This window comes from Pseudomonas sp. UBA4617 (assembly GCF_002386445.1).
Lineage (GTDB): Bacteria > Pseudomonadota > Gammaproteobacteria > Pseudomonadales > Pseudomonadaceae > Aquipseudomonas.
In genome coordinates this window covers 1,057-58,727 of sequence record NZ_DGIR01000052.1, presented here as the reverse complement: position 1 = coordinate 58,727, position 57,671 = coordinate 1,057, and the positions used below count along the sequence as shown (strand labels likewise).

The following is a 57,671-nucleotide window of genomic DNA, read 5'->3' as shown; positions in this document are numbered from 1 at the left end:
TACAGCGACTGGTCAGGGTACATCGACTCGGCCGAGTTGTTGTCGGCGGCAACCTGCCAGCCCGACAGGTAGATGGCCTGGATGCCAGCCTTGACCTGCTGCACTGCCTGGCCGCCGGTCAGGGCGCCCATGCAGTTGACGAAATCTTTTTCTGGGCGGAAGGACGGGTGGGCACCTTCGGTGACCAGCTTCCACAGTTTTTCTGCACCCAGGCGGGCCAGGGTGTGCTCCGGCTGCAGGGAGCCACGCAGGCGAACGACATCAGCGGCGGTGTAGGTACGGGTCACGCCTTTCCAGCGCGGGTTCTCGGCCCAGTCTTTCTCGAGGGCTGCAATTTGCTGTTCGCGTGTCAGTGCCATGGAAATAAACCTCGTCGCATCGATCTTGGGGTAATTGTGCTGATGCTCGGGGCCGATCAGGGAAGCTGGCGGCTGTCCTGTTCATGGGGGTGCGGCGGCGAACGCGAAGGCTCGAAGGGAAGGGGGCAGGCCAGGCGCAAGGAACTCCGGCAGGTCGGCTCGTGGTTGCCTTGCTGCGGTGCTACGCGATTGCCAGTACTGCGGTGATGCGCTTCCGTCCCTCGGGACAACTTCTTCGTTGCAGTCGCAATCCCGTCGAACCGCCTTGTGGGCCGTATAGACACGAGACGCCTCCAGGGGTGGAAGGAGCGCGCCCCGAAGGCCCTTGCCAGGGCCCCTGATTAGCGGGAGCGAGGCCATCATGCCCTTGGCAAAAAGACCCTGTCAAATGTTTTGTAGTGGTTTTTTGTGCTTACTACATCTTTGGTCTAATGCGACTCGGCAGTCAGTTTCAAGGCCTTTGGTCGAGGCCTTGAGCCGCCTGGGATCAATCGACAAGGTCGACTTTTACCCGCAAAGTCATGTTTTCACCGCGCTGGGTGCTGTAACTATGGCTGGATGCCCTGCGCTCGGCCTGGCTCTGCTGGTTGAAACCGGCCAGGGTGATCCACTCGCCGAGCCTGCCGGTGACCGTCGTGTCGGTGCTTTGCACTTTCACTACATCGGCACGTTCCTGGCTGATGCGGTCATTATTGCTGCTTATTTGCAGGCGAACCGTATCGCCGCTCAGGCTTGGCGTAACGTAGAAACCCTGGGTCACGTTGCGGTATTCGGTGTTGCTCTGCAGGCGCCCGTAGCTGTCGCTGCTGGTGCTGGTAACCGGGATGCTCTGGCCAACCTGGATCAGCGCCGGCTGGCCTTCGCTGGCCTGAACCTGTTGCATGCCGCCGTCGCGGTTGCTGGTGCCGTAGTGGATGACTTGCGCGTTGCCGCGGTTGTCCTGGAAGTTGCTGTCATTGTTGTCGACGCTGATCAGCAGGCGCTTGGGCGCAGTGTCCAGTTGCTGCAGCAGGGTGCGCAGGTCGTCGATGCGTTCGGCGCTGGCGTTGACGATCAGCTTGTTCTCGAAGGCAGTGACGCTGCCGTCCTTGCCGATGAACGCCTGCGCCGCCGGCAGCAGTTCGGTGCTGCTGCGATGTTGCAGCGGCACGACCTCGGTGGCGGCGTGGACGGTAAGGCTGGTAGCCAGCAGCAGCGAGGCGAAAAGCGGGCGTAGCGGCATGTGGATGATCTCCGCGGGTGGAAACACATGATGGCAAATTTGTAGCGCTTGTGCCGGGTCCAGGTCACAAGTTGACCTTCATGCAGCTGAACCTTGGCGCTGGTCGGGCAGTCGGAATGTCAGGAAAGGCGGGGGGCTGATTGGATGAAGCGCCATGTCATCACACTGATGATGATCTTCAGTTGTGCCGTGTCGGCGCAAGCGGATACGCTGCGCATCAAGCAACTGCAGCGTTGCGGCGACCTGTTGAGCGAAGCTGAACAGCAATGGTGCGTGCGAACCGAGGGCCTGGGCCCCGGTGTGGCGATTGTCCGACTCGGCGAGACGCAACTGGAGCAGGCTGGCGTCGAACGGCTTGGCGACACGCTGAGGCTGACCCTGGCCAAGCACGAGCAACGCAGCGCGCCGCTGTGGCTGCAAGACGGTGAGCGGACCAGCAATGCCGTCTGGTTGACCCGTCAGCGCAGCCACGTTGTTGCCGCTGGGCCTGGCGAAGTGGCAAAGAACATGGATGGCCTGACCACCTACCTCGACCTGGTCAGCCTGTTGATCGAAGAAAAATACGATGGTGCAGCCGAAGCCCGGCGTATCGCCGACAAATACGCCGCCCAGGTGGTCGGTGCCATCCCGCCGTTGAACGTTTACCAGTTACGCTTGCCGGTGCGTGACCTGGTGCAGCGCGATGCGCTGGTCCTGCGCATCGGCACCGAGGTCAGCGTGGATGCCGTAATCGTCGAGGAGTCCGCACCCGAACGCGGCGAGGAGGGTGAAGGCAGCGGTCAGTCGGCCATCGACCAGGCAGACGAATGGGCCGCCAACCGGTTCATGGATGCGCTGTACTTCTACCAGCGCCGCATCCCCGCTTCCGGGGTGCCGGTGCAGCCGGTACGCGTTGGGGTGATCGAGCGCGAGGTGGACTTCGATGCGCCGCCCTTCGGCGCCTACCGAGGCGCTTGTGGCAAAGGGCAGACCTGCCTGTATGCCCCCGACGGCGATCGCCCGGGCAGCCATGGTAGCCATGTGGCGGGCATCCTGGCAGCCCGGGGGCAGGGCTTCCTGCCCGGGCTGGGCAAGCACAGTCCCGGTTTCGAGGTGATCGTCGGGCGCAACTCGGATGCCGGGATCACCGCCAATATCGCTGCCTCGGTGAACCTGGTCGAAGACGGTGTGCGGGTGTTGAACTGGAGCTGGGGCGTCCACCGGGTCGGCGCGAAGAACGTGCAGGGGGATGAGGTCGAGTCGCTGGTGCGCTCGGGGTTGGCGATGAGTGGCTATGAGGAGCTGCTCGAAGAATTCTTCCTCTGGCTGCGGGCCAGGCACCCCGATGTGCTGGTGGTGAACTCGGCCGGCAATGGTGCGTCCTGGTCGGGCACCGATGAATATCGGCTGCCTTCCTCGTTCGTTACCGAGCAATTGTTGGTGGTGGGCGGGCATCAGCGCAGTGACCAGGCGGTGCCGGTCGAAGACCCTCGGCATGTCGGCAAGCGCCACAGCTCGAACATCGACATGCGCGTGGATATCAGTGCTGCCGCGTGCATTCGCCCGACTGCCGCCGATCGGCCGCACTGTGGCACGTCATACGCCACACCGCTGGTCACGGCCACCGTGGCGACCATGCTGGCAATCAACCCGGAGCTGACTCCACAACAGGTGCGCATGCTGCTGCGGCGCAGCGCCCTGACCCTGGGCGGCGAGCAGGACTTCGAGGCCATGGATGCCGAAGACCTGACCGCGCCGATACTGCCTTCAGAGCGCGGCGGGCAGCTGGACCACCCCGACCTGGGGCGCTCGGCGCGCCTGGATATGCAGCGTGCGCTGGACCTGGCCATACAAAGTCGCGACCGGGTGCGCTGAGCGGTGGCCGCTGGCAGACAAATTCCGTAACATCGCGCCCCTCGTTTTTCCCGTCCGCCCGGACTGCACCACAGGACCTTCATGAAACCCGCCCGATTTCGCGCCGACCTGCTCGCCGGCCTGACCACTTCGTTCGCCTTGGTGCCCGAATGCATCGCGTTCGCCCTGGTGGCCCACCTCAACCCGCTGATGGGCCTGTACGGGGCGTTCATCATCTGCACCCTGACGGCGCTGTTCGGCGGTCGACCGGGGATGATTTCCGGCGCGGCCGGCTCGATGGCGGTGGTGATCGTCGCCCTGGTGGTGCAACACGGCATACAGTACCTGTTGGCGACGGTACTGCTGGGTGGCGCGCTGATGATCCTGTTCGGCTTGCTGCGCCTGGGCAAGCTGGTGCGCCTGGTGCCGTACCCGGTGATGCTCGGTTTCGTCAACGGTCTGGCGATCGTCATCGCCCTGGCGCAGCTGGAACACTTCAAGCAAGGTGGGCAGTGGCTCAGTGGCACCCCGCTGTACCTGATGGTCGGGCTGGTGGCGCTGACCATGCTGGTGGTCTATGTATTGCCGAAGCTGACCCGCGCGGTGCCGCCAGCGTTGGTGGCGATCCTTGGCGTCGGCTTGCTGGTGTACCTGCTCGGCCTGCCTACCCGCACCCTGGGCGACATGGCGCAGATTGCCGGCGGCCTGCCACAGCTGGCCCTGCCGGACGTACCCTGGAACCTGGCAACCCTGAAAATCGTCGCGCCCTATGCGCTGCTGATGGCCATGGTCGGCCTGCTGGAAACCCTGCTAACCCTCAACCTGACCGATGAAATCACCGAGAGCCGCGGCTTCCCGGACCGCGAATGCGTGGCCCTTGGCGCGGCCAACATGGTGTCCGGCCTGTGCGGTGGCATGGGCGGTTGCGCGATGATCGGCCAGACGGTGATCAACCTCAGCTCCAACGGCCGTGGGCGGCTATCGGGGGTGGTGGCCGGGGGCATGGTCCTGCTGTTCGTGCTGTTCCTGGCCCCGCTGATCGAACGCATTCCGCTGGCAGCACTGGTCGGGGTGATGTTCGTGGTGGCGCAGCAGACCTTCGCCTGGGCGTCGCTGCGGGTGCTGCACAAGGTGCCGCTGAACGATGTGCTGGCGATCATTGCGGTAACCGTGGTCACGGTGTTCACCGACCTCGCCGTGGCAGTGTTGTTCGGCATCATCATCGCCGCGCTGAACTTTGCCTGGCAGCATGCGCGAGAGCTGTATGCCGACAGCCATGAAGACGGCGAAGGGGGCAAGCATTACCGGCTGCATGGCACGCTGTTCTTTGCCTCGACCACCGCGTTCCTCGAACAGTTCGACACCGCCAACGACCCGGCCCGGGTCACGCTGGACTGCCAGCATCTGAGCTTTGTCGATTACTCGGCGATTGCGGCGCTGCAGACCTTGCGCGAACGCTATGCCAAGGCGGGCAAGCACGTGCGCGTGGTGCATTTGTCGGAGCGCTGCAGGAAGCTGCTGAAGCGGGCGGGCGAGCAGCACTGAAAGCGGGGTTGACTGTACCGGCGTGTTCGCGAGCATGCCCGCGAACACGCCGGTACAGGCAAGAGGTCTATTCCCCGCGGTTCTTCTTCACGATGGCATCGGCGATGCTTGCCGGCGCCTCGGCATAGCGGGTGAACTCCATCGAGAAGCTCGCCCTGCCCTGGGTCATCGAGCGCATCGAGGTGGCGTAGCCGAACATCTCGCCCAGCGGCACTTCGGCACGGATCACCTTGCCGGCCGGCGTTTCGTCGCCGTCCTGGATCATCCCGCGGCGCCGGCTGAGGTCGCCGAGGATATCGCCCTGGTACTCTTCGGGCGTGACCACTTCCACCTTCATCACCGGCTCCAGCAGCACCGCGCCACCTTTCTGCGACAGCTGCTTGGTGGCCATCGAGGCCGCGATCTTGTAGGCCATTTCGTTGGAGTCGACATCGTGGTACGAGCCGTCATACACCGCAGCCTTCAGGTTGATCAGCGGGTAGCCGGCAAGCACGCCGTTCTTCATCTGCTCTTCGATACCCTTCTGGATCGCCGGGATGTACTCGCGCGGTACCACGCCACCGACGATCTCGTTGATGAACTCCAGGCCTTCCTTGCCCTCGTCGCCGGGGGCGAAGCGGATCCAGCAGTGGCCATACTGGCCACGGCCACCGGATTGGCGGACGAAGCGGCCTTCGATCTCGCAGGTGTTGCGGATCTTCTCGCGGTAGGCCACCTGCGGTTTGCCGATATTGGCCTCGACATTGAACTCGCGGCGCATGCGGTCGACGATGATGTCCAGGTGCAGCTCGCCCATGCCCGAGATGATGGTCTGGCCGGTCTCTTCGTCGGTGCGCACGCGGAATGACGGGTCTTCCTGCGCCAGCTTGCCCAGGGCGACGCCCATTCTCTCCTGGTCGGCCTTGGTTTTCGGTTCCACGGCCACGGAAATCACCGGGTCGGGGAAATCCATGCGCTCGAGGATGATCGGCTTGTCCAGGTCGCACAGGGTATCGCCGGTGGTCACGTCCTTCATGCCGATCAGGGCGGCGATGTCGCCGGCGCACACATCCTTGATTTCTGCACGCTGGTTGGCGTGCATCTGCACCATGCGGCCGATGCGTTCCTTCTTGCCTTTGACCGAGTTGAGCACCGCGTTGCCGGAGCTGAGCACGCCGGAATAGACCCGGGCGAAGGTCAGGGTGCCGACGAACGGGTCAGTGGCGATCTTGAACGCCAGGGCCGAGAACGGCTCGCTGTCGTCGGCGTGGCGCTCCAGATGCTTGTCTTCGTCGTCCGGGTCGGTGCCCTTGATAGCGGGGATTTCCGACGGCGCGGGCAGATAGTCGATGACCGCATCGAGCATCAGCGGCACGCCCTTGTTCTTGAATGACGAGCCGAGGATGGTCGGCACGATTTCGTTGTTCAGGGTGCGCTTGCGCAGGCCGGCCTTGATCTCCTCGGTGCTCAGTTCTTCGCCTTCGAGAAACTTGCCGAGCAGCTCGTCATCGGCCTCGGCTGCCGCCTCGACCATGTGCGCCCGCCATTCATCGGCCAGCGCCTGCAGGTCGGCGGGGATGGCCTCTTCGCGATAGCTGGTGCCCTGGTCCGCCTCGTTCCAGTAGATGGCCTTCATCTTCACCAGGTCGATCTGGCCCTGGAACTTTTCCTCGCTGCCGATGGCCAGCTGGATCGGCACCGGGTGGTGGCCCAGGCGCTGGTCGATCTGTTTGACCACGCGCAGGAAGTCGGCGCCCTGGCGGTCCATCTTGTTGATGTAGGCCAGGCGCGGCACGTGGTATTTGTTGGCCTGGCGCCACACCGTCTCGGACTGTGGCTCTACCCCGTCGGCGCCGCTGAATACCACCACCGCGCCATCCAGAACGCGCAGCGAGCGCTCCACTTCGATGGTGAAGTCGACGTGGCCTGGTGTGTCGATGATATTGAAGCGGTACTTGTGGGCGAACTGCTTGGTCGAGCCCTGCCAGAACGCGGTGGTCGCCGCCGACGTGATGGTGATGCCGCGCTCCTGTTCCTGGGCCATCCAGTCCATGGTCGCGGCGCCATCGTGCACCTCGCCCATCTTGTGGTTGACCCCGGTGTAGAACAGGATCCGCTCGGTGGTCGTGGTCTTCCCAGCATCCACGTGGGCGACGATGCCGATATTGCGGTACAGCTCGATGGGCGTTGTGCGGGCCATGGCGGACTACCTGCGAATGGTCGGATTCCACCACGTTAGCAGACCGGCAGAATCCTGCCGTGCCGCCGGGCTGTCAGTCAGCCTGGGCCTGCAGCAGCCATTGGCCATCTTCTTCGCGCGCCAGGCCGCTGGCCGGCAGCAGGGCCAGCAGGCGGCTGTGCAGGGCGGCTTCGGTAAAGGTCTTGAGCGTGGCCAGGTCCAGGTCGCCGGTTAGGTTGAGGTCGGCCTTGGTGTACGACAGCCAGGCCTTTTTCAGTACCTGGGCAACGTCGCTGGCAGCTGTGCTGGCGAATCGGCGGTGCCACGGGTGGCCGTCGAAAGTGAAGGTGTGGGTGTGGCTGTAGCTGCTCTGGTCGCCACCTTCGGCGCAGCGGTGGCAGCGGCACGGGCCTTCGCCGAAGGCATTGCGCAGGTAGCTGTTGAAGTCCACCACAGGCTTGAGGGACAGGCGTTTGTCGACTTCGAACAGGTCGGCGATCAGGGGTTCTTCGGCGCTCACTCGGGGAATCCTCGTGTAGGTGGCGTGCATCGGCGGGCACCCTAACAGATCGGGCCCTTCAGATCACCTCTTGCAGCCCCGGCCTCTTCGCGGGCGCGCCCGCGAAGACCGGTAGAGACAAGCGGGAACACCTGCCGTACTCTACGCGCCCATACGCCTACCCACCCACCGAGGTAACCCCGCTTGAGCAGCCAGTACCCGTACATCGCCACCATCACCGTCAGCGCCGAAGACCGTGGCGGCGACGCCGAAGCCTCGGAGAACCCGGGCATGCGCGTTGGCCTGGAGGCCGTCACCGAAACGCTGAAGAAAGTGCATTTCGTCGGTACGCTGGCAGCCCCGGAAAAGCCCGCCACGCACATCTGCGTGACGCTGGAGAACGGCCTGGCCTACTACGGCCCGATCGTCAACGGCCACGCCGAACTCGAAGGCGGCTGGATTGCCTTCGAGTCGGACATGCTCACCCCACAAGAACTCGGCCTGTAACCTTCAGCCCAGCTCTGCCAGGCACTGCTCGAGGATGTCCAGGCCTTCCTCAAGCACCTCGGCTTCGATGGTCAGCGGCGCCAGCAGGCGGATGATATGCCGGGCCTTGCCGCTGGGCATCAGCAGCAGGCCCCTGGCCCGTGCCGCTTCCATCACCTTGGCCAGTTGCGCTGGCGCCGGGCTGCCGTCGGCATTGGCCAGCTCGATGCCGCGCATGGCGCCGACACCGGTCAGGCGCCCGATGAACGAGCTCAGGCCCGTGGTTTTCCAGCGCTCGAAACGACGCACGATCGCCTGCTCCTGGCGCTCACCCCAGGTGGCGATGTTTTCGTCGCTCATCTGCGCCAGGCTGGCCAGGGCCGCTGCGCAGGCGATCGGGTTGCCCGAATAGGTGCCACCCAGGCCGCCCTTGGGCAGTGCTGCCAGCAGTTCCTTGCGCCCGACCACTGCTCCCAGCGGCATGCCACCGGCAATGCTCTTGGCCAGCAACAGCAGGTCCGGCTCGATGCCCAGGCGGGGGAAGGCGAAGCGCTGGCCGGTACGGCCGAAGCCCGACTGGATCTCGTCGATGATGATCAGGATGCCGCGTTCGTCGCAGAAACGGCGCAAGGCCTGGGCAAAGGCCGGGTCAAGGGCGAGGAAGCCGCCTTCGCCCTGCACCGGCTCGAGGATGAACGCAGCCACGTCCTCCACCGCCAATTCGACGCTGAACAGGCGGTCCATGGCCTTGAGTGCCTGCTCGCAGGTCACCCCGGTGTCGGTGCTGGGGTAGGGCAGGTGATAGACCGGCCCGGGCAGTTCGCCGACCCGTTGCTTGTACGGGGCAACCTTGCCGTTGAGGTTCAGGGTCGCCAGGGTGCGGCCGTGGAAGGCGCCATCGAAGGCGATGATGGCGCGCTTGCCGGTGGCCCCGCGGGCCACTTTCAGGGCGTTTTCCGCCGCTTCCGCACCGCTGTTGGTGAGCATGCCTGCCAGTGGGTAGCTGACCGGCACGAACTGGGTCAGTTGCTCCATCAACGCCAGGTACGGGCCGTGCGGGGCGGCGTTGAAGGCAGAGTGGGTCAGGCGGCTGGCCTGGGCCTGGATCGCCTCGACCACGGCCGGGTTGCAGTGGCCCAGGTTGAGTACACCGATACCGCCGACGAAGTCGATGTAGCGTTTGCCGTCGGTGTCCCAGACTTCGGCATTACGGCCATGGGAAAGTGTGATCGGATGAACGATGGCAATGGACTGGCTGATACTTTCCTGGTTCATGGGCACGCGGACCTTTGTTCGGTTTCTTATTATCCAAGCGCGTTGGCCAGTTATTCCGCAAACGAATTATTCGATTGCGGTCATTCCTTGGATTCGTGACCTTGTCGCCGAGTTCGTACTGCCTGTACCGGCCACTCAGTCCCCCTCAGCCACCCGCTCGCGAATCCACTGCACGAAGGCCCTCACCTTGGGCACTTCGGCCGCATGCTCGGCGTGCGCGATGAAGTGCCGGCCATTGCTCGCCACCGGGTGGTCCCAGGCCACTACCAGCTTGCCCTCGCTCAGCTCTTCGGCCACCAGGTAGCGCGGGATCAACGCGATACCGCAGCCGGCAATGGCCGCGCGGATGCACAGGTAGAACGTGTCGAAGCGCGGCCCGTGGTAGCTGTTCTGGCTGTGCAAGCCCAGCCCCAGGAACCATTCGTGCCAGGCTTCCGGGCGCGACACGCATTGCAGCAGGCGGTGCTCGGCCAGTGCCTGGGCGCTGTCGAAACGGTGGCTGGCCAGCAGCTGCGGGCTGCACACCGGTACCACCTCTTCGCTGAACAGCTCGATGCAGGTTGCCCCGGGCCAGGTGCCCTGGCCGAAGAAGAAAGCGATGTCGGCCTTGGCCTGGACCAGGTCGAATGGCTCGAGCTCGTTGCGGATGTCCAGGTGAATGCGCGGGTAGCGGTCACCGAAACCTTTCAGCCGCGGCACCAGCCAGCGCGCACCGAAGGTGGGCTGGGTGGCAATGCGCAGCACTTCGGTCTCGTCGCCGTAGCTGAGGATGTAACGGCTGGAAATGTCGATCTGGGTGAGGATCTTGTTCACTTCGGTGAGGTACAGCGCACCGGCCGGGGTCAGGTGCAGGCGGCGGCGAATGCGCTGGAACAGCGAGTGCGCCAGCATGTCCTCGAGCTGTGCCACCTGCTTGCTGACCGCACTCTGGGTCAGGTGCAGTTCCTGCGCCGCGCGGGTGAAACTGAGGTGACGCGCGGCCGCTTCGAAGCACTGAAGGGCGGTAGTCGAAGGCATCAGGCGTTTGGACATGAGGGGCAAATACCGAGCAAAAAAGGAAGAAGTTCATTCTGTAGCGGAATGATGTGTTTCGAAAAGGTCGTTTGTTGACCCCGGCCTATAGATTAATACTGACCTGGATCAATGATGACAACTGGTTGTGCGAAGAGGAGGCCAGTAGGTTTTTCCAACATCTGCAAAACAACAATAACCAACATCAGAACTTGACCAGAATTCTGCTCCAGTCTTCCGCCGCTTCGCCGCGGCCGAGCCATTCGAGGGTTATTCATGGCTTCGCTACACAACAACAAACAGCGCACCCTGCAGCACGGCCTGACCTCTCGTCAGGTATCCATGATCTCTATCGCCGGCATCATCGGCGCCGGCCTGTTCATCGGCTCTTCCAACGCCATCGCCACCGCTGGCCCGGCCATCCTCATTTCCTACGCCATGACCGGCCTGCTGGTGCTGCTGGTCATGCGCATGCTGGGCGAAATGGCCATCGCCAACCCCAATAGCGGCTCGTTCTCCACCTATGCTTCCGAAGCCATCGGCCCCTGGGCAGGCTTTACCATCGGCTGGCTGTACTGGTGGTTCTGGGTGCTGATCATCCCGGTCGAGGCGATCGCCGGTGCCGATATCCTGCATGCCTACTTCCCCGCTGTGCCGTCCTGGCTGTTTGCTTTCCTGATCATGCTGGTGCTGTCGGGTACCAACCTGATCAGCGTGAAGAACTTCGGCGCCTTCGAATACTGGTTTGCCCTGGTCAAGGTGGTAGCGATCATCGCCTTCATCGCGGTCTGCAGCCTGGCAGTGTTCGGCGTCTGGCCGCTGGCCGAGGTGTCCGGAGTCAGCCGGCTGTGGGACCACGGCGGCTTCATGCCCAACGGTTTCGGCACCGTGCTGGGTGGCGTGCTGATCACCATCTTCTCGTTCTTCGGCGCCGAGATCGTGACCATCGCTGCGGACGAAACCGCCAACCCGAAAGACAAGATCCGCCGCGCCACCAACCTGGTGGTGTACCGCATCGCCATCTTCTACCTGGCGTCGATCTTCCTGGTGGTATCGCTGGTGGCCTGGAACGACCCGGGGCTGAAAGCGGTGGGTTCGTTCCAGCGCGTGCTGGAAGTGCTGAATGTGCCGGGTGCCAAGCTGCTGGTCGACCTGGTGGTGCTGGTGGCCGTGACCAGTTGCATGAACTCGGGCCTGTATACCGCGTCGCGCATGCTCTATTCGCTGGGTGCCCGTGACCAGGCGCTGAGCGTGACCAAGCGTATCTCCGGCGCTGGGGTACCGACCGTGGCGGTGCTTTTCTCTACCCTGGCCGGTTTTGCCGGTTGCTTCGTCAACTATGTGTTCCCCGGCAAAGTGTTCGGCTTCCTGCTGTCCACAACCGGTGCCATCGCCTTGCTGGTATACCTGGTGATAGCCGTGTCGCAGCTGCGCATGCGTGCCCGTGCCGAGCGCGAGGGGCGCCGGCTGGAACTGAAGATGTGGCTGTTCCCGTGGCTGACCTGGCTGGTGATTGGCACCATCGTCATGGTCCTGGGCTACATGCTGTTCAGTGATGCCTACCGCTACGAGACCCTGATGACCGCAGGTGTGACCCTGTTCATCCTGCTGGTGGCGCTGACCCAGAAGCGCGGCAAGGCAGTCACCCAGCCAGCTTGATGTTTCTGCTTAAATGGGGGCCTATCGCCCCCATTCCAACAAGCACAGGATGCGTATGAACGACCAGCCCCTTTCCCTCCAGGCCCTGGCTGCACCCGACGGCACCTGCTACGGCTGCGGTTGCTCCCATCCCGGCGGCCTGCACCTGCAAAGCCACTGGGACGCTGACGGCGTCCATCTGGTATCCCGGCATGCACCAGACAGCACCTTCATCGGCTGGCCCGGCCTGGTCTACGGTGGTTTGCTGGCAATGCTGGTGGACTGCCACTCCAACTGGACGGCGATGGCCTACCACTACCGCGCCGAAGGCCGTGAAGCGGGGAGCCTGCCGCGTATCGATTGCGTCACTGGCACACTCAGCCTGAACTACCTGAAACCTACACCGATGGGCGTCGAGTTGCTGCTCAAGGCCCGCGTGGAAGGTGAGGTGGGGCGCAAGACGCGGGTGCTCTGCGAGGTCTGGGCCGGTGATGTACTGACGGTCAGTGCCGACTCGGTGTTCGTGCGCGTGGACACGGAAAAGCTCAAGCTCAAGGCGCATGGCCAGGGTTGAACCCGACGCCATGCCGCCTGCCTGTTGAAAAAACGCACCTCTTTCACGGATAGGTCCGATTTGGGCCTCCCGTTTTTCGCACTACTCTGGCCGCGTCTTCACCACAAGAAGCCCAGGATGACCCGCACGTATTTCACGCTGCCCCCTTGCCCGGCCCGCTGACGCGGAAGGGCTTCTCACCGCCATCCTGGTTCCTGCCCAACCTTCTGCATCGACCACTCCGGCAACGGCGGCAACGTCATGCCCGAAACCTTTGCAGGCGCATTCAAGGAGACCCTTTCATGCGTGCCAGATCCACAGTCAAAAGCGTGCTCGTCGGCTCGCTGATATTGCTCGGCGGCTGCGCCAGCGCCCTCGTGCCCAACGAGCAGATCGAACTGACGCGAAGCGCGGTCAATCGCGCGGTGTCTGCCGGTGCCACGCAATATGCCCCGGTCGAGATGCGCGCGGCCCAGGACAAGCTCAGCGCCATGGATCGCGCCCTCGGCCAGGACGACCTCGAACTGGTCCGCCGGCTGGCCGAGCAGGCCGAGGCCGATGCCCGTCTGGCCGAGCGCAAGGCCATGGCCGCTAAACGCCAGGAACAACTGGATATCGCCCGCAAAGGCATCGAGGTGCTCCGCCAGGAAATGCTCGAAGCGCCGCAAAACGCCATCCAATGAAGGACACGAACATGTCGAAACGCCCCCTGTTTACAATGGTTTCGCTACTTGGTCTGCTGCTGGCCGGCTGCGCTGCCACGCCGGAAAACGCCCGCCTGCTGGAGGCCCGTGAGGCCTACTCGGTACTGCAGGGCAAGCCTGAGGCCAGCCGGATTGCCGCACTGGAAACCCAGGAAGCCTACATCGCCCTGGGCAAGGCCGAAGGGGCTTCATTGAACAATCGTAAATCGCCCGACGTCGAGCAACTGGCCTATCTGGCCCAGCGCAAGATCGAAAGCGCCGAGCAGACCATCCTGCTGCGCCAGGCGGAAGCCGGCTTGCAGGGTATCGAGGCGCAACGTACCCAGGCGCGGCTGGACGTGCGTACCGCCCAACTGAAGGCGCTGCAGGCGCTCAAGGCCAAACAGACCGAGCGCGGTACCGTGGTGACCTTCGGCGATGTGTTGTTCGATACCGGCCGTGCGGAACTGCGCGGCAGCAGCCAACGAAACATCCGGCAACTGGCTGAGTACCTGCTGGCCAACCCGGAGCGCAAGGTGCTGGTGGAAGGGTTCACCGACTCCACCGGTAGCGATGCCTTCAATCAGCAGCTGTCAGAACGACGTGCCGTATCCGTAGCCAATGCCTTGCGTCGCCAGGGTGTGGCGGCCGCGCGTATTACCACTGCCGGCTATGGCAAGGAGTACCCGGTGGCGAGCAATGCCGATGCGCAATCGCGCCAGCTCAACCGTCGTGTCGAGGTGATCATCTCGCAGGGCGCCGAGGCGGTGGCGCCGCGCTACTGATTGCCGCTCGGGCGCGGCAGGGAGCCGCGCTTCGTTCATCTGCCAGGCGATGGTCAAACCGCGACGTTGCCCCTAAAGTAGTCGCTTTCATTTCTGCAGGGGCCAGGCATGACCGATCTGAGCGCATTCCCCATCACCCGTAAATGGCCGGCGCGACACCCCGAGCGCTTGCAGCTGTATTCGCTGCCCACGCCCAATGGCGTCAAAGTGTCGATCATGCTGGAGGAAATCGGCCTGGCCTACGAGCCGCACAAGGTCAGTTTCGACAACGATGACCAGCTGAGCCCCGAATTCATCTCGCTCAGTGCCAACAACAAGATCCCCGCCATCCTCGACCCCGATGGGCCGGGCGGCCAGCCGCTGGCGCTGTTCGAATCAGGCGCGATCCTGCAGTACCTGGCGGAAAAGAGTGGGCAGTTGCTGAGCCACGACCCGGCCCAGCGCTATCAGACGCTTCAGTGGCTGATGTTCCAGATGGGCGGCATCGGGCCAATGTTCGGCCAGCTGGGCTTTTTCCACTTCTTTGCTGGCAAGGAATACGAAGACAAGCGCCCGCGTGATCGCTATGTCAACGAATCCAGGCGCCTGCTCGGCGTGCTGGACCGGCATCTGCAGGGGCGGGACTGGATGGTCGCTGACTACAGCATCGCCGATATCGCAATCTTCCCTTGGGTGCGTAACCTGGTAGAGCGGTACAACGCCCGCGAGCTGGTCGGTTTCGAGCAGTTCAAGGAAGTGCAGCGGGTGCTGGCAATATTCCTGCAGCGGCCAGCGGTGCAGCGGGGCCTGGCAATTCCTTAGGTGAGCAGGTGGTTCGCTGCAAGCGTGTGTGCTACCCGGTAAGGAATAACCGTCAACGGACAGGCCTGCCCAAGCGCCTGTTCGTGACGGCCCGCACCCTGCGCTCACGGGCTCACGGTGAAATTGCCTTCAGCCGTGAAGCCGTGGTCATAGCTGACTTTGAAACTGCCACTCACGACGTTGTCGTTGGCTGCAATGATGTAGATTTCGCCACTGGTGGCTAAACCTTTGCTGTCGTTGTCCACCACCAGCTGTGCGTAATGATCGCCCTGATTCTGCCCGACCACATGGCGCCCTACCGCCAGCCCAGTGGAGCAACCAATCAACAGGAAGTAACGGTCATCCATTCCGAAAATCATAACTCGGGAGAAATGGACTTGCGTTAACACGAGCTCTTTCGGAACGCCGTCATGCGTCAGTTTTACCTTGAACTCGCCTTGGTTTGTAGCTCGTCTCTTGTCATTTTTGAAATCGAACGCTTGGTGTTGGTATGCCATGATGCGTCGCCTTCTGCGGTGATTGATGGAAGCATCATCATCAGCAGACCTTAGCTTTTCCTCTACTGGCAGATATGTCAGTTGCTAGGGCCTGACGGGTTCGTCCACACTGCGTGATTTGCGAGCGGGTTTCAGAAAATGGCGGGCATCAGCCAGTAAAGGCTGCCAGCCAACAGCATCGCCGCCGGCAATGTCAGCACCCAGGCCAGTAACAAATGGACCAGTGTGCGCTTCTGCAGGCCCGACCCGTTGGCCATCATGGTCCCGGCGACGCCGGAGCTCAGCACATGAGTGGTCGACACCGGTAACCCGAACAGGTCCGCTGCGCCAATAGTACACATCGCCACCAGTTCGGCCGAAGCGCCCTGGGCGTAGCTGAGATGGGTCTTGCCGATGTTTTCGCCCACCGTCACTACGATGCGCCGCCAGCCAACCATGGTCCCCAACCCCAACGCGATGGCCACGGCCACCTTCACCCACAGCGGGATGTAGCGGGTAGCATCATCCAGTTGGGTCTTGAACAACTGCACATGGCTGCGGGTGTCGGCATCGAAGCTCACCAGGCTTTTCTCGATCAGGCGGATGGCTTCGCTGGCCAGGTACATGTCATTGCGCACGTTGGCCATGGCCTCGGCCGGTACTCGCTTGAGCGAACCATAGCCCTTGACCTGCTGGCCGATCATGCCGGTCAGTGCCGCCAGCGCCGGCACCAGTTGCGGGCTGGCCTTGGGCTGGGCAATGAAAGTGGTCAGCACCTGCCGCGGGTCGGCCGGGGCGGCTTGCGGGGCACTGCGTACCAGCGCCTGGCGGGTAACCTCGGCAATGGCGGAAAACTGCAGCGCCTGCTCGGTGGGCATGGTCTTGTTCAGCACGCCGCGAATCCACCACGGCGGTGGCGTTTGCCTCTGCGGTGCCTGGTACAGTGCCTTGCGCTTGACCAGCGCCCGCAATGCCACCAGCAGCAGGGCGGCACAGACGAAACCGATCAGGGGTGAGAACAGCAGGGCATAGCCGACCTTGCTGGCCTGGGACCAGTCCACCCCGCTGGTGCCGTCACGCCCATGCATCAGCGCATTGGCCACGCCGACGCCGATGATCGAACCGATCAGGGTGTGCGAAGAGGAGGCCGGCAGGCCCAGCCACCAGGTGCCGAGGTTCCAGATGATTGCCGCCAGCAGCAGGGCGAAGACCATGGCGAAGCCGGCTGAAGAGCCGACCTGCAAGATCAGCTCCACCGGTAGCAGGGCGATGATGCCGAACGCCACCGCACCGCTGGAAAGCAGCACGCCAAGGAAATTGCACAGGCCGGACCAGACCACCGCCACAGGTGCTGGCAGGGCGTGGGTGTAGATCACCGTGGCGACTGCGTTGGCGGTGTCATGGAAGCCATTGACGAACTCGAAGCCCAGGGCAATCAGCAACGCCAGGCCCAGCAGCAGGAATGGTGTGACGGTGGTGATTACCGTGTCGCTGGCACTGACGTCCTGTTTCAGGCTCCAGGCGCTGTAGGCGAGGCCGGCCAGCAGCAGGCCGAAGAACAACGCCAGGGTGGCGCGGCCAGGTTTTTGCGCCAGCTGCGGACGGGCGTGCTGTTCGGCCAGCTGCGGCTGGCTGGCCAGTAACGGGGTAGCCATGAGGGCTCCGGTTGGCGTTGGCGAAGGTGCCGAAGGCCTTGAGCATAGAAACAATTCGACGCCTGGCCGTGACCTCGATCAATGAATTACCTAGGCTTATGACGGACGGTAACGGCAGGAAAAACCGATGATTCGCTGCAAGCGTGTCTACGATGCGATTGAGCCAGGCGATGGCCAGCGGGTGCTGGTCGATCGCCTGTGGCCGCGTAACAAGCGCAAGGAGGACCTGCACGGGCAGTGGTTGCGCGAAGTTGCGCCCTCGGATGAGTTGCGCAAGGCATTTCATCAGGGAAGCGTGGACTTCACCGGTTTTGCCCAGCGCTACCGGCAAGAGCTGGCAGATCATCCCGCACATTGGTATGCGCTATTGGACGTGGCAGGGAAGGGTACGCTGACCTTGCTCTACGCCGGCAAGGACACCGAGTGTAACAATGCCCGGGTGCTGGCCGAATGGCTTGAAGACGAGCTGGATAGGCGAGGGCCCGGCAGTTCGCCGGTATGCTACGCCCAGGATTGACGAACCCGAGAGTCCGACAGTTGATGCCGCTGAGCCTTACCCCCGCCAACGCCAGCCACTGCGCCTTCGCCCGCGATCTGACGCGGCGTGCCATGCTGCCGTACTACCACGAATATGGTCTGTTGTGGCTCGAGGAAGCGTTCGACGAGGCCTGGGGCTGGCGTGAGCAGTGGTTGGTCACCGAAGGTGATTCCCTGCTGGGTTTTTGCAGCCTCAGCCAGGACCGTCAGGCCTTGTTCATCCGCGAACTGCACCTGCTTCCGGAGCAGCGTGGGCGGGGCGTCGGCAGCTGGGTACTGGAGCAACTGGCGCAATGGGCCAGGCAGCGCCGCCTGCCCCTGCTGCGGTTGATGGTGTTTCGCAGCAACCCGGCGCGCCAGTTGTACCAGCGGCACGGCTTTGTCGAAATGGGCGAGGACGAATGTTTCGTGCGCATGCAGCGCACGATTGATTGATAGCTTAATGGTGGCTTGTAGTGGCCAAAGAGCATCGGCATAGTGAACCCTGGCAACAGGAGAACCGCTATGGATGGAATCGGGCCGCGGTTGCGGAAAGAGCGTGAGCGCCTGGGTATGACCCAGCGGGCGTTTGGCGATATTGGTGGGGTCGAACCCAACGCCCAAGGCAAATACGAGAGTGGCGAACGCACGCCGCGGCTCGATTACCTGGCGGCATTGGCGGCGCAGGGTGTGGATGCCCTCTATGTGCTCAGCGGCACGCGCACCCCGGCAGCACTGGAGGCGCTGAGCATGGATGAGGCCGGTTTGCTGGCAGCTTTCCGGCAGTTGTCGAGCGACGATCAGGCAGCACTTTGGCACTTGATGGCGCGCTTGACCCACAACGCCAGGCCACGGCAGGCAGCGAGACCGTTCAACACCGAAGCTCAGTCATTTCTGACAGAAGGAATGCGTTAGGCCCGCCATGAAAAATTTTGTTAAGGTGGCGGGATCCAATCGCCCTGCTGACGAGGTGTGTGCTTGATTAGGGTCCTAGTGGTTGACGATCACGATCTGGTACGAACCGGTATTACCCGCATGCTGGCCGACATCGACGGCCTGCAGGTGGTGGGTGAGGGGGACTCGGGCGAGTCGGCGCTCAAGCTGGCCCGTGAGTTGAAGCCGGATGTGGTGCTGATGGACGTGAAAATGCCCGGCATCGGCGGCCTCGAGGCCACCCGCAAGTTGCTGCGCAGCCACCCGGACATCAAGGTAGTGGCTGTGACCGTCTGTGAGGAAGACCCGTTCCCCACACGCCTGTTGCAGGCCGGCGCCGCCGGCTACCTGACCAAGGGCGCAGGCCTTGACGAAATGGTCCAGGCCATCCGCCTGGCCTTCGCCGGCCAGCGCTACATCAGCCCGCAGATCGCCCAGCAGCTGGCGCTTAAACCCTTCCAGCCACAGGGCTCGCCGTTCGATGCCCTGTCGGAACGGGAAATCCAGATCGCGCTGATGATCGTCGGCTGCCAGAAAGTGCAGATCATCTCCGACAAGTTGTGCCTGTCGCCCAAGACCGTCAATACTTACCGGTATCGGATCTTTGAAAAACTCTCGGTCACCAGCGACGTCGAACTGACCTTGCTGGCCGTTCGCCACGGTATGGTCGACGCAAGCCTGTAACCTCATGTCCCAAGTTTTCGATGCCAGTGCTTTCCTGGCGACCTGCAGCGGTCGCCCGGGCGTTTACCGGATGTTCGATGGCGAAGCTCGCCTGCTTTACGTAGGCAAGGCCAAGAACCTCAAGAAACGCCTGGCCAGCTACTTCCGCAAGACCGGCCTGGCACCCAAGACCGCTGCGCTGGTGGCGCGCATCGCCCAGGTCGAAACCACCATCACCGCCAACGAAACCGAGGCGCTGCTGCTGGAGCAGAACCTGATCAAGGAGTGGCGACCGCCGTACAACATCCTGTTGCGCGACGATAAATCCTACCCCTACGTGTTTCTTTCCGACGGCGAATTTCCGCGCTTGGGCATTCACCGTGGGGCGAAGAAGGCCAAGGGCCGCTACTTTGGCCCGTATCCCAGCGCCGGAGCCATACGTGAAAGCCTCAGCCTGCTGCAAAAGGCCTTTTCGGTGCGCCAGTGCGAAGACAGCTACTACGCCAACCGCACCCGACCGTGCCTGCAGTACCAGATCAAGCGCTGCAAAGGGCCGTGCACCGGGCTGGTGGGCGCCGAGGAATATGCTGAAGACGTGCGCCACTCGGTGATGTTCCTCGAAGGCCGTAGCCAGCAGCTGGGCAACGAGCTGAATGCCGAGATGGAGAAGGCCGCCATGGCCCTCAACTTCGAGAAGGCCGCCGAGTTGCGTGACCAGATCGCCCTGTTGCGCCGGGTCCAGGACCAGCAATACATCGAAGGCGGCAGTGGCGACGTCGACGTCGTCGCCGCTTTCGTCAACCCCGGCGGCGCCTGCGTGCACCTGATCAGCGTGCGTGGCGGGCGGGTGCTGGGCAGCAAGAACTTCTTCCCGCAGGTTGGCATCGAGGAGGAGGTGGCCGAAGTGATGGCCGCGTTCCTTGCCCAGTACTACCTGGGCAATGCCGAGCGCGAACTGCCCGGCGAACTGATCGTCAACGTGCTGCATGAAGACTTCGAGGCCATCGGCGAAGCCCTGCAGACCCTGCGTGGCCGCGAACTGGCCATCAGCCACCGGGTGCGCGGCACCCGCGCCCGCTGGCAGCAGCTGGCGGTGACCAATGCCGAGCAGGCCCTCAATGCACGCCTGGCCAACCGCCAGCACATGGCCGCACGCTTCGAAGCGTTGGCCGAGGTGCTGGGCCTGGACGAAGTGCCGCAGCGCCTGGAGTGCTACGACATCAGCCACTCCAGCGGCGAGGCCACGGTGGCCAGCTGCGTGGTGTTCGGCCCGGAAGGCCCGTTGAAGTCGGACTACCGCCGTTTCAACATCGAAGGCGTCACCGCCGGCGACGACTACGCCGCCATGCACCAGGCCCTGACTCGCCGCTACGGGCGCATTCGCGATGGCGAGGGCAAGCTGCCCGACGTGCTGCTGGTGGATGGTGGCAAAGGCCAGTTGAACATGGCCCGCGACGTCATGCAGGAGCTGGGCTTTACCGACCTGACCCTGCTCGGTGTGGCCAAGGGCGTAACGCGCAAGGCCGGCTTCGAAACCCTGTACCTGAATGATGTGCATCACGAATTCACCCTCAAGGGCGATTCACCGGCGTTGCACCTGATCCAGCAGATCCGCGACGAAGCGCACCGTTTCGCCATCACCGGCCACCGCGCGCGGCGCGGCAAGGCGCGGCGGGTGTCCAGCCTGGAAGATGTGGCCGGGGTAGGGCCCAAGCGCCGCCGCGACCTGCTGAAACATTTCGGCGGCCTGCAGGAACTCAACCGCGCCAGTGTCGATGAAATTGCCAAGGCCCCCGGCATCAGTAAAAAGCTTGCCGAGTCGATTTATGCCAGCCTGCATAGCGAGTAGAATGCCGGGCTCAACTTGCCGCCAGTCGTACCGATGAATATTCCAAACCTGCTCACCGTCCTGCGCGTTTTGCTCATCCCGATTTTCATCCTGCTGTTCTACTTGCCGTACCAGTGGAGCTACATGGCTGCCAGCAGCGTGTTCGCCGTCGCCGCCGCCACTGACTGGCTGGATGGCTACCTGGCGCGTCGTCTGCAGCAGAGCACACCGTTCGGGGCCTTCCTCGACCCGGTGGCCGACAAATTGATGGTCGCGGTGGCGCTGGTGCTGCTGGTGCAGACCCACGCCAACTTCTGGCTGACCCTGCCGGCGGCGGTGATCATCGGCCGTGAGATCGTGGTCTCGGCGCTACGCGAGTGGATGGCTGAACTGGGAGCACGCGCGCAGGTGGCGGTGTCCAACCTGGGCAAGTGGAAAACCGCCGCGCAAATGCTGGCGCTGGTGATCCTGCTGGCCAACCCGCCGGCGGTAACCTTCTGGGTTATCCTTGGCTACGCGCTGCTGCTGGTGGCGGCAGGGCTGACGCTGTGGTCGATGGTGCACTACCTGCTGGCCGCCTGGCCGCACCTGCGCGAAGGCTCGGAGCAGAAATAAAAAGTTTTTTGAATCAAGGGGTTGACGCCATTTTGGAAATCGCTAGAATGGCCCCCATCACGACGCGGGAATAGCTCAGTTGGTAGAGCACGACCTTGCCAAGGTCGGGGTCGCGAGTTCGAGTCTCGTTTCCCGCTCCATTTATAGATCTACAGAGTTCCATGCAATTCTGTAAGTCATTGAAAATAGACGCTTCGGCGTCTTTTTTCGTTCCAGTCAAAGCCGCTCCGATCCATGGGCATCCGGACTTTTCTAGGCAAGAAATTAGTCCATGAAATCCGGACTTCCACCGTGACGGTTATTACTGCCGGCATCAGCGCCACACACAGAACCTGGCGGAGCAGAATACCTTCCAGGCGATGTACACCCTGTGGTTCAAGCACCGCGGGCGATCGCTCATGAATCGCCCCTGGTTTCCAAGACACCTCCAAGCCTCAAATGAGGCCCAAATAGGAGGTGCCATGAGTCGTCCGTACGCTACTTCGGAGGGCTTCTGAAAAAGAGTCCTTTCTTCATGTTATCGGCCTCTTGTGCACCTGAGAACATGGCACCTCCAAAGTTGAACAACGCGCCGACCACCCGGTCAGGGCCCGAAGAAGTCGTATCGCCTACCCATCCACCGGCCGACGCAAAGAATGCTGTAGTGTTACTGATTTCTCCGGCATTTACGTCCTGCGTTAATCGTACGTACTGTTCTAGCTTCGCTGCCGAAATATCGGCAGCTCCGTTGGAAGCCAGGTTTGAGTTCACCATATCGACTGCTTGGCTGAAAGGTTTGTTACTTTCGACACTACCTAGATGTTCGGCAAGCACAGTACGGTTTGGGATCGCCTCTACCGGCGGTTTTTGAGTGCCGGGCATGAGTGATTTTCTGGCGGTAGAGAATGCACTGGAGATCCAAGATGAATTGTTCGATGCTGGAGGCGCAGCAGGGGGAACTTGGCTGGAGGCACCGGGTAGGGGGGTTCCAGTTCCCCCCGCAGGATAGCCAATCTTGCCGTTGACTCTTTGCGGCATGCGCATTCCCAGTTTTTTCATTAGGGATGCTCCTAGTCTTTGGTTAAGGCTGGGGCGAGCCACAACACCCGGCGTGTACATCCAGCTACGCGAGCGCCCCACTATTCTACTCATGCTATTGGAATGTATCGAAAGGCGAAGGGAGCGTAAGGCGGTCAACGTTGTTGCACGCAATTCTCCAAGTACGCGTCCCAGATATCTGGCTCCGCTATGAACCAAGCTTAGCAGGCCAGCAGCCATTGCCGCCCATCCCAGCTTCTTTGCCAGTTCTGGGTTGCTCTGTTGCACCGACACCTGCGCGATGGTCAAACCTGCATACGCCATCGTCGATCCATATATCACCGCGCTCGCCACCCCGGCCATCTTCGAGGCTGCCGCCGGCGCACTTGCCAGTGCCATCATCACTTGCCCCATAGGTTCCAATGTCCGCGACAACTCCGGGTTCGACTGCCTCAACGCCATCCCGGTCGCCGTGACGGCGGCACCTGCTGTATAGACGATCATCAGGCCGGCGATCACCGGCGCACTGAGGGTACCCGCCGAACCTATGATCATCAGTCCGCCCAAAACCGTCAGCGCACCGAACAACAGCCACTCCCCGACGCTGGCAGCCTGGGGCGCCGTCGTCTCCGTGCTGGGAGCCAGCGCGGCAAGAATGGTATCGAGCCTTGCCAGGCTGTCTGCCTGGGCCTGGCGGCTGAGCATGATGTGGCCACTGGGGTCCTCGAAGTTGACCGGATCGGCTTTCGGGCAGTAGGCACGGTCATTCGGGCCGGCCACACCCAGGGGACTCCAGTCGTCGGGCTGGCAGAACACTTTGTGCTGGGCGTCGTAGAAGCGGTAGCCGTCGCCCAGATGGAACCCCCCCGTCACCCGATCCACCCGCTGGCGGTTGTACCCGACGCCCACCGATTGATTGTCGAGAGTGGCCAGATGGGTTACGCCCCAGGGCGTGAACGTGACCGAATGGCGAACCCAAGCGCCATCCTTGAACTGGTATTCGTCACCCCCCCCGGTCTGCGGGTCGCCGAGCACGAACAGCCATTGATCGTCCAAGGCAACCGCAAGGCCTGCCTGGTCATCCAGCGTCAGGCGCTTGAGCACCTTGCCTGCACCATCCAGCCAGGTTTCCCCACTCAGGCCATTGGCACCATAGTTGAGGATGCGCCGCTGGTTGTTGACTACATCACACTGGGCGATCAGCCGGTCATGTTCGTCGTACTCGTAATAGGTCAGCGGCGTCGTGCCATTCTTGGCAGTCACTGACCTCAGGCGGCCGCTGTCGGTGTAGGCCAGGGACTGTTCGCGCTCGTTGGTCGCCAGGTTGCCGTTGGCGTCGTACGTAAGGAGGACCGTGCGGGTACTGGTAGTGCCGGCAAGGGTCGCGGTACAGGTGATCGCGGTACGCCGAGTCGGATGCATCGCATCGTCGTAGGCATAGTCGCGTACCAGCTTGTCGTTGTTGCTACGCGTGGTCGAGCATTGAGTCATGCTGCCCAGCTCGTCGTATCGGTAAGTCTCTTCCTTGATGGCATAGCCTTCGTCATCCTTGACCTCTTCGCCCGCCACTGCGTCCACCGTCCATTGCTGCAACTCATCGCTGGTGCCGGTCACGCTGGTGTAATAGACGAATGTCTCGGTTCTCGCAAGCGTGCCGTCACGGTACAGCGTCTTGCTTAGCAGCTGGCTGGCCGGTGACCAGGTTTGCTCGTAGCGCACCTTTTCCTGGCCATTCAGCGCATAACTGCGCTTGGTCTCGCGGCCGAAGGCGTCGTAGTCGTACTGCACCTGCAAGCACTGGCCGGTGCGCATGTCCTGCACCGTCAGGCAGGCCAACTGCCCCAGTGCGGTGTATGTGTAATGGTATTCGAGTGATCCCCGGCGCAACCGGCTGCGGTAGCCCTGGGCATTGTCCCAGGCCTGCAGGGGCAGGCCGTTGCTGTTCCAGGTGCCGGTCAGGACGCCGCGCAGGGAGGCCGAACCCTCATCGCGCTGCTGTTGCCCGTGCACCGTCCGTTTGAAGCGCCAGGTGCCCAGCAGCAGCGGCTGCAAGGTTTCGCTGGTGACCAGGCTTTGATAATCCCCCTGCACCGGGCGTTCGGCTTGCATGGCCTGTGTGACCGGGCTCAACCTGAAGGTCACCAGGGGTGTCCTGCTCGTGGTGCTGCTGGCGCTTTGTGCGTACCAGGACAGGCTGCCATCGTCGTTGCGTGCATGGTAAAGGCTGGTGCCATCTGGCTTCACGTAACCGTCTGGTCGGGTTCGCAGCGTTTGGCCGGTATCGCTGCCCCTGACCAGCGTCGACACGCTGCCCTCATTGAACGTGCGGCTGGCCAGCACCCGTTCCGGCGCATTCGCCGACTTCTTCACGCTCATGCGGATCGGGGCGTCGTTCAGGCCTTCATAGGCCCAGGCAAGGATCGATTTGTCCGGTTGGGTCAGTGTTTCTGGGCGCCCCAGGCCGTCGTAGGTGATATCCCAGGTTCTGGTTTGCTTCGCATAGCCGGGAATGTCCTCGGTCACCTGGGTACGTTGGCCTTTCTGGTTGAGGGTCTGGGTGGTCGTGATGGCAGCACCGGCGGCAGGTTTCTCCAGGCCTTTCCAGGTTTCCTGCATCAGGGTGACCGACCCGTCCGCCAGGTTGCGCTGGGTGGATTGCTGGGTGGTCAGTGCGCCTTGCGAGATCAGCCCCAGGGTGGAGCGGGTGGTCAGCGACACATTCCGGTTTGCATCGGTAACCACCGGGTCATGCCCGTGGGCCTGCCAGAACCAGTCCTTGCTCTGCTGGGGCAGCGCTTTGACGTTGTCGATGCGCAGGCCACCCGGCAAATAGTCGAACATCACTTGGCTGGCCATTTGCCCATCACTGTCCCAGGATGTTTCTTCCACCGTGCAGTAGTTGTCGGCACTGTGGTCAGGCCCTGGCACGCGTTGCAGCTCTCGGCGCACGGTGCGTTGCTGGCCATCGTAGTAACACTGCTGGTGACGCCCCTGGGCATCGCACGTCCTGACCCGCTGGCCCTTGCCGTCTTCCGCGTAAAGGACAGATTGCGAGTGGGTGGCTTTCAGCTCGGTAACCAAGCCGCTGGTAAAGGCCTCTTCATTGAACGCATAGGTGTCACTGCGTACGCCCCGGCCCAGGTTATCGTACCGATGGCAGGTGAACGCTATGGCCTTGCCTTCGCTGTCTTGTTGGGTTTCACGCAACAGGCGGCCGGTGCGCGCCGACACGATCTGGCGTTGCAGGATGGCCGTTGCCGTCGAGTAGGGCGTGGTGCGCAGCAGTTCGTAAGTGGCGGCTTGTTGACCGATTGTCACCACCTCGGTCACGGTCTGGGTGTTGCGAGCGTTGTCGTTCTGGTACCACTGGGTGGCGATGCGTTCGCTGCTGCGGACCGCGCCGGCCTGGTGCTGGTAGTTGGCCTGCACCAGGGAGACGGACAGCGCTGTCGGTTTGGCCAGCTTCACGTCCGCCAAGGCCAGGGTGTCGCTGTCGAAGGCTTCGAAGCCTTCAAAGGTCAGCACGGTGTTGGGCAGCAGGGTGCCGTTCTCGTCGCGCTGGTTCAGGGCGTAGCCGAACAGGGTCAGTACCGGGGCCTGGCGGGAACCGTCGGGCAGCAGCAAGTACTGGTATTGCGCACACAGTGGCAGCAGGCCTTTACCAGCCTGCGGGCGCTGGGTGCAGCTGAGCTGGGTGGCATCGGCCAGCGTCCTGCCGGTGCTGCCCGCCGTGGCGTTGGTACCGGTGGTGACCTTGGCCAGTGTCAGCCCTGCAACCAGCTTGCTGATGTCCAGTGGATGGGCGTCGGTTTCGTAGTACCAGAGCCGTGTGTGCAAACCGTCGTCAGTGATGAACTCTATAGGTTCCAGGCCGCCTGGGCGGTAGCGGGTAAGCGCGGTTTCCGTGAGCGAAGTCGCTGGAAGGGTGGCCGATGGGCTGGAGGTGGTCTGATCCGTGCTGGTCATGGCTGCTGTTCCTCGGCAGTGGCGGCGACGCGGAGGTCTTCGACGGTGATGTGCTGCTCAGTTTGCCGCGGCTGGCGCAGCGGCTCGGGCACGGCGTTGTCGGTCTGATAGACATAGCGCGTGATGCGCTGCTGCTCGCCGGGGACCTTCTCGATCAGGCGCGCAAGTTGCGTCACACCACCAGCGCTGTGAGACCACTCCCAGCGGGTGGATGGGACCTGTTCCAGGTCGCTGCCGACTGGCGCGTGTGCGTAGCGGGTGGCTGCAGTGATTCGCTCTTCACCTTCCCAGGCCCAGGCGTGGTGGGTAGACGGTTGTTGGCCACCAGGGACCAAGGTTTGCAGAACGACGCGAGGTAATGAAGAGTTGGTCCGCCAGTCGTAGGCGACCACTTCCCGTGAACCATCGTCCTCGGTAACGCCGCACAATATATTGTCGAGCACTGGCGTCACCGCGTACTGGAAGTGCAGGCGCTGGTCGGGCTTGTCGGGCTGGGAGCCGCTGGATCGAGTCAAACGCCTGAGCAGGCAGTCCTTGATGTCCAGGGTGATGCAGCAACGCTCATCGGTCTCTGGCCAGAGGGTGAAAACACTCTGTTGGCTACCCTTCAGCATTGGCTCGGCGGAGTGTTCGGCCTTGAGCAGAACGTTGACGCCGTCCTTTATTTCCTTCAGGCGGACATGGCCCTTTACGCCTTGCCAGGCCAATTGCAGCGCTCGGCTGTCGGCCTTGAGTTGCAGGGGTACCAGGATCAAGGCATTGCGCTCTACATCGGCAAGTGTCAACGCCATTTCGGTCTTCAGTTTGTTCAGCTCTGTACTATTCGCGGTAACCTGTTTGATTTTTCCCAGGTCCCTACCTAACAAATCGGCGCCCCACGTGGTGTTGATAAAGGCTGCAACAACGGAAGAGAGCTGTATACATCTGGTTTTTTCGTGTTCATCAATTTCTGAACCAACCGTGATACCCATGCCTCCGGCAAGCAAACCACCGAGAATGGACCATATCGGCAGTCCATCTTTTGATGGGGTTTTCAGCTCCTCCAGTGCGGCATCGATTTTCTTGATAATCTCATTGATTTTGCTTTTAAGGCGGTCTTTATATTCTTCGCCACTTTCCAGGTTGTCATGAGTCTGGGGGAGGCCCAATACTTCCTCGTGGCCGTTGAGAAGTTCGATCGTGAGCGTGCGCAGGTGATAGACCTTTCGCTTGCCACCTCCAGCGCTCAACTCTTCGTTAGTCCCTTGGCCTGCTTTGAGGGTATAGCCAAGGCGAACTATCGGCTCGCCATCGATCAGTTGCTTGATTTCATCAATGCTGAACTCATGTACCGTGCCGTTGCCCAGTACCAGGCGCCGGTTTCGATTGTCGTAAGAAGAGAAACCGGAGAAAGCGAAGCCATCGCCGAGAGCGCTTTCGTTGGCACGTAACGGCGAGTAGTTGAACGCCAGTGGGATCGCGGGCGTGTTACCGGAGAGGCTGGACAGCGTTGCAATTGTGTGGTGGAAGTGGAACAGGCCTGTCTGGGGCGAGACGCCATGGGGCTGCGGGCCGGTAGAGGCGAAGAGCTCCGTCCCTGCGGTATTGGCCATATCGGCACACAGTGTGTCCTGCGCAGGCCTTTCAAATACTTCTTTCGTTGTGGTGCAGCTTTGAATCTTCTTCCAGAGAGAAGTTGGCGATAAGATGCCGATCAAGATGCCTGCTGTAGCGCTATCTTCATCTGGTTCGAAAGGGTAGTTTAAATCGATTGTGAGTTCGCCGTCATGTTGGCTGCAGGAGGCTAGAGAAAAGCCTCTATCGATGGCTTGCGTGTCGAGTGCAATGCAGAGTTGCTCCCGTGTGGAGGAGGTGCGAATTTCGATAGTTGCCAGGTGGCTTTGGGTGGTTGCTACATCTGAGAGGACATTTTTGATGAGTTTTCTGTTAAGAAAGGCCCGCGCAAGAGGTTCAATCTCCTGCGCGTCGTTCAAAAGGTTATATCTAAAACTCGTGTATCCTTTAATAATATATAGGATGGCGTCAGGGGCTTTTTGAGGGATAGGGCCGATAGGCTGAAATTTTTGCGCGATTACATATACGCTTTCCGCTCTGCGGTCGCGTAAATTTAGGAGCTCGACTGTGTCGAATGTTGTTAGTGTGTGTGGAATGAATATATTGATTTGCATCGGTTTTTTCTGGATTCTTTCCTCGAGATAATTTATGCACCACAATCCTTCCTGAAAGATTTTCAAGTATAAATAAAGTGCGGGGTCTATGTAATTTTCGTGTATTCCCAGTTTGTCTGTATCAGCTTTGAGGATGTGGTTGTTATATTCCTGTATTGGTCCATTCGTGATGAGTTTGTCGATGTAAAATGGAGTGCTGTGGTTCTCAGCCGCTATGGGCGCTGGAATTATTTTTTCCAGTGTTGTCTGTAAATGAAGCGCAGTTGCTTCGCACAATTTCCAATGGTTCACGGAGGTGCTGGAAGCATTGGGCTCGATGCTGAGTCCAAGCCAAACAACCCCGTTTTGTTTCAAGTGCTCTTCAAGCGTGTTCGCCAGCTGGGCCCGCTTTGCTGCCTGGTCGAGTGAAGACTCCATCGCCGGCAAAGTAATGGATGAATTGTGGCAGAGGTATCCCGTGCGCGTATCGTGGCTCTCGATGAGCAACTGGAAACTGTCGTCGCCAAGACAGGCGTCAAGCACGGCATCGATATCCGCGCCCGAGCGACTTGACCAGGCAGGTGTTGCCAAGGGCTCGCTCATCCAGATGCGAAGTGGCACCGCTGCGCGTAGGCAACGCCATGTCGAGGCAGGGGCCGTGCCGCCGCTGCTTGCCTGTTCCAGCTTGATGTAGGGTGCCAGGGGACTGCCAGCCAACTGGCGAGCCAACGCGCTCGGCCACTGCTCCTGCGCTTGTGTTGCATCACTTGGGCGGAACGTGAACGGCGATCCCGGCAGCGGTGCGCCCGTTACATGATCGTGTACCGCAATCATCACCTCGTTGTCCAAGGCCAGGCCCGAGTTCACGGTGAATGATGCGTGCTCCAGCCAAATGACGGATTCAAGTTGCACAGAAAGGTCGGACAGTTGCGGTATCCAGAGCTGATTACCCTGCTCCGCGGGCGTGATGCTGATGCCATCGTCCTGGAGTTTGCCGGCCCTTAGCATCGCACTGTGCTGGTTGAGGAACTCGCACATCTGTTTGCTCCAGCTGCCGCGGGTGCTGTTCGCTTCGGGTTGGTAAAAATGAGATTCGTACAGGTGCTGGCTGGTCCTGTGGCGTACTTGTATGCAAATACGTTCTCCCAAAGGCGGCTCTGCATCTGGAAGCCGCAGTGCACTGACCTGATTGGCCTTGAACGGAAGGTTGCTGAGCAGCTTGCAATGCGAATCAAACGCCCACAAACGATCGACCTGGCCTTTCTCGATGTTGTTGTAACCCGTGAAGGTTTGCGAGGTGGGGGCATCGGTGTTTTCGGTAAACTCGGCGTCGTCCGAGAGATGCCCGGCCTGGAGCAGCACGGAACCCTCGACCAGCGTGCGGTCGGCCTGGATCGCCTTGACAAGTGCAGCCGGCCAGGCCACGCGGGCTTTGTTGGCTTCGGTCGCTTTCAGCGAGACGGTTTTCAGCACGCGCCCGTCGATGGGGTCGACGGCCCACACGTGAACGCTTTCGTCCAGCTGCAGGTCCCGGTCCGCCAGCACATGGCAGGGGCTTGCCCAAACGCAATCACCTGTGCCCAACTCACTGCGCTCGAAGCCTGTCATGCAGGGCAGCTCGGCCAACGGGTCGGCCGTAAGCGCAGGAGGGGTATTGGGTACCTCACGATTGGGTAACGCAAGATCGGGTAGCTCAAGCACATAATCAGGTGCGATGGCATGCACGAATGCCTGGTATCGGGTGGCTTCCAAGTCCACGAAGTCAGGCGCTGGAGTGTCGCGGAGAAAAAAGAAGACGTAGCTCAACTCATCGTATGGGAAATCACCAGTGGAGATTTTCTTTAAAAACCTGGGGTTGGCAATTTCGATCTGCAAAGCTTCGGTGTCATCATCGTGGATGAGCGATACCACGCTTGGGTTTTTACCCTCTGAAACCTTGCCGACCTGAAAATAGGCATGAGTTTTATCTAATCGTCTTTCGAGTAGGAGTGGGTAAGGGAGGGTATGAAGTTTATCGTGGTAGCTGGCCTTCACCAGCCTCCAGCCTCTCTTGAAAAACTCGGAAAATTCGTTCGCTATTTCTTGCTTTGATTTTTCAAGTGACTCGAAGCTTTTGATATCGCTCCAGTGTAAATTTTCCAAATCTGCATATTTGGGCGTTGGCGTGAAGCTAAAGTACTCATCCTTGTAAGTTCCCCAGTAGCGGGCACAGCCGTTGACAGTGACGGGGTCGCCTGAATTGAAATATCTGAATACATCCATTTCGTTGTAGACGTTTATAGTGCTTAACTCAATGGCCCTCTCAATCTCTCCGCGCAATTCGTACGAGCTGAAGCTTTGAGTATCATAGGGATCTTCTGGAACTGGCAATGCTCGGCTGACCTGAGTGATCATGTCGTGCGTCAGCAGAGATGACCTGCGCGCCACCATGATCACTGAAAGCCTGTCTTTGGTAGTAGATGCTTTCCAGCATGTTTCACGCCCTATAAGCGTGGTGAAGAGTTCATGTTTTGATACATGCTCAACAACATCAGCGTCCTTGGACGGTTTGAGTAGCTCACGCAGCCAGGAGAGGGTTTCGGGATTTTTTCTACTGAGCTCATTTGGCGCCAGTTCATGTTCGAGTTTCCATTGAGCCGGCGCTACTCGCACATCGCTATGATTTGTAAGTGATTGAGAAATCTCCCAGGCTACAAACGCTTTAGGTAACCTCGACAAGTACTTTCGGGCAGCGGTGTGCGACAAAACGGTTGGGTATTTCATGCCCTTATAAAAATCTTCAGCGAATTCTGAAATACCATACAGCGGGACCTGCTCAGTAATCAGCTTGAACTTCTGCAGCAGCGTTCTGACTTGCGCCTGTTCGGGCGAACTGGTGAACACAAGCTTGTGAGTGCTCTGTTTGTTAACGTTCGTGCACGCCAAAACCCGATTGATCTCGGACTCGATCCCCCATATAAAACTAAGAGGCCCGTCATCAATTGTGTAACCGACCGCCACTCGGACAGTATTTTCTCTGCCAAACAGTATGTCCTCAGCGGGCGACAGTACCTTGGGAAGCTGAGATACAAACTTCTGACGTCTCTCTGCTAATTTTTCTTCAGCCTCACGAATCCTGAATTCTGAGTAGAAATATAAATGATCCCAATACTTCGTTGCAACATTGAAATTTTGTTTGTTTTCACTCGAAAGAACCCTGATGCGATCCTCCCATATGTCTTGGAGATAGCAATCATAGCCTGCCTTGTCGCTGGATAGTTCTGAGTTCAAAATATGTATATGGCTATTCTCGCCTAGCCCAAGAACTTCAAGCATTGCTTTTGTGTACATGTGTGCCTCCATTGGCAACTTTACACCATGCAACCCATGCAGGCGGGTTGGTTATAGATTGGGTAAAAAATATATTTAGGCTGGCATTGAAAAGCGTCAACTAGTAAAAATATCAGTTGACAGCGTAGGTCGTAGGCGCGCTTCCTTGCCTCTGCCGAAAGCAGGGCATCGGATTCAATGGGGCACGCAGGGCCTGGAGCTCTGGCATGGGCCAGCCAAGGACTGCGGCGGCACTGGCGCAGATCCAGGGCGCTGAGTCCTCAGAACGCGTTGCGGTTTCGAGGGTGGGCATTTGCTTTCGTGCCAAAAAAGATTCTGTAGCCTCAGTGCGTTACCTTTGTGGCACAGACGCCAGTATCACCGTCGTCATCACCCAGCCACACTCATTGGGCTTATTCACTCGCTTGCCAGGCCTGCCGCTGTCGCTGCGCCACAGCACTTCAACGCTGCACGTATCAACGCAATTTTCTTCGTTGCCTGGGAATGGCTCTGCGGCATTAGGCATGCCTAGGTATGCGGAAGAGAATTGTATTCCATCTCAATTGACATCAATTATCATTTACCAATAAGATCTCGCGCACCCAATTTCCAGTCGGTTCATACAAGGGAATTCGAATGCCGATGGACAATGTCGAAGAGTTGCTTGCCCTGTTGCAGAGCGATGCCCAGGCACAGCCAGACCCGCTCCGCAGGCGCGCCCATGAGGGGCCGCAACCGCTCTCTTTCGCCCAGCAGCGCCTGTGGTTCCTGCAGCGCCTGGCACCGCTTTCCACCGCCTATAACCTCACTCGCGCCTTTCTGTTCAACGGCGAGCTGAATGTGCAGGCCCTGCGCCAGGCATTCTCTTCGTTGGTCGAACGGCACGGCGTGCTGCGTACGCGCTTCATCGAAATTGACGGCGAGCCGCGCCAGGAGATGCTGGCCGAGGCCGCATTCGTTCTGCACCAGCGGTCGTTCCCCGACGTGGCCGCGGCCGCACGACACGATCATCTGCAGGGTTTGTTGAGCATCGAGGACGGCACGGCCTTCGACCTGTCCCAGGCCCCCTTGCTCAAGGTCGAACTGGTCCGCTACGACGCAACCTGCCACGGGCTGTTGCTGAAGATGCACCACATCGTCAGTGATGCCTGGTCCAACCCGATATTGGTGGGCGACCTGGCCAGCGCCTATGCCCAGGCACTGCGCGGCGATACCCCGCAGTTGCCAGCGTTGCCGGTGCAATACGTCGACTACGCACTGTGGCAGCGTGAGCGCCTGGACGGCGCACAATACCAGGCCGACCTGGACTACTGGAAACAGTATCTGGGCACCCAGGTGCCAGTGCTGGAGCTGCCCACCGATTATCCCCGTCCGGCGCAGCAAGGGCTGCGCGGGCAACGCCTGCGTTGGCAACTGCCCGCCGCCCAGGCCGAGCAGGTCCAGGCCTTCTGCCGCGCCAACGGCAGCAGCGCCCTGGTGATCCTGCTGGCCGCCTGGCAGGTGCTGCTGGCGCGCTACAGTGGCCAGCCCAGCTTCGCCGTGGGTGTGCCCCACGGCGGGCGCAACCACGAAGCACTCGATGGCTTGCTGGGCTTTTTCGTCAATACCCTGGTCTACCGCGTCGACCTGGCCCCGCACTTGAGCGGCCGCGCGCTGTGCGAGCGGCTGCGCCATGAGTCGCTCAACGCCTTGCAACATGCCGAGCCGCCATTCGAACTGTTGCTCGAACACCTTGAGGTGCAGCGCGATGTCAGCCGCACCCCGGTGTTCCAGGCCATGTTCAACCTCAGCAGCGGGGCGGCGATCGATTTCAGCCTGCCCGGCTTGCATATCGAGCGCGTCCTGCCCGCCCAGGACAGCGCCAAGTTCGACCTCACGCTGGATGTCGCGGTGCGCCCTGACGGGATCTTCTGCGAACTGGAATACAGCCTCGAGCTGTTCGCCCCAACTACCATCGAACGCCTCGCCAGCAGTTACGGCCTGCTGCTAGATGGCTTGATCGGCCAGCCCGACACGCCAGTTTGGCAACTGCCGCTGCTGGCGCCGGCGCAGCGTCAGCATCAATTGGAGCGCTGGAACGCCAGCGAACTGGCCCTGCAGCCGGGGCAGGATATGCTTGCGCTGTTCGAGCGCCAGGTGCTGGCCGCGCCGCAGCGCTGTGCCCTGATGTGTGGCGGGCAAACCCTGAGCTACGCTGAGCTCGACGCCCGGGCCAATCGCCTGGCCCATTGGTTGCGGGCCAATGGCGTAGCTTGCGACGAGCGGGTAGGCATCTGCCTGGAGCGCGAAGCCGAGCTGCTGGTAGCACTGCTGGCCGTGCACAAGGCGGGTGGCGCCTACCTGGCGATCGACCCCGGGCAACCGGCTGCGCGCAACAGCGATATTCTCGGCCAGGCCCGCCCACGGTTGGTGCTGACCCGCGCGACCCTGCAACAGGTGCTCGGCAATGCCGGCCGGGTGGTACTGCTGGAAACCCTGGACGACGCCCTGAGCCAACTGCCGCAGAGCCCCCTGGGCCTGCCCGTGCACCCCCGCCAGCTGGCCTACACCTTGTACACCTCGGGCTCCACCGGGCGCCCCAAAGGCGTCGACATCGAGCGCGAGGCGTTCGTCAATTTCCTCCATGGCATCCAGGCTCATGTGCAACTGAGCGCCGCCGACCGGCTGCTGGCGGTGACCACCCTGGGCTTCGATATCGCCGGCCTGGAGCTGTTCCTGCCACTGGTCCACGGCGCCACCGTGGTGCTGGCAAGCCGCGCCGACAGCCAGGACCCGACGGCATTGCTGGGGTTGATGGCACGCCATGGCATCAGCGTGATGCAGGCTACGCCCGCCACCTGGCAGATGCTGGTCGAACACGACTCGCCGGCCTGGGCCGGCCTGCGCCTGCTGTGCGGTGGCGAGGCGCTCAAGGCCGAGCTGGCCGAGCGCCTGCTGGCGCGCAAGGTACAGCTGCTCAATGTCTACGGCCCGACCGAAACCACGGTGTGGTCGGCGGCGCAAGCGGTCGAGCAGGTGACCAGCGCGGTGTTGCCGATTGGCCGGCCGCTGGCCAACAACCGCTTGTATGTGCTCGATGACTGCCTCGAACCGGTGCCGGTGGGCGTGGCGGGCGACCTGTACATCGGTGGCGCTGGTGTGGCCCGGGGTTATGCCGATCGCCCCGAACTGACCGCCGCCGCCTTCGTGCCCAACCCGTTTGCCCAGGCCTCGGCGCCAGGGGCCCAGGCCGGCAGCCGGCTGTACCGCACCGGCGACCGTGCACGCTACCGCGCCGATGGCAGCCTGGAGTTCCTCGGGCGCAGCGACTTCCAGGTCAAGCTGCGCGGTTTCCGTATCGAACTGGGCGAGATCGAAAGCGCACTGGCAGCCTTGCCGGGTGTCACCCAGGCCGTCGTCGCGCTGCGTCAGGCGGCGGCCGGCCAGGACCTGCTGGTGGCCTACCTGTGCCTGGGTGCCGGCACCTTCGACACCTTCGACACGTTCGCGGCGCAGCAGCGCCTGCGCCTGCAACTGCCGGCCTACATGGTGCCGAGCGCGTTCGTGGTGTTGCAGCGCCTGCCGTTGAACGCCAATGGCAAGGTCGACCGCAAGGCGCTGCCCGAGCCGCAGTGGGACGCCGCCGCTGCCTGCGACGACGTGCCCCTGGCTGGCCCATTGCAGGAGGGGTTGGCGCAGATCTGGCGCGAGGTGCTGGGTATCTGGCCGATCGCCCCGAGCGCCGAACTGTTCCGCCTGGGCGCGCAGTCCCTGCAACTGGTGCGGATCCAGGCGCGGATCCGCCAGCAGTTCGCCTGCGAAATCGCCCTGGCCCAGTTGTTCGCCAACCCGGTGCTGGCCGACATGGCAGCGTTGATCGAACAGGCCTGCGCCACGCCGGTCGTCGATGAGCTGGCCGAGATCGAAAAACTGTTGCTCGCCTTCGAGTAAGCCATTCGGGCCATCGCACAGGCCCCCGAGGATTCCGCATGTCCCTGTTTCTCTCCCTGCTCAAGCGTCACCGTGGCCTGCTCGGCCTGGGCCTGCTGGCCAGCCTGGTCAGCGCGGCCGCTGGCATCGGCCTGATCAACGAGATCAACCGGTTGATCGCTGGCAGCGTCAGCATGACCCCGGTGCTGGGGGCGATGTTCGTCGGCCTGCTGGTAGTGCTGTTCGGCTTCGGTTTCGGCGCCCAGGCGCTGCTGACGGCACTGGGCCACCGAGTGGTCTACGAACTGCGCCTGCAGATGGTCAAGCGCCTGCTCGACACCTCCATCGAACAACTGGAAAAGATCGGTGAAGCCAGCCTCTATGCGACCCTGAGCAAGGACATCGTCAGCATCGGCCAGGCTTTCAACCGCATGCCGTTCGTGTTCTACAACCTGCTGCTGATGCTCGGTGGCTGCCTGTACATGGCCTGGCTGTCCTGGCAGTTGCTGCTGATATGCGTGGTCGGTCTGGGCCTGGGCACCTGGCTGGCGCACGGCTGGTTCGCCCGGATGCGCCAGTTGATGCTACGCGTGAGGGAAACCGACGATCGCCTGTATGCCGCCTACCAGGGTGCCATCGAAGGGCGTTTCGAACTGGCTCTCAATGCCCGGCGCAAGGAGCGCTTCTACGCCCTCGACCTGCAGCCGGCTGCCGAATATGCCCGGCGCAACGAGGTCCACGCCGACCGCTACTGGACCTTGAGCCTGAACTGGACCGTGGCGCTGATCCTCGCCCTGGCCGGCGGGCTGTTCGCCGCTGGCGCCTGGCTGGGGGTGGGCAATGGCGTGATCGCCGCCTTCGTGCTGGTGCTGATGTTCCTGCGCATGCCGCTCAACGACCTGATCGGCAGCCTGCCGACGCTGGTGGCGGGCAATGTGTCGCTGGCCAAGATCCAGACCCTGGCCTTCGCCGACGAGCGCAGTGGGTTCATGGCCGACAGCGGCCAGCCCGACCCCAGCCAACCGCTGCTCGAATTGCAGGCGCTGAGCTATGACTACCCGCCGCAGGGCGATGACTACGGCTTCCGCCTGGGGCCGGTGAACCTCAGCGTCGCCAAGGGTGAGATCCTGTTTATCGTCGGCGGCAACGGCAGCGGCAAGTCGACCCTGGCCAAGCTGCTCACCGGCCTCTACGAACCCAGTGCCGGCGCGCTCAAGCTGCACGGCGTCGCCATCACCCCGGCACTGCGTGACTGGTACCGGACGCATTTCTCTACGGTGTTTTCCAGCTTCTACCTGTTCGAACGCCTGGTCGGCCCGCAGGGTGACTTCGACCCGCAATTGGCCCAGGCCTGGCTGGAACGCCTGCGCATGCAGCGCAAGGTGAGTATCGATGCGCAGGGTGGGTTGTCCACCACCCGCTTGTCGCAAGGCCAGCGCAAGCGCCTGGCATTGCTGGTGGCATTGGTCGAGGAGCGGCCGATCCTGTTGCTCGACGAGTGGGCCGCCGACCAGGACCCGGGCTTTCGCGCGTTCTTCTACCGCGAGCTGCTGCCTGAACTCAAGGCCCAGGGCAAGACCATCATCGCCATCAGCCACGACGACCACTATTTCTCGGTTGCCGACCGGGTGCTCAAGTGCGACGGCGGCCAGCTCTACCCCTATGAGCATGGCGCGATCAGTACGGCACCAGGTAGTTGTTCCGTTCTGCCCGCGTCGGTGTAGCCGACGCAAAACACCTCGCATCACATAAAAACAAATGGCCTGAAAAGGCCACGCAAAGGAGCTCGCGGTATGTGTCAAATTGAAAAGGGCCGGCAGCCGATCAAGACGGGTAGCTGGCTGCTGGCCCCTCTGGTGAGCAGCAGCGTGCTGCTTGCGCCGATGGCCTGGGCCGAGGAAAGCACCGGGGAGCAGGTGCCACCGTCTTCGATCACCTTGCCGGAGCAGACCATCGTCGGCATGCAGACCGAAGCACCGACGGTTTCGGTAGGCACTAAGGTACCGCTGCGCCTGAAGGAAGTGCCGCAGACCATCAACGTAATCGGCCAGGAACGCATCCAGAAGCAGAACCTCTATACCCTTGAGGATGCACTGGGCAAAGTGGGCGGTGTGACCGTGCAGCGCATCGACGCCAGCCGCCTGAGCTTCTTCGCCCGCGGCTTCGAGATCACCTCGCTGCAGCTGGACGGCACGCCGACCACCATGGACAACCGGATCTTCCTGTCCCCGGACCTGACCATGTATGACCGCGTCGAAGTGCTCAAGGGGCCGTCCGGCAGCCTGACCGGCGCGGGTGGCCCCGGCGGCAGCATCAACCTGGTGCGCAAGCGGCCGATGGCCGACCCCGCGGTATCCGCCGAAATCAGCGCCGGCTCCTGGGACGCCTACCGTGGCATGGTCGATGTCACTGGCCCGCTGACCGAAACCGGCAACATCCGCGGGCGCCTGGTGCTCAGCGAAAACAAGACGGCATTCCCCTACGACGGCAGCGGCAAGCGCGAAACCAGCCAGGCCTATGGCATCGTCGATATCGACCTCACCCCGGACACGGTCTGGACGATCGGCGCCAGCAACCAGAACACCGACATCCGTGGCGCCCAGCGTTCCCTGCCGGCGTTCCGCTACATCAACAGCGCCGGCGAAGCGGCCATGTCGCTGCCGGATGTATCGCGCAAGAACTTCTACGGCGCCAACTGGAACCGCGATTATTTCTGGAGCGCCTCGGTGTTCACCGAACTCGAGCACCAGCTCGGTGGCGGCTGGAAGACTAAGCTGTCGGTCCGCCATGCCGACAACAACTACGACCTGACCCAGGCCTACGCGCGCAACGGCGGTGGTATCGACCCGGCCGACAACCTGGTGTCGATGAACTCGATCATGTTCGACTACCGCGAGAAACAGGACGAAGTGGACCTGTACGCCGACGGCCCGTTCAGCCTGTTCGGCCGCGAGCACAAGCTGCTGGTGGGTACCAACTATTCGCGTTCGGAGTTTTCCTCCAACGGCGGCTACTATTCCCGTTTCCTCGGCGATGTCGATTTGTACGACCCGCAGGCGAACTTCCCTTACCCAGCGTTCCCCGACTCCGATCGGCTGCCCACGAACGTCGCCAACAGCCGCACCAAGGCGGTCTACGGCAACCTGCGCTTGAGCCTGGCCGAGCCGTTGACCCTGGTCCTGGGCGGGCGCGTCACCTGGCTCGACATGCACCGCAGCCAGCACCAGCCCGAGGCCGGTTCGCCGTCGGAAAAAAGCAGCCAGAGCGAGTCGCAGAAGTTCACCCCGTTCTATGGCCTGATCTACCAACTGAACGACACCTACTCGCTGTATGCCAACTACGCCGAGGTGTTCAACCCGCAGCCGGTCAGCAACCTGGACATCAACAACAACATCATCGAGCCGATCGAAGGCAAGCAGCACGAGCTGGGGATCAAGGGTGAATTCCTCGACGGCGCGGTAAACGCCTCGTTGGCGGCGTTCCAGATCGAGGAAGAGAACCGTGCCGTTCCCGACATGAACGACCCGTCGTCGCGGGCCGTGGTGGCCGGTGGCAAGGCGCGAACCCGTGGCTACGAGCTGGAAGTCAGCGGCCAGATGACCCCGGACTGGTTCCTCACTGCCAACTTCACCCACACCTACAAGCGCTACGACAGCCCCAACGAGCAGCTGCAGACCTACCTGCCGAAGAACATGCTGCGCGTCTGGACCCTCTACAAGCTGCCGGGCGAGTTCGAGAAGTGGAGCGTGCAAGGTGGGGTGAGCGTGGTCAGCGAGACCTACAACAAGCTCAACGTGCCGAGCATCGACATGAACGGCACCAAGCTGCAGCAAAGTGGCTACGCCCTGTACGATGCCGGTATTGGCTACCAGATCAACGAGAACCTGTCGGCCGACCTGCTCGGCACCAACCTGGCCAACAAGAAGTACTACCAGCGCATCAACACCTTCCAGGATGGCAACATCTTCGGCGACCCGCGCGCGGTATCGTTCACCCTGCGTGCCAAGTTCTGAGGCGTGACAGTGGCGTGACCTGGCGGCATGCTGCGCCGAGGTCGCGCTGCACTTGATGCCGAACAAGGAGGCCCGGTTGAAACGCCACTTATCGAACACTGCCGCCAGGCACGGCCGACAGCGCGCGCTATGGCTGCTGCTGGCGATGTTGCTGGCCTACCTGTTCACCTGGGCGCTCAGCGCCCAACTTGCGTTGACGCTGGCCTGGCTGGGGCAGGCGCGCAGCGAGGCGGTACTGAGCAGTTCGATCGCTGCCTTCGTCTTGTACCCGGCCCTGGTGCTGTGGCTTTTCTGCGCGCGCCGTGCTCGGCGTAACGCCCTGTGGCTGACTGCCAGCGCCTTGGTGCTGCTGACCATGCAGCGCCTGCTGGTGGAGGCCGGCTGATGTTCGACAGTGTTCGCCAGGCCTTGCTGTGGGCGCACCGGGTGCTCGGCGTGGGCTTTTCCGGGCTGTTGCTGATCGCCTTCTTCATGGGCAGCCTGGCGTTGTATGACCGCGAACTGGACAGCTGGATGCTGCCAGCGCTGCGCGCGGCGCCGTCCACCACGCCGTTGTCGCTGGACCGCCAGGTGCTGCCCCAGGTGGCCAGCCTGAGCGACGGCAAGGCGCTGTTGCAGTGGTATGTCGAATTGCCCGATGCACGCCGCCCGCTGCTGCGCTTCCAGGCCTGGAGTGTCGACCGCGAAGGCTTCAGCCGCTTTCTGCAGCCAGGCGGGCAGGGCGCGCTGGAGGTGGCCGGCAGCCGTGGCGGCGACTTCTTCTACCGTTTGCACTACACCCTGAACATCCAGGCCTGGAACCTCGGTACCAGGCTGTTGGGGCTGGCCGCCATGGTCGGGCTGATCGCCTTGATCGCCGGGGTGTGCATCCATGCGCGGTTGTTTCAGGACCTGTTCACCCTGCGTGCCAACAAGGCCCCCCGGCGCCTGCTCGACCTGCACAATCTCACCGGTGTGCTGGCCTTGCCGTTTCATGCGCTGATCCTGCTGAGCGGCTTGCTGATTCTGTTTCCGCTGTACCTGCCTGCTGCCATCGAGACGCTGTACCCCGGCCAGGCCGGGCAGTTCGCGGTACAAGCCGATGCTGCCTACAGCCGCCCGGCAACCGGCAGCCCGGGGCCGCTGGCCTCGCTCGATGGCATGCTGACCCAGGCTCGCCAGCACTGGGGCGGGGGCATGCCGGCATTTGTCAGGGTGTGGCATCCCGGCGACGCCAATGCCTATGTCGAGATCAGCCGCAGCGTGGCCGACCGCCTGAGTGTGGACGGGCAAACCTTGTACTTCGACGGCGCCAGCGCACGCTTGCTGCATGCCGCGAAGTTGCCCGCAGCGGCGGCGACCGTGGATCTACTGGCTGGCCTGCATGTGGCGCATTTCCATCAACCGGCGCTGCGCGCGTTGTACTTTTTCGCCGGCCTCAGTGGTTGCGTGATGCTTGCCAGCGGCTTGCTGTACTGGTTGGCCAAGCGCCGCCTGCAGCAGCCCGGCCGGGAATGGGGCACGTTGGCGATGACCCTGCTGTGCAGCGTGCTGATTACCGGCATGCCACTCGCCACGCTGGGCATGCTGCTGGCCAACCGCTGCTTGCCCGCGGGCCTTGCCGGGCGCGCCGACTGGGAAGTCCAGGTATTCTTTGGCGTCTGGCTGCTGGCTGGCGTGCACGCCTTGTGGGTGATTGGTCGCTGCGCCCATGCCCGTGCCCCTTGGGCAAGCCAGTGCCTGGCGATCGCTGCCCTGGCGTTGCTGGCGGTGCTGGCCAATGCCTGGAGCACCGGCGATCATCCGCTGCGTGCACTTGGCCAAGGCCTGTGGGCAGTAGCCGGGGTCGACCTGGTACTGCTGGCCTGCGCGGTGCTGGCTGGCAGCCTGGGCTGGCGCTTGCGACGACGCGCCGCGATGACGCATCGGTTAGCGGAGACTGAGGATGCTTGAAGGGCTGCTCAGCGTAGCGGTGTTAGGTTTGCAACTGCTGGGGCTGTCGGCCCTGGCCCTGAGCCAGGCGCAGCATTGGCAGCGAGTGCTGCAGCCACGGCAGTTTCCCGGCACGCGAGGCTTGCGGCTGGCGGCGCTGCTGCTATCGGCGTTGGCCTTGCTGGTGAGCGTGGGTGGCCTGGGGCTGGCGATGGGTGCGCTGTTCTGGGTGCTTGCGCTGCTGCCGTGCGGCTTGGCCGTAGCTCTGCTGCTGTACTGGCTCCAGGCATGAAAAACTGTGAGATGCGCCGGCTTCGCGTTGACGCTGTACCTGTAGGAGCGGATTTATCCGCGAAGCAGGCGACGCGGTGGATGGCACGGGCTTCGCCCGTGTTCGCGGGGCAAGCCCGCTCCCACAGGGACCGCGCCAGCTTTTAGAAAATGAGCAAGACAATTGCTCCTGCAGGTGCAGCGTCAACCCGAAGCCGGCGGCGCGGTGGTTGGCACCGGCTGTGCCGGTGATCGTGGCTGAAGCCGTTCATTTGAATGGCCGCCGTAGCTGCGGGGACGGTGCCCCGCAGCTGTTCGTCAGGCGTGGCTGTAGCGGCTCAGCACGTTCAGCAGATCACCCAGTTGCGGGTTGAGGAACACCAGGCTGGCGGGTACCTGGGTACCCCACATCTGCTGTACCCGCGCGCACAACAGCACGGCCTTTAGCGAGCTGCCGCCCACCTCGAAGAACTGCGCCTGTTCATCCAGCGTCGCGAGTTCCAGCACCTCGCACAACAAAGCTGCCAACTGTTCGCGGGCTGCCGGCCGTTGCCCAACCTGGGCTCGTGGCAATGGCTGCAGGCGCTGGACCAGGTTCTCGAACGAAATCGCCGGCTGGCCGGGCAGGGCTTCGAGCAGGGCCCGCAGGTCTTCGCCCAACGCCTCGATACTGGCCGGCAGGAACAGGTCGGTGGCGTAGGTGAAGGTCGCGATCAGTCCCTCTTCGCGTTCGCTGACGTCGAGCATCAGGTCGAACAAGGTGCTGCGTTTGCCGTGGTCTTGCTGCAGCGGTTCGATGCTCAGGTTGCCGAACGCCGAAGAACGCAGGTTGCGTTCCTGGTGCAGGTCGAACATCACCTGGATCAGCGGCACGGCGTGTTGCTGGGCGCCTGGCAGGGCCTGCAGCAATTGTTCGAACGGCAGGTCCTGGTTGGCATGGGCATGCAGCAGGCTGTCACGCACCTGGTGCAGCACACTGTCGAAAGGCGGGTTGCCGGACAGGTCGGTGCGCAGTGCCAGGGTGTTGACGAAGAAACCCACCAGCCCCTCCAGCGCCTGGTGATGACGGTTGGCGATGGGGATGCCGATGCGAATTGCCGACTGCCGGCTGTGACCAGCCAGCAACACGTTGAACGCTGCCAGCAAGGTCATGAACAGCGTGCAGCCCTGTTCGCGGCTGTAGGCGTGCAGGGCCTGGGTCAGTTGCGGGCCGAGCACCAGGCTGTGCTCGGCGCCGCGATGGCTGGGCAGGGCCGGGCGCGGCAGCATGCACGGCAACTGCAGCAGGCTGCGGTCCTGGCCCAGGTGCTGCTGCCAGAAGTCCAGCTGCGGCTTGAGTACCGTCGGGGTCAGCTCCCGGCGCTGCCATTGGGCGAAGTCGGCGTACTGCAGCTGCGGCTCAGCCAGCGGCGAGGGCTGGCCGTTGCTGAAGGCGCTGTACAGCGCGACCAGCTCGCGGGTGAACACGCGCATCGACCAGCCATCGAACACGATATGGTGCAGGGTCAGCCACAGCACATGTTCGTCGGCGGCCAGGCGTATCAGGCCGGCGCATAACAGCGGCCCTTGTTCCAGATCGAAGCGGTGCTCGGCCTTGGCCTTGAGTTCCTGCTGCAGGCGCAGGTCACGTTGCGGGGCAGGCAAACGGCTGAGGTCGATCAGGCCCAGGGTGAAGGCTTCGGCAGGTTGCACCTGCTGCACTGGCACGGCACCGTCCAGGGCGAAGGTGGTGCGCAGGCTTTCGTGACGCTGCAGCAGCACGCTGAAGCTGCGCTCCAGCGCCGGCAGGTCGAGCGCACCGCGCAGGCGTACCGCCTCTGGGACATTGTAGGTGGTGCTGCCAGGATGCAGGCGGTCGAACAGCCACAGGCGCTCCTGGGCAAAGGACAGGCGCAAAGGCGCCTGGCGCTGCTGCGCACTGATCGCTGGCAGCGTCGGGGCTTCGGCCTTGGAAAGGGCTTGCTCGGCGAACGCGCCCAGGGTGGAATGCTGGAACAGCGCACGTACCGGCACCTCGATGCCCAGGCTGCTGCGCAGGCGCGAGACCAGCCGGGTGGCGGTCAGCGAGTGGCCACCGAGTTCGAAGAAGTTGTCGTCCAGGCCCACCTGCTCGACCCCCAGTACCTCGGCCCACAGTGTCGCCAGCGAGGCTTCGTGCTCGTTGCGCGGTGCCCGGTAGCTGGCTCGGCGTTCACGCACGGGTGCCGGCAAGGCCTTGCGGTCGAGCTTGCCGTTCGGGGTCAGCGGCAAGGCGCTGAGCATCACGTAGGTTTTCGGCACCATGTGCTCGGGCATGTGCAGGCCCAGGTGCGCCTGCAGGGCGATGGCGCCCGGGCAGGCATCGCGGGCGACCACATAGGCGACCAGTTCCGTGTCGCCGGCATCGTTGCTGAGGGCGACAACCGCCGCCTCGCGCACGCCGGGGTGGCTGAGCAGGCGTGCTTCGATCTCGCCCAGCTCGATACGGAAACCGCGGATCTTGACCTGGTCGTCGAGGCGGCCGAGGAACTCGATGTCGCCCTGGGCGTTGACCCGGCCGAGGTCACCGCTGCGGTACAGCAGGCCGCCGGCAGGGTTCAGCGGGTTGTGCAGGAAGCGCTCGGCGCTGAGGTCCGGGCGGCCCAGGTAACCCTGGGTGATGCCGGCGCCACTGAGGTAGATCTCGCCAATCACACCGGCAGCCACCGGGCGCAGGCGGCTGTCGAGCACCTGCACCTGCATGTTGGCGATCGCCTTGCCGATCGGCAGCACGCCGTGCTCGTCGCCACGAGCGCGGTAATAGCTGCACCACACGGTGCCCTCGGTCGGGCCGTACTCGTTGTACAGCTGCGCCTGCGCGCACTGCTGTTTATGCCGGCGGGCCAGGCTGGCCGGGCAGGCTTCGCCGGCAACGATGGCGCAGCGCAGGCTGCCCAGGTGCTCGGCAGCCTGTTCCAGCACCTGCGCGTACAGCGAAGGCAGCATCAGCGTGTGGCTGATCTGCCGGGCGGCGATCAGCCGGCCCAGGGCCAGGGCGTCCTGCACCTGGTCATCCTGCGGCAGGCACAGCTGCCCACCTTGGGCCAGGGTCCAGAACAGCCCGGCCACCGAGCTGTCGAATGCCAGCCCCGAGACCAGCAGGAAGGCCCGCAGCGGCTCCGGGTAGGCGAGCAGGCGCGCCGAGGTGGAATGCACGGCGTTGCGGTGCGAAACCATCACGCCCTTGGGGCGACCGGTGGAGCCGGAGGTGAAGATCAGGTAGGCCAGGCTGTCGCCGTCGGTCAGCGGTGCCAGGCGCTGTTCGGGCAGGTCGTGCTCGGCCAGGCGGTCGAGCCACAGGGTGCGGTATTCGCCCTGGGGCAGGCGGCTTTCCAGGCTGCTCAGGCTCAGCAGCAGGGCGGCGCGGGTCTGCTCGAGCATGTCGCTGAGGCGCTCGGCCGGGTAGCTCGGGTCCAGCGGCAGGTAGGCGCCACCGGCCTTGAGAATGCCAAGGATGCCGACGATCGCCTCCAGGCTGCGGCCGATGAACAGGCCGACGGCCTGGCCGGGTGCCAGGCCGGCCTGGCGCAGCTGGTGCGCCAACTGATTGGCCCGTGCCTCCAGCGCCTGGTAGGTAAGTTGTGCCTCGCCGTGGCTGACCGCGATGGCGTCTGGCCGGGCGGCGACCTGGTGCTCGAACAGCTGGTGCAGCAAGGTCGGCACTGGCTGCTGCACCTCGGTGTGGTTCAGTGCCGCCAGCCAGGCATGGTGAGCGTCACTGATGCCCGAGGCGTCGCCCAGCGGTTGCTGGCAGGTGGCGCTGGCCTGGCGGCAGAGGGTGAGGAACTGATCGAGCAACAGCCCGGCGGCGTCGGCGTGCAGACGGGCGGCATCGTAGTGCAGCTGGAAGCTGAAGCCTTCCGGCTGCACGAGCACTTCCAGCAGCAGGCTGTGGGCGCAGGTTTCGCCGTGTACCGCCAGCACCGGCCAGGCCGAGGCCAATGGCCGGCGCAGGCGGAAGCCGAAGGGCGTGTCCTGGGCCTGGGCCGGCCACTCTTCCTGCCAGGTGCGGGCCTGTTCGAGCAACTGGGCGAAAGCCGGCAAAGCGTTGTCCAGGGTGGCCTGGTCGTCCGGCTCCAGGCACAGCGGCAGGCGCTTGGCATAGGGCCCGAAGGCGTTCGCCGTGGCGCTGTTGCGGCCATCGTCAGCCCAGCCCAGCAGCACCTGCGGCTGGCCCAGGTGGCGCTTGAGCAGCAGCGCCCAGCAGTAGCCGAACAACGCTTGCGGGGCGGCATCAAGGCCGGCCAGGGCGCTGCCGATCAGGTCCTGGAAGGCGGCGTCCGGTGTTTGTGCAAGGCAGGCTGGCTGCGCCGACGCGGTAACCTCGGCGCGTTGGAACGGGTGCAAGGTCAGGTACTGGTCGGCGGCTTGCTGGCGCTGCCAGAAGGCGCGCCCGGCATCGCTGTCGCTGCTGCCCAGATGCTCGAATTGCCACTCGGCGAAGTCGGCGAACTGCACTGCTTGCTCGTCTGCCGGCTGGCCCTGGTACGCCGCCTGCCAGGCGTCGAGCAGCAGTTGCAAGGTGGTGTAGTCGGCGTTGGCTGCTGGCACGGCCAGGCAGGCACGCAGCGGTGTCGTATGGATTAGCGCCACTGCCAGGCTGGCCTGGCCCAGTGCCTCTTGCAACAAACCGTGCAGCGCCGCCTGCGACGGCTGGTCAGCGATTTCGCGCCAGTCGATGTGCAGCTGTTCGGCGATGACCTGTACCGGCTGTTGCATGCCGGGGCTGGCCACCAGCCGCGTGCGCAGGATCTCGTGCTGCTCCAGTACCTGCGCCAGGCTGCTGCGCAAGCGCGCCAGGTCGGTACCGTCAGGGACGGCGAAGGTCAGGTACAGGGCGTCGTCGCGCCCGTTGGCACGGGCCCAGTGGGCATTTTGTTGCAGGGCGGGGCGGAAGCCCTCGATGGCGATGCTGGACATGTGTGAAAACCTTGAAGGGTGGGCAGGGAAACCGTGAACCAGGCTGGCGCGTCAGGGCTTGAGCGCCACCTCCGTGCTGTTCAGGGCCTCGGCCATCGACACCAGGATGCGTCGCGGACTGTCGTATTCGTTACGGGCATGTACCGAGAGCATGTTGTCCAGCAGCAGCACGTCGCCGTGGCGCCAGGGGAACTCGGTCATGTGCTGCAGGTAGATGCTGCGCAGGTGTTCCAGCACCTGTGGTTCGATCGGGCTGCCGTCGCCGTAGAAGGTGTTCTGCGGCAGGTCGTCATCGGCGAAGTCGGCCTCCAGGGCATCGCGCACGCTGGGCGGCAGCGTGCTGACGTGGAAGAAGGTGGCGTGGTTGAACCACAGCGTCTCGCCGCTGCGCGGGTGGCGCACCAGCGCCGGGCCGACCTGGCGAGTGCGCAGGCGGCCGTCGGCCTTCCACTCGGTGCGGATGCCGACACTGGCGCAGTAGGCATCGACCTGGGCACGGTCCTCGGTCTGGAACACCGTCTGCCAGGGCAGGCCAAAACCATCGCCATAGTTGCGCACGTACATGATGCCCAGGCGGGCGAAGCGTTCACGCACTTCGGGATCGATGGCACGGGTGATTGCCCGGGTGTCGCCGATCGGCGTTTCGCCGCGCGCCAGCGGGGCGACGTCGCACCAGAGGAAGATCTTCAGTGGGAACACCGGCGAGTAGGAATGCTCGTTGTGCGGGAAGATGCGCTGATCCTTGGGGTAGTCGGTGGAGGTGTAGATGTTCAGGCGCGGGTCTACCTGGGTGCGCGGCGAGGCGCGGAACTTGTACTCCAGCGCGCCGCCGGACAACGCGCTGATGCAGTCGTCGAAGGCCTGGGCGCTGGCCACCGGGAAGCCGCGGAACAGCAGCGCGCCATGCTCGAGCAACTTGCGCTCGATCAGCTCGCGGTTGGCTTCGGCCCAGGCGACCAGGCTGACGCCGGGGCTGGCCGGTTCGCACACGGCGGTGTAGACGCTGCCCGGGTTGAGCGGGGTGAAGCGGACCAGGGAATCCTCGTCCACACGGATTGGTTTGCGGCGCATGCCGCCCAGCTTGGCAATCGCGGGGCCGTTCATGTGTTATCCCTCCATAGAGTCGATGGTGATGCGGCTGCGGCGACGGCTGCCGCCCAGGCGGGCCAGGCTCTGTTCGCTTCGCGCACTCAGGTGCTGCATGCGTTGTTCCTGCAGCTGCGCACGCAGCGGCTGGACCAGCGTTTCCACCGGCAGCTCGGGGGTCATCACCAGCTGTTCGAGCAGGCGCGTGAAGGCGCTGGCGAAGGCCCCGGCAGCATGCTCATCGAGCAGGTCGGTGTTGTATTTCAGGGTGCAGGCCAGGCCGGCCGGGTGCTCTTCCACGCTCAGGTGCAGGTCCAGTTGCGACTGGCCATGCTCGATGCGTTCGGGCAGCACCTGCAGGCCTGGCAGTTCCAGGGAGCTGTCGGGTTGGTTCTGCAGCACCAGCTTGGCCTGGAACAGCGGGTTGCAGGCCAGGCTACGCACCGGGTTGAGTGCTTCGACCAGGCTGCTGAAAGGCAACGCCTGGTGGCTGAAGGCCTCCAGTACCTGCGGCCGCAGGCGTTGCAGCAAGGCGTTGAAGCTGGGGTTGCCGCCAACGTCGCCGCGCAACGCCAGCTGGTTGATGAAGAAGCCAACCAGGCTCTCGGTCTCGCTGCGTTCGCGGTTGGCCACGTCGGTGCCGATCACCGCCTGGGTACGCCCGCTGTGCAGATACAGGTTCAGTTGCAGCACGCCCAGCAAGCCCATGAACAAGGTGGCGCCATGCTTCAGGCACAGTTGCCTGAGGGCCTGGGCCGGGGTCGCAGCCACCTGGAACGACAGCCGTGCGCCCTGGCCGCCGAGCACCTCGGGGCGTGGCCGGTAGCTGAACAGTTCGAGCGGCGGCAATGGCTCGCCCAACGCCTGGCGCCAGTAGTCCAGGTGGCGCTGGCGGGTCGCGGCGTCGAGCTGCTGGCGCTGCCAGGCGGCATAGTCGCTGTACTGCACCGGCAGTGCGGGCAGCGCCGCGCTGGTGCCGTGCAGCGCCGCGCTGTAGAGCTGGCCAAGTTCGCGCACCAGCACGCCCATCGACCAGCCATCGGAGACAATGTGGTGCATCACCAGCAGCATCAGGTGCAGCTCATCGTCCAGGCGCACCAGGTGCAGGCGCAGCAGCGGCGCCTGACGCAGGTCGATCGGGCGGGTCGCCAGGTCCACCAGCAGGCGCCGGGCGCTGGCCTCGCGCTCGGTTTCCGGCAGCAGGCCGAGGTCGTGCCAGTCCAGCGGCAGCTCGAGGCTGTCCTGCACCTTTACATACAGCGTGCCGTCGTCTTCGTGGAAGCTGCTGCGCAACGCCTCGTGGCGCTGGCTGAGCGCCTGGAACGCCTGGCGCAGGGCGGCCAGGTCGAGGCGCCCGAGCAGGCGGGCGGCGCTGGGGATGTGGTAGGCCGCGCTGCCCGGTTGCAACGCCTGCACCAGCCACATGCCCTGCTGGGCATGGGACAGCACGCGGCGGCCATCGCTCGGCAGCGCGGCGACGCCGATGGCTGCCTGGCGGTCGGCACTGGCGTTGTCCAGCAGGATGGCCAGCTGGGCGATGGTCGGCGCCTCGAACAGGCTGCGCAGGGGCAGTTCCAGTTTCAGCGCCTGGCGGATGCGGGCCACCAGCTGCGCGGCCAGCAAGGAGTGGCCGCCGATGGCGAAGAAATTGTCGTCCATGGCGATCGCCTGCTCGCCCAGCACTTCCTGCCACAGGGCCAGCAGCTGCTGCTCGCGCTCGCTCTGTGCGGCGCGCTGGTTGCTGCCCTGGGCGCTGTAGTCCGGCACCGGCAGGGCGGCGCGGTCGAGCTTGCCACCCGGGGTCATGGGCATCTGCGCCAGGTTCACGAACGCCGCGGGGATCATGTAGTCCGGCAGTTGCGCGGCCAGGTGCTGGCGCAGTTCGCTGGCATCCACAGGTTGATCGTGGAACACCAGATAGGCCACCAGACGGCGGTCCCCTGGGCGGTCCTCGCGCACCAGCGCCAGGGCCTGGCGCACCTGTGGGTGGCTGCGCAGGTGCGATTCGATCTCGCTGAGTTCGATGCGAAAACCGCGCAGCTTGACCTGCTGGTCGATCCGGCCCAGGTACTCGTAGCTGCCGTCAGGCAAGCGCCGGGCCAGGTCGCCGGTGCGGTACAGGCGGCTACCGGGCCGGCCGTAGGGGTCGGGGCAGAAGCGCTCGGCGGTCAGGCCGGGCACGTCGTGATAGCCGCGGGCAAGCAGCTCGCCGCCGATGCACAGCTCGCCAGGGACGCCAGGCGCTGCCAGGTTGTCGTCGCGGTCGAGCAGGTAATAGGCGCGCCCACGCAGCGGCGCGCCAATCGGCAGTTGCAGCGGCAGCGGCTCGCTGGCCAGCAGCGCGGTGCAGTCCTGGATACTGGAGACCACGGTGATTTCCGTCGGGCCATAGATGTTGAGCAGGCGCACGGCGCCCAGGCCGGCCTGGCGCCAGGCTGCGAGGCCGGCGCTGGGCATCGCTTCGCCACCCACGCTTACCAGGCGCAACGCGCCATAGGCGGCGTGCGGTTGGCGGGCGAAATCCTGCACCAGCTGGAACCAGTAGGCGGTGGTCAGGCAGGCGGCGACGGTGATGCGGTGCCGGTACAGACGGGCATGGAACTCGTGGCTGTCCCACAGCTCGGGGCCGCGCACCACCAGCGCCGCGCCGCACACCAGCGGTGGGAACAGCTGGTCGACAAAGCCATCGAAGTTGAACGTCGAGAACTGCAAGACGCGGTCGTCGGCGCCGACGCCGTAATAGGCGCGCGCCACTTCGCTGTAGCCGGCCAGCGAGCGGTGGGTGACCGCCACGCCCTTGGGCTTGCCGGTGGAGCCTGAGGTATAGATGACATAGGCCAGTTGTTCGCGCTGTACCGGGCGCGTGCTCGGCACCCCGGCCAGCGCCGCCGCGTCGGCGTCCAGGGTGGTGACGTCCAGGCACGGGCGCTGGTACGGCGCCATGCAGGACGCGGTGTCCGGGGCCACCAGCACCAGGCAGATGTCGGCATCCTCGATCATGTGCGCCAGGCGTTCGCTGGGGAATTGCGGGTCAAGGGGCACGAAGGCCAGCCCGGCCCCCAGCGTGCCGAACACGGCGGCGATGATGTCCAGGCCACGCGGCAGGCACAGGCCGATACGCGCTTCGGCGGGCAGGCCCAGGGCCAGCAGGTGGCGGCTGATCAGCGCGGCACGCTGCTGCAGGGTGGCATAGCTCCAGGTGTTGTCGTCGTGGATCAGGGCGATGCGTTGTGGCTGTTCGGCCGCTTGCGCGGCCAGCCGCAGGTGGACCAGCTCTGGCAGCGGGCCTAGGTCCAGCGCAGCCTGGCAGTCGGCGAGCAGGCGCTGCTGTTGCGCGGCGCTGTACAGCGGCAGTTGCGCGATGCGCGAGGCGGGCGCCTGCACCAGGCTGTGCAGCAGGGTGGCATAGCTGCCGGCATGCTCGGCAAGGGTGGCGGGTTCGAACAGGTCGGCATCGCCGGTCAGGGTCAGTTCCAGTGCGTCGCTGCGCTCGACCACGGTGAGCACCAGGTCGAACTGCGCACTGACCTGCTTGCGTTCGATCTCGTCGACTACCAGGCCGGGCAGTTGCAGGCGACGCGGGGTGGTGCCGTCAAGCAGGTTGAACATCACCTGGAACAGCGGCGAATGCTGCAACTGGCGCTCGGGTTCCAGGGCCTGGACCAGGCGCTCGAACGGCAGCTGCTGGTGGGCCAGGGCCTGACGGCGGGTCTGCTCGAGGGTGTCGAGCAAGCGGTCGAAGCGCAGCTGGCCGTCGAGCTGGCAGCGCAGCACCAGGGTGTTGATGAAGCAACCGATCAGCCCTTCGGTCTCGACCCGGCTGCGGTTGGCCACCGGCACGCCGACACGCAGGTCGGTCTGCCCGCTGAGGCGATACAGCAGCACGTTGAATGCACCCAGCAGCACGCTGAACAGCGTTGTGCCACGGGCCTGGGCCAGGTCACGCAGGGCCTGGCACAGCGGCGCCTCGATGCGCAACGTATGGCGGCTGCCACGCCCGCTCGGCTGGCGCGGGCGTGGGTGGTCGGTGGGCAGTTGCAAGGTCGGCTGCTGCTCGCCCAACTGCTCGCGCCAGTACGCCAGCTCGCTGGCCATGGCGCTGTCGCCGAGGCCGGTCTGCTGCCAGACGGCGTAATCGTGATACTGGATCGGCAGGGCCGGCAGGCTGCTGTCGCGGCCTTGCACAGCGGCGCTGTACAGGGCGGAGAGTTCCTTGACCAGGATACCCAGCGACCAACCGTCGGCAACAATGTGCTGGGCGCTGAGGACCAGCACGTGCTCGTCGGCAGCGAGCCGCGCCAGCAGGCCGCGCAAGGGCGCCTGGCCCAGGTCGAAGGGGCGGTTGCTCTCGCTGTCGATCAGTTGTTGCAGGCGCGCGCTGCGCTGTTCGCCAGGCAGCGAGGACAAGTCCACCTGGGCCAGGACCATTGGCAGCTGGTCATGCACGGTCTGGCGCGCCTGGCCGTTGGCCTCGTCGAAGGTGGTGCGCAGGATCGCATGGCGGGCGATCAGCTGGTCAAAGCTGCGCTGCAGCGCCGCGCTGTCGAGGCTGCCGCGCAGGCGCAGGGCGGCGGGCATGTTGTAGGCGCTGCTGGCCGGGTCCAGGCGGTGCAGGAACCACAGGCGCTGCTGTGCCCACGACAGCGGGTGCGGGCCCGGCTCGCCGGCGGCGACGATGGGCAGGCGGCTGAGGGCGAAGCCTTGCGCGGCCAGGGCGCTAGCGAAGGCCTGGCGTTTTTCCGGGGCGAGCCTGGCGATACGCTCGGCCAGTTGCTGGGGGTCGAGATGCATGGCTTCAGCTCCGTGGTACAGGGGCGGACTGGGCGCGGGCCTGCAGGGCGGCACGCTGCTCGGGTGACAGCGCCGCGAGCTGGCGGCGCAGCTCGGCGATCTTCACCAGCTTGCCGGGCTGGCCTTCGCCGGCGCGCAGGGCTTCGCCCAGCGCCGCTACGCTCGGGTGGTCGAACACCAGCGCCGGCGCCACCTCCAGTTGCAACAGGCTGCGCAGGCGGGTGCACAGCTTGATGACGATCAGCGAATGGCCGCCCAGGTCGAACAGGCTGTCGCTGATGCTCACCCGCGGGCGTTCGAGCAGTTCCTGGTACAGGTCGACCAGCAGCGCCTCGAGGGCATCGCGCGGCGGCACCGCGTGCTGTTCGCTGGCCTGGCTGTCGGTACCTGGCAGTGCGGCGAAGTCGACCTTGCCGTTGGCCAGCCGCGGTAGTTCGGCCAGGCACAGCAGTTGCGCCGGTACCAGGTAGTCCGGCAGGCGACCGCGCAGTTCGGCCAGCAGCGCGGCGCTGTCACGCTGGCTGACGGCATGCGCCAGCAACTTGCCGTCGCGGTACTGCACCACGGCCTGGCTGACCCCCTCCAGGGCCAGTAGCGCGGCTTCCAGCTCACCTGGCTCGACGCGGAAGCCGCGAATCTTGATCTGCTGGTCGACGCGCCCGGCCAGGTGCAACTGGCCGCTGGCCGAAAGGCGCGCCAGGTCGCCGCTGCGGTACAGGCGCTGGCCGGGTTGCAGCGGGTCGTCGATGAAGGCGTCGGAGGCCCGGTTGAGGTAGCCGCGGCAGACCTGCGCCCCGCCGATGTACAGCTCGCCCAGAGCACCGATCGGTGCTGGTTGCAGGCCGGCCGGGGAAGCCTGAAGCAGGCGCACCCAGGTGTTTGCCAAGGCCTGTTCCAGGGGCAGCGGGTTGCGCGGGTCTGGCGTTTGGTCGAGGCTGTAGAGGACGCCGACCGTGGTTTCGGTCGGGCCGTAATGGTTGTGCACGCGGCTGGCCGGGGCCAGTTGGCCGATGCGCTGACGCAAGGCCGCAGGGCAGGCTTCGCCACCGAGCACCAGCACCTGGGGCAGGGCGATGGCTGACTGGCCGTCGAGCAGCGCTGCCAGGTGCGACGGCACGATCTTCAGGCAGTCGATCTGCCCGTCTTCGAGGAAGCGGGCGAAGGCGCTGGCGTCCCGGCTGGCGTGGTCGTCGGCCAGCACCAGGCAAGCGCCGGTCCACAGCGCGGCATACAGGGTGGTATTGCCCAGGTCGGCGGCCACCGAGGAGATCAAGGCGAAGCGCTTGCATTGGGCCAGGCTCAGCGCCTCGCTGATCGCGGCGGTGTAGTTGAGCAGTTGGCCATGTTCGATCACTACGCCCTTGGGCTCGCCGCTGGTGCCCGAGGTGTACAGCAGGTAGGCGGCATCATCCAGGGCGATGTCGCCGCTGGCTACCGCACCAGCAGGCGCTTCGAGCAATTCGCCGAGGGCGATGCCGTGCGCGCCGCCGATCACCAGCTGCGGCTGGGCATCGGCCAGGATCCGCTGCTGGCGTGCCGCTGGCCAGGTCGGGTCCAGTGGCACATAGGCGGCGCCCGCGCGCATGACCGCGAGCAGCGCCAGCAGCAGCTGCGCCGAGCGCGGCAGCAGCAGGGCGACAGCCGCACCGCGCCCGATGCCGCGCGCCTGCAGCACGGCCGCCAGTTGTTCGACCTGGCCATGCAACTGGCCGTAGGTCAGGCTGAGCGCGCCGTCCTGCAACGCCGCTGCATCCGGGGTGTGCTGTGCCCAATGGGCCAGGCGCGCGATCAGCGGGCGGCTACCGAAGTCGCGCTGCGGGCCGCGCAGGCGTTGCTGCAAGGCCTGGTGCGCCGGCGGGCTCAGCGGCAGTTCGAGAAGGGCACGCTGGGCCGGCTGTTCGACCAGTGCCTGCAGCAGGTGCAGGTATTGCTCCAGCAGGCAGCGCAAATCGGCCTCGGCGTAATGCGCGGTAGGCGACTGCACGCTCAGGGCCAGCACCCGCTGGTGCGCGTCGAGGGTGGCTTGCAGTGCCAGGGCGAAGCCCGCATCGGCGCCGGGCAGGGCCTCGACCGACCAGTGCAGGCCGCCGCTGGTGAAGGGTGCGGTGTCGCGCACCAAGGTGAAGCCGACCGTGCGCTGCAGGGTATGCGCAGGGTCGTTGACGTTCCAGTACTCCTGCTGCTGGGCGTGGCCGTCGAGCTGTTCGGCCAGTTGCTGCAGCCAAGTGTCGAAGGGCTGGTCGAGCTGCGGTGCCAAGGCCAGGGGCAGGATTTTTTCGTAGGCGCCGATGCCGTTGGCCAGGGCTTCGTACTCGAAGCGGCAGTCCTGTTGCCAGCCGCCGATGAACCTGGTGTCACCGCCGATGCGCGCCAGCAACGCCCACCAGGCCGCCTGCAGCACGCTGCCCACGCTTTGCGCGCTGCGTTGCGCCAGGTGTTCCAGCTGTGCTTGCAGGGCTTCGGGCAGGGCCTGCTCGACGGCGTTGCCTGGCGCCTGCGCAGCGGGCTCGCGCAGGCCGCCCAGGCGCACCGGCGCCAGCGCCTCCAGGCCCAGGCCGGCCCAGTAGGCGCGCCCGGCAGGGGCTTCTTCGTCGGCGTCGAGGTCGTTGCGCCATTCCACGTACTGGCTGTACTGGAACGGCTCCTCCAGGGCCGCGTCGGGCTGGGCGTACAGCGCTGCCAGTTCGCCCAGCAGGTTCTGCAGGCTCAGCCGGTCGGCGGCACAGGCGGCGACATACAGGTCAAGGCGCCACTGGTCGGCCCCCTGCGAACGCAGGATGGCGCGCACCAGGCAGCCTTGCCCGACAGCCAGTGGCTGGGCGGCCAGGGCGTGGGCGTCGGCGTGCTGGTCACTACCCAGCAGGTGCCAGTCGAGGCTGGCCGGTACCGTGCTCTGGCGCAAGCTGCGGTACAGTGTCGAAGGGCGCAAGGCCGCGCGCAGGCTGGTGTGGCGCTGGATCACCTGCAGCAAGGCTTCGTGCAGGCGGCTTGCCTGCAATGGCCCGGCGAGGTTCAGCCCAAGGTGCAGGGGCGCGCGGCCGAGCTGTACGGCCAGGGCCTGTTCGGCGCTCAGTGGCAAGTCCTGGTTCAATTCCATGGCGTCGTTCATCGTGTGCTTTAGTCCTGCAGTTCCGTTGCGTTGTGTCGGGTGGCCAGCCGGGCCGGTTCATGCATGTCGCCCATGGCGACGGCGATCTTGCGTGGGCCTTCGTATGGGTCGCGGGCGTGGGCGGCGATCAGGTTGTCGAGCATCACCACATCGCCGCGCTGCCAGTCGAAGCGCACCGCGCAGGCTTCGTAGAGGCGGCCGATCAGGGCCATGCTGGCGTCGTCGATCGGGCTGCCGTCGCCGAAGTACACCTGGCGTGGCATGCGTTCGGCGCCGACCATCTTCAGCAGGTCTTCGCGCACCTGGGCGTCCAGGCAGAAGCTGTGGTGCAGCTGCACCTGGTTGAAGAAGCTGGGTTCGCCGCTCAGCGGGTGACGGATCACCGCCGGGCAGCGGGTCCGCGTTTGCAGCTCGTCATTGGCCAGCCAGCGGAATTCGGTATGGCTGGCCCGGCACAGGGCCTCGACCTCGTCGCGGCTGTCGGTCTTGAAGAATGCCCGCCAGTTGACGTCCAGCCGTTCGGTAAAGGTGCGCAAATACAGCAGCCCCTTGCGTTCGAAGGCTTCGGCCAGCTCGGCCGGCAGTTGCCGGTACAGCTCGCGGCAGTCGACGATCGGCGTGGCACCACCGACCGGCGACGGTTGCTCGCAGTAGAACCACTGCTTGCGCGGCGCGCGGGGCAGGTGCGAACTCTCGTTGTGGAACAGGATCATCTCCCGCTCCGGGTAGGGCGTGGAGCGGTAGATGTTGCGCCCGCCTTCCTTTTTCGGCAGGTCGCCGTAACCGCCGAACAGGCCGGGGTGAATGGCTTCGGCAAAGGCTTCGAAGGCTTTCGCGTCATCCAGGGCGAAGCCGCGGAACAACAGGCCACCGTGCTGGCACAGCAGGGTGTCGATCAGGTCCCGCGAGCTTTGTGCCCAGCCCACCGGGTCGAGGTCGGCGGCCAGTGGCTCGATCAGCAGCGGGAAGGTGCGGCCAGCCTGCAGCGGCGCGGTACGGATCAGTGGCCGCGGTGCGGTGGCCCGGGCCGGGAGTTTTTTCAGCTTGTCGAGCTTGCTGGACGAGGGGGCGGGTTTTGCCAAGGCCGGTGTCTCCACGAGGGGCAGCGTGACGGTGAAATGGGCAAGGCTGGCGTGCGGCTGTTCCACCACTTGCTGCAGCAGGTTCAGCCAGGCGCCGATCAGCGCGTCGATGCGCTCGCCCTTGAACAAGGCGCGGGCGTAGACCCAGTCGCCGCGCATGACGTCGCCGTGGCGTTCGAGGAACAGCGCCATGTCGAACTTGCTGGTGCGCTCGGCCGCAGGCTGCATGCGCACCTCCAGGCCAGGGATGGAGAAATCGCCCGACGGCGTGTTCTGCAGCACGAACAGCGCCTGCACCAGCGGGTTGCGGCTGCGCTCGCGCGGTACTTGCAATGCCTCGACGATGCGGTCGAACGGCAACGCCTGGTGTTCCAGGGCTTGCAGGCAGGTGTCACGAGTGCGGCCGAGAAACTCGCGCAACGTCTCGCCAGCCAGGCGCCGCGAGCGCAGTGGCAGGACGTTGACGAAGAAGCCGATCAGGCCATCGAGGTGGGCGTGCTCGCGGCCAGCCACGTCGGTGCCCAGCAACAGGTCATCGGCATCGGTGACGCTGTGCAGCAGCAGCTCGAAGCTGGCCAGCAGCAGCATG

At 63.8% G+C, this 57,671-nt stretch carries 35 protein-coding genes and 1 tRNA gene (1 of these 36 running past the window's edge); 21 read left to right on the top strand and 15 right to left on the bottom strand.

The features are described from left to right. Together aceA and B4L76_RS22060 are read right to left on the bottom strand one after the other, a co-directional pair. A protein-coding gene (aceA, locus tag B4L76_RS22065) for an isocitrate lyase (RefSeq protein ID WP_296235238.1) crosses the window boundary here: on the bottom strand, nucleotides 1-359 show its 5' end (the start). The gene continues 967 nt to the left of window position 1, outside the view; only the first 359 of its 1,326 coding nucleotides appear in the window; its start codon is at nucleotides 357-359; its stop codon lies beyond the left edge, outside the window. Between the two features lie 487 nt (nucleotides 360-846). Beyond that, nucleotides 847-1,581: a secretin N-terminal domain-containing protein gene (locus tag B4L76_RS22060; RefSeq protein WP_296235237.1), complete on the bottom strand. Its 735-nt coding sequence runs from the start codon at nucleotides 1,579-1,581 to the stop codon at nucleotides 847-849. Between the two features lie 144 nt (nucleotides 1,582-1,725). Between B4L76_RS22060 and B4L76_RS22055 the strand changes: the two genes are divergently transcribed. After that, entirely contained in the window at nucleotides 1,726-3,435 is a 1,710-nt protein-coding gene (locus tag B4L76_RS22055) for a S8 family peptidase (protein WP_296235236.1), read from the top strand. An 81-nt stretch (nucleotides 3,436-3,516) separates the two neighbouring features. After that, nucleotides 3,517-4,959: a SulP family inorganic anion transporter gene (locus B4L76_RS22050; protein WP_296235235.1), complete on the top strand. Its 1,443-nt coding sequence runs from the start codon at nucleotides 3,517-3,519 to the stop codon at nucleotides 4,957-4,959. Nucleotides 4,960-5,026: 67 nt separating this feature from the next. Here B4L76_RS22050 and fusA read toward each other — a convergent pair whose 3' ends face one another. Both fusA and B4L76_RS22040 read right to left on the bottom strand, forming a co-directional pair. Then, on the bottom strand, nucleotides 5,027-7,138 hold the full coding sequence (fusA, locus tag B4L76_RS22045; protein WP_296235234.1) for an elongation factor G: 2,112 nt from the start codon (nucleotides 7,136-7,138) through the stop codon (nucleotides 5,027-5,029). A 73-nt stretch (nucleotides 7,139-7,211) separates the two neighbouring features. Further along, the gene (locus B4L76_RS22040; RefSeq protein WP_296235233.1) at nucleotides 7,212-7,637 is read right to left on the bottom strand and encodes a hypothetical protein; all 426 of its coding nucleotides are present in this window, start codon (nucleotides 7,635-7,637) and stop codon (nucleotides 7,212-7,214) included. A 183-nt stretch (nucleotides 7,638-7,820) separates the two neighbouring features. On the opposite strand from B4L76_RS22040, the gene B4L76_RS22035 reads away from it, so the two are divergent. Next, nucleotides 7,821-8,123, top strand: coding sequence for a hypothetical protein (locus B4L76_RS22035; RefSeq protein WP_296235232.1), 303 nt, complete (start codon nucleotides 7,821-7,823; stop codon nucleotides 8,121-8,123). A gap of 3 nt (nucleotides 8,124-8,126) precedes the next feature. Here B4L76_RS22035 and B4L76_RS22030 read toward each other — a convergent pair whose 3' ends face one another. Continuing rightward, nucleotides 8,127-9,377 (bottom strand): 2-aminoadipate transaminase, encoded by a 1,251-nt coding sequence (locus tag B4L76_RS22030; RefSeq protein ID WP_296235231.1) that lies wholly within the window; start codon nucleotides 9,375-9,377, stop codon nucleotides 8,127-8,129. 135 nt (nucleotides 9,378-9,512) lie between these two features. Then, nucleotides 9,513-10,409 carry a transcriptional regulator GcvA gene (gene gcvA, locus B4L76_RS22025; protein ID WP_225778480.1) on the bottom strand — a complete coding sequence of 299 codons (897 nt, stop codon included), beginning with the start codon at nucleotides 10,407-10,409 and terminating at the stop codon, nucleotides 9,513-9,515. A gap of 255 nt (nucleotides 10,410-10,664) precedes the next feature. Here gcvA and B4L76_RS22020 point away from each other — a divergent pair, with 255 nt between their 5' ends. The 5 genes from B4L76_RS22020 to B4L76_RS22000 all read left to right on the top strand — a co-directional run bounded on the left by B4L76_RS22020 (nucleotide 10,665) and on the right by B4L76_RS22000 (nucleotide 14,848). Next, entirely contained in the window at nucleotides 10,665-12,047 is a 1,383-nt protein-coding gene (locus B4L76_RS22020; protein WP_296235230.1) for an amino acid permease, read from the top strand. A gap of 55 nt (nucleotides 12,048-12,102) precedes the next feature. Continuing rightward, complete coding sequence (locus tag B4L76_RS22015) at nucleotides 12,103-12,600, top strand: PaaI family thioesterase (protein WP_296235229.1); 498 nt, start codon at nucleotides 12,103-12,105, stop codon at nucleotides 12,598-12,600. A gap of 281 nt (nucleotides 12,601-12,881) precedes the next feature. Beyond that, on the top strand, nucleotides 12,882-13,262 hold the full coding sequence (locus tag B4L76_RS22010) for a DUF4398 domain-containing protein (protein WP_296235228.1): 381 nt from the start codon (nucleotides 12,882-12,884) through the stop codon (nucleotides 13,260-13,262). A gap of 11 nt (nucleotides 13,263-13,273) precedes the next feature. Then, on the top strand, nucleotides 13,274-14,047 hold the full coding sequence (locus B4L76_RS22005) for an OmpA family protein (RefSeq protein ID WP_296235227.1): 774 nt from the start codon (nucleotides 13,274-13,276) through the stop codon (nucleotides 14,045-14,047). 108 nt (nucleotides 14,048-14,155) lie between these two features. Continuing rightward, nucleotides 14,156-14,848, top strand: a complete 693-nt coding sequence (locus B4L76_RS22000; protein ID WP_296235226.1) for a glutathione S-transferase N-terminal domain-containing protein — start codon at nucleotides 14,156-14,158, stop codon at nucleotides 14,846-14,848. A gap of 104 nt (nucleotides 14,849-14,952) precedes the next feature. Here B4L76_RS22000 and B4L76_RS21995 read toward each other — a convergent pair whose 3' ends face one another. Together B4L76_RS21995 and B4L76_RS21990 are read right to left on the bottom strand one after the other, a co-directional pair. Beyond that, nucleotides 14,953-15,345 (bottom strand): hypothetical protein, encoded by a 393-nt coding sequence (locus B4L76_RS21995; RefSeq protein WP_296235225.1) that lies wholly within the window; start codon nucleotides 15,343-15,345, stop codon nucleotides 14,953-14,955. A gap of 131 nt (nucleotides 15,346-15,476) precedes the next feature. Next, the gene (locus tag B4L76_RS21990; RefSeq protein WP_296235224.1) at nucleotides 15,477-16,979 is read right to left on the bottom strand and encodes an inorganic phosphate transporter; all 1,503 of its coding nucleotides are present in this window, start codon (nucleotides 16,977-16,979) and stop codon (nucleotides 15,477-15,479) included. 127 nt (nucleotides 16,980-17,106) lie between these two features. Between B4L76_RS21990 and B4L76_RS21985 the strand changes: the two genes are divergently transcribed. The 7 genes from B4L76_RS21985 to B4L76_RS21955 all read left to right on the top strand — a co-directional run bounded on the left by B4L76_RS21985 (nucleotide 17,107) and on the right by B4L76_RS21955 (nucleotide 21,674). Continuing rightward, on the top strand, nucleotides 17,107-17,496 hold the full coding sequence (locus tag B4L76_RS21985; protein WP_296235223.1) for a DUF488 domain-containing protein: 390 nt from the start codon (nucleotides 17,107-17,109) through the stop codon (nucleotides 17,494-17,496). Between the two features lie 23 nt (nucleotides 17,497-17,519). After that, complete coding sequence (locus tag B4L76_RS21980) at nucleotides 17,520-17,951, top strand: GNAT family N-acetyltransferase (RefSeq protein ID WP_296235222.1); 432 nt, start codon at nucleotides 17,520-17,522, stop codon at nucleotides 17,949-17,951. A 69-nt stretch (nucleotides 17,952-18,020) separates the two neighbouring features. Further along, nucleotides 18,021-18,410 (top strand): helix-turn-helix domain-containing protein, encoded by a 390-nt coding sequence (locus B4L76_RS21975; protein ID WP_296235221.1) that lies wholly within the window; start codon nucleotides 18,021-18,023, stop codon nucleotides 18,408-18,410. A gap of 63 nt (nucleotides 18,411-18,473) precedes the next feature. Then, complete coding sequence (gene gacA / locus B4L76_RS21970; protein ID WP_003251380.1) at nucleotides 18,474-19,112, top strand: response regulator transcription factor GacA; 639 nt, start codon at nucleotides 18,474-18,476, stop codon at nucleotides 19,110-19,112. A gap of 4 nt (nucleotides 19,113-19,116) precedes the next feature. After that, complete coding sequence (gene uvrC / locus B4L76_RS21965; RefSeq protein ID WP_296235220.1) at nucleotides 19,117-20,940, top strand: excinuclease ABC subunit UvrC; 1,824 nt, start codon at nucleotides 19,117-19,119, stop codon at nucleotides 20,938-20,940. A 33-nt stretch (nucleotides 20,941-20,973) separates the two neighbouring features. After that, nucleotides 20,974-21,534, top strand: coding sequence for a CDP-diacylglycerol--glycerol-3-phosphate 3-phosphatidyltransferase (gene pgsA, locus B4L76_RS21960; protein ID WP_296235219.1), 561 nt, complete (start codon nucleotides 20,974-20,976; stop codon nucleotides 21,532-21,534). A gap of 64 nt (nucleotides 21,535-21,598) precedes the next feature. Beyond that, nucleotides 21,599-21,674: transfer RNA gene (locus B4L76_RS21955), tRNA-Gly, on the top strand. Between the two features lie 337 nt (nucleotides 21,675-22,011). Here B4L76_RS21955 and B4L76_RS21950 read toward each other — a convergent pair. Together B4L76_RS21950 and B4L76_RS21945 are read right to left on the bottom strand one after the other, a co-directional pair. After that, a complete protein-coding gene (locus B4L76_RS21950) occupies nucleotides 22,012-26,517 on the bottom strand; it encodes an RHS repeat domain-containing protein (protein ID WP_296235218.1) in 4,506 nt (1,501 codons plus the stop codon). After that, complete coding sequence (locus tag B4L76_RS21945) at nucleotides 26,514-31,994, bottom strand: hypothetical protein (RefSeq protein ID WP_296235217.1); 5,481 nt, start codon at nucleotides 31,992-31,994, stop codon at nucleotides 26,514-26,516. The genes B4L76_RS21950 and B4L76_RS21945 overlap by 4 nt, the downstream gene beginning before the upstream one ends. Nucleotides 31,995-32,609: 615 nt before the next feature. Here B4L76_RS21945 and B4L76_RS21940 point away from each other — a divergent pair. From B4L76_RS21940 to B4L76_RS21915, 6 genes are all read left to right on the top strand, one after another. Further along, entirely contained in the window at nucleotides 32,610-35,903 is a 3,294-nt protein-coding gene (locus B4L76_RS21940) for an amino acid adenylation domain-containing protein (protein ID WP_296235216.1), read from the top strand. 38 nt (nucleotides 35,904-35,941) lie between these two features. Beyond that, entirely contained in the window at nucleotides 35,942-37,606 is a 1,665-nt protein-coding gene (locus B4L76_RS21935) for a cyclic peptide export ABC transporter (protein ID WP_296235215.1), read from the top strand. Between the two features lie 69 nt (nucleotides 37,607-37,675). Continuing rightward, nucleotides 37,676-39,895: a TonB-dependent siderophore receptor gene (locus tag B4L76_RS21930; RefSeq protein WP_296235214.1), complete on the top strand. Its 2,220-nt coding sequence runs from the start codon at nucleotides 37,676-37,678 to the stop codon at nucleotides 39,893-39,895. A 76-nt stretch (nucleotides 39,896-39,971) separates the two neighbouring features. Continuing rightward, entirely contained in the window at nucleotides 39,972-40,280 is a 309-nt protein-coding gene (locus tag B4L76_RS21925; RefSeq protein ID WP_296235213.1) for a hypothetical protein, read from the top strand. Next, nucleotides 40,280-41,827: a PepSY-associated TM helix domain-containing protein gene (locus tag B4L76_RS21920; RefSeq protein WP_296235212.1), complete on the top strand. Its 1,548-nt coding sequence runs from the start codon at nucleotides 40,280-40,282 to the stop codon at nucleotides 41,825-41,827. The genes B4L76_RS21925 and B4L76_RS21920 overlap by 1 nt, the downstream gene beginning before the upstream one ends. Further along, nucleotides 41,820-42,098 carry a DUF3325 family protein gene (locus tag B4L76_RS21915; protein ID WP_296235211.1) on the top strand — a complete coding sequence of 93 codons (279 nt, stop codon included), beginning with the start codon at nucleotides 41,820-41,822 and terminating at the stop codon, nucleotides 42,096-42,098. Before B4L76_RS21920 ends, B4L76_RS21915 begins: the two co-directional genes overlap by 8 nt. Before the next feature lie 296 nt (nucleotides 42,099-42,394). On the opposite strand, the gene B4L76_RS21910 is transcribed toward B4L76_RS21915, so the two are convergent. The 5 genes from B4L76_RS21910 to B4L76_RS21890 all read right to left on the bottom strand — a co-directional run. Continuing rightward, complete coding sequence (locus B4L76_RS21910; RefSeq protein ID WP_296235210.1) at nucleotides 42,395-47,014, bottom strand: non-ribosomal peptide synthetase; 4,620 nt, start codon at nucleotides 47,012-47,014, stop codon at nucleotides 42,395-42,397. Nucleotides 47,015-47,065: 51 nt separating this feature from the next. Next, nucleotides 47,066-48,118: a TauD/TfdA family dioxygenase gene (locus B4L76_RS21905; RefSeq protein ID WP_296235209.1), complete on the bottom strand. Its 1,053-nt coding sequence runs from the start codon at nucleotides 48,116-48,118 to the stop codon at nucleotides 47,066-47,068. Nucleotides 48,119-48,121: 3 nt separating this feature from the next. After that, nucleotides 48,122-52,891, bottom strand: a complete 4,770-nt coding sequence (locus tag B4L76_RS21900) for a non-ribosomal peptide synthetase (protein ID WP_296235208.1) — start codon at nucleotides 52,889-52,891, stop codon at nucleotides 48,122-48,124. 4 nt (nucleotides 52,892-52,895) lie between these two features. Next, entirely contained in the window at nucleotides 52,896-56,000 is a 3,105-nt protein-coding gene (locus tag B4L76_RS21895) for a non-ribosomal peptide synthetase (RefSeq protein WP_296235207.1), read from the bottom strand. Between the two features lie 8 nt (nucleotides 56,001-56,008). After that, on the bottom strand, nucleotides 56,009-57,671 hold a 1,663-nt coding region (locus B4L76_RS21890), incomplete at its 5' end, for a TauD/TfdA family dioxygenase (protein ID WP_296235206.1).

What these genes read in the sequence shown, in the direction of transcription:
- B4L76_RS22060 (WP_296235237.1), bottom strand. Translation starts at nt 1,581, where the DNA reads ATGCCGCTACGCCCGCTTTTCGCCTCGCTGCTGCTGGCTACCAGCCTT.
- B4L76_RS22055 (WP_296235236.1), top strand. Translation starts at nt 1,726, where the DNA reads ATGAAGCGCCATGTCATCACACTGATGATGATCTTCAGTTGTGCCGTG.
- B4L76_RS22050 (WP_296235235.1), top strand. Translation starts at nt 3,517, where the DNA reads ATGAAACCCGCCCGATTTCGCGCCGACCTGCTCGCCGGCCTGACCACT.
- fusA (WP_296235234.1), bottom strand. Translation starts at nt 7,138, where the DNA reads ATGGCCCGCACAACGCCCATCGAGCTGTACCGCAATATCGGCATCGTC.
- B4L76_RS22030 (WP_296235231.1), bottom strand. Translation starts at nt 9,377, where the DNA reads ATGAACCAGGAAAGTATCAGCCAGTCCATTGCCATCGTTCATCCGATC.
- gcvA (WP_225778480.1), bottom strand. Translation starts at nt 10,409, where the DNA reads ATGTCCAAACGCCTGATGCCTTCGACTACCGCCCTTCAGTGCTTCGAA.
- B4L76_RS22020 (WP_296235230.1), top strand. Translation starts at nt 10,665, where the DNA reads ATGGCTTCGCTACACAACAACAAACAGCGCACCCTGCAGCACGGCCTG.
- B4L76_RS22015 (WP_296235229.1), top strand. Translation starts at nt 12,103, where the DNA reads ATGAACGACCAGCCCCTTTCCCTCCAGGCCCTGGCTGCACCCGACGGC.
- B4L76_RS22010 (WP_296235228.1), top strand. Translation starts at nt 12,882, where the DNA reads ATGCGTGCCAGATCCACAGTCAAAAGCGTGCTCGTCGGCTCGCTGATA.
- B4L76_RS22005 (WP_296235227.1), top strand. Translation starts at nt 13,274, where the DNA reads ATGTCGAAACGCCCCCTGTTTACAATGGTTTCGCTACTTGGTCTGCTG.
- B4L76_RS22000 (WP_296235226.1), top strand. Translation starts at nt 14,156, where the DNA reads ATGACCGATCTGAGCGCATTCCCCATCACCCGTAAATGGCCGGCGCGA.
- B4L76_RS21995 (WP_296235225.1), bottom strand. Translation starts at nt 15,345, where the DNA reads ATGGCATACCAACACCAAGCGTTCGATTTCAAAAATGACAAGAGACGA.
- B4L76_RS21990 (WP_296235224.1), bottom strand. Translation starts at nt 16,979, where the DNA reads ATGGCTACCCCGTTACTGGCCAGCCAGCCGCAGCTGGCCGAACAGCAC.
- B4L76_RS21985 (WP_296235223.1), top strand. Translation starts at nt 17,107, where the DNA reads ATGATTCGCTGCAAGCGTGTCTACGATGCGATTGAGCCAGGCGATGGC.
- B4L76_RS21980 (WP_296235222.1), top strand. Translation starts at nt 17,520, where the DNA reads ATGCCGCTGAGCCTTACCCCCGCCAACGCCAGCCACTGCGCCTTCGCC.
- B4L76_RS21975 (WP_296235221.1), top strand. Translation starts at nt 18,021, where the DNA reads ATGGATGGAATCGGGCCGCGGTTGCGGAAAGAGCGTGAGCGCCTGGGT.
- uvrC (WP_296235220.1), top strand. Translation starts at nt 19,117, where the DNA reads ATGTCCCAAGTTTTCGATGCCAGTGCTTTCCTGGCGACCTGCAGCGGT.
- pgsA (WP_296235219.1), top strand. Translation starts at nt 20,974, where the DNA reads ATGAATATTCCAAACCTGCTCACCGTCCTGCGCGTTTTGCTCATCCCG.
- B4L76_RS21950 (WP_296235218.1), bottom strand. Translation starts at nt 26,517, where the DNA reads ATGACCAGCACGGATCAGACCACCTCCAGCCCATCGGCCACCCTTCCA.
- B4L76_RS21945 (WP_296235217.1), bottom strand. Translation starts at nt 31,994, where the DNA reads ATGTACACAAAAGCAATGCTTGAAGTTCTTGGGCTAGGCGAGAATAGC.
- B4L76_RS21940 (WP_296235216.1), top strand. Translation starts at nt 32,610, where the DNA reads ATGCCGATGGACAATGTCGAAGAGTTGCTTGCCCTGTTGCAGAGCGAT.
- B4L76_RS21935 (WP_296235215.1), top strand. Translation starts at nt 35,942, where the DNA reads ATGTCCCTGTTTCTCTCCCTGCTCAAGCGTCACCGTGGCCTGCTCGGC.
- B4L76_RS21930 (WP_296235214.1), top strand. Translation starts at nt 37,676, where the DNA reads ATGTGTCAAATTGAAAAGGGCCGGCAGCCGATCAAGACGGGTAGCTGG.
- B4L76_RS21920 (WP_296235212.1), top strand. Translation starts at nt 40,280, where the DNA reads ATGTTCGACAGTGTTCGCCAGGCCTTGCTGTGGGCGCACCGGGTGCTC.
- B4L76_RS21915 (WP_296235211.1), top strand. Translation starts at nt 41,820, where the DNA reads ATGCTTGAAGGGCTGCTCAGCGTAGCGGTGTTAGGTTTGCAACTGCTG.
- B4L76_RS21910 (WP_296235210.1), bottom strand. Translation starts at nt 47,014, where the DNA reads ATGTCCAGCATCGCCATCGAGGGCTTCCGCCCCGCCCTGCAACAAAAT.
- B4L76_RS21905 (WP_296235209.1), bottom strand. Translation starts at nt 48,118, where the DNA reads ATGAACGGCCCCGCGATTGCCAAGCTGGGCGGCATGCGCCGCAAACCA.
- B4L76_RS21900 (WP_296235208.1), bottom strand. Translation starts at nt 52,891, where the DNA reads ATGCATCTCGACCCCCAGCAACTGGCCGAGCGTATCGCCAGGCTCGCC.
- B4L76_RS21895 (WP_296235207.1), bottom strand. Translation starts at nt 56,000, where the DNA reads ATGAACGACGCCATGGAATTGAACCAGGACTTGCCACTGAGCGCCGAA.